Origin of the sequence: Streptomyces sp. NPDC090994 (genome assembly GCF_044768905.1) — a bacterium.
In the GTDB taxonomy this organism is placed as follows: Bacteria; Actinomycetota; Actinomycetes; order Streptomycetales; family Streptomycetaceae; genus Streptomyces.
This window is the reverse complement of record NZ_JBIVWS010000013.1, coordinates 113,185-170,855: the sequence shown is the minus strand read 5'-3', so window position 1 is coordinate 170,855 and position 57,671 is coordinate 113,185. Positions and strand designations below refer to the sequence as shown.

45 protein-coding genes, 1 tRNA gene and 1 pseudogene (2 of these 47 only partly in view) are annotated in these 57,671 nt (G+C 72.8%); 28 read left to right on the top strand and 19 right to left on the bottom strand.

Annotation, left to right across the window (positions count from 1 at the left end; genetic code table 11):
- Together ACIQR3_RS25280 and ACIQR3_RS25275 are read right to left on the bottom strand one after the other, a co-directional pair.
- On the bottom strand, positions 1–948 hold the 5' portion of the coding sequence (locus ACIQR3_RS25280; protein ID WP_403542704.1) for an AMP-dependent synthetase/ligase. The gene continues 879 nt to the left of window position 1, outside the view; the window shows 948 of its 1,827 coding nt (coding positions 1–948); the start codon lies at positions 946–948; its stop codon lies beyond the left edge, outside the window.
- A 289-nt stretch (positions 949–1,237) separates the two neighbouring features.
- Positions 1,238–2,074, bottom strand: a pseudogene (locus ACIQR3_RS25275) (MFS transporter); the annotation flags it as partial.
- Between ACIQR3_RS25275 and ACIQR3_RS25270 the strand changes: the two are divergent.
- The gene (locus ACIQR3_RS25270; protein WP_403542703.1) at positions 2,003–2,476 is read left to right on the top strand and encodes an Lrp/AsnC family transcriptional regulator; all 474 of its coding nucleotides are present in this window, start codon (positions 2,003–2,005) and stop codon (positions 2,474–2,476) included. The pseudogene ACIQR3_RS25275 and the gene ACIQR3_RS25270 sit on opposite strands and share 72 nt — an antisense overlap.
- Here the strand turns inward: ACIQR3_RS25270 and ACIQR3_RS25265 are convergent.
- Complete coding sequence (locus ACIQR3_RS25265; protein WP_403542701.1) at positions 2,451–3,335, bottom strand: LysR substrate-binding domain-containing protein; 885 nt, start codon at positions 3,333–3,335, stop codon at positions 2,451–2,453. The genes ACIQR3_RS25270 and ACIQR3_RS25265 overlap by 26 nt on opposite strands.
- A 169-nt stretch (positions 3,336–3,504) precedes the next feature.
- Here ACIQR3_RS25265 and ACIQR3_RS25260 point away from each other — a divergent pair, with 169 nt between their 5' ends.
- Complete coding sequence (locus ACIQR3_RS25260) at positions 3,505–4,500, top strand: bile acid:sodium symporter family protein (protein ID WP_403542786.1); 996 nt, start codon at positions 3,505–3,507, stop codon at positions 4,498–4,500.
- Here the strand turns inward: ACIQR3_RS25260 and ACIQR3_RS25255 are convergent.
- From ACIQR3_RS25255 to ACIQR3_RS25235, 5 genes are all read right to left on the bottom strand, one after another.
- Positions 4,497–6,353 carry an exo-alpha-sialidase gene (locus ACIQR3_RS25255; RefSeq protein ID WP_403542700.1) on the bottom strand — a complete coding sequence of 619 codons (1,857 nt, stop codon included), beginning with the start codon at positions 6,351–6,353 and terminating at the stop codon, positions 4,497–4,499. The two genes, ACIQR3_RS25260 and ACIQR3_RS25255, sit on opposite strands and share 4 nt — an antisense overlap.
- A gap of 205 nt (positions 6,354–6,558) precedes the next feature.
- The gene (gene fdhD / locus ACIQR3_RS25250) at positions 6,559–7,407 is read right to left on the bottom strand and encodes a formate dehydrogenase accessory sulfurtransferase FdhD (RefSeq protein WP_403542698.1); all 849 of its coding nucleotides are present in this window, start codon (positions 7,405–7,407) and stop codon (positions 6,559–6,561) included.
- A 7-nt stretch (positions 7,408–7,414) separates the two neighbouring features.
- Complete coding sequence (locus ACIQR3_RS25245) at positions 7,415–8,275, bottom strand: 2Fe-2S iron-sulfur cluster-binding protein (protein ID WP_403542697.1); 861 nt, start codon at positions 8,273–8,275, stop codon at positions 7,415–7,417.
- The gene (locus ACIQR3_RS25240; protein ID WP_403542695.1) at positions 8,272–10,083 is read right to left on the bottom strand and encodes an NADH-ubiquinone oxidoreductase-F iron-sulfur binding region domain-containing protein; all 1,812 of its coding nucleotides are present in this window, start codon (positions 10,081–10,083) and stop codon (positions 8,272–8,274) included. The genes ACIQR3_RS25245 and ACIQR3_RS25240 overlap by 4 nt, the downstream gene beginning before the upstream one ends.
- A gap of 6 nt (positions 10,084–10,089) precedes the next feature.
- Positions 10,090–12,009, bottom strand: coding sequence for a molybdopterin oxidoreductase family protein (locus tag ACIQR3_RS25235; RefSeq protein ID WP_403542693.1), 1,920 nt, complete (start codon positions 12,007–12,009; stop codon positions 10,090–10,092).
- A 220-nt stretch (positions 12,010–12,229) separates the two neighbouring features.
- Here ACIQR3_RS25235 and ACIQR3_RS25230 point away from each other — a divergent pair, with 220 nt between their 5' ends.
- The 19 genes from ACIQR3_RS25230 (at position 12,230) to ACIQR3_RS25140 (ending at position 36,655) form a co-directional block, all read left to right on the top strand.
- On the top strand, positions 12,230–13,555 hold the full coding sequence (locus ACIQR3_RS25230; protein WP_403542691.1) for an OFA family MFS transporter: 1,326 nt from the start codon (positions 12,230–12,232) through the stop codon (positions 13,553–13,555).
- Positions 13,536–13,670 carry a hypothetical protein gene (locus ACIQR3_RS25225; RefSeq protein WP_403542689.1) on the top strand — a complete coding sequence of 45 codons (135 nt, stop codon included), beginning with the start codon at positions 13,536–13,538 and terminating at the stop codon, positions 13,668–13,670. The genes ACIQR3_RS25230 and ACIQR3_RS25225 overlap by 20 nt, the downstream gene beginning before the upstream one ends.
- A 133-nt stretch (positions 13,671–13,803) precedes the next feature.
- Positions 13,804–14,751, top strand: coding sequence for a beta-ketoacyl-ACP synthase III (locus tag ACIQR3_RS25220; RefSeq protein WP_215164825.1), 948 nt, complete (start codon positions 13,804–13,806; stop codon positions 14,749–14,751).
- Between the two features lie 120 nt (positions 14,752–14,871).
- Positions 14,872–15,549 carry a GntR family transcriptional regulator gene (locus ACIQR3_RS25215; protein WP_403542687.1) on the top strand — a complete coding sequence of 226 codons (678 nt, stop codon included), beginning with the start codon at positions 14,872–14,874 and terminating at the stop codon, positions 15,547–15,549.
- A 253-nt stretch (positions 15,550–15,802) separates the two neighbouring features.
- Positions 15,803–16,984 (top strand): ROK family protein, encoded by a 1,182-nt coding sequence (locus tag ACIQR3_RS25210; RefSeq protein WP_403542685.1) that lies wholly within the window; start codon positions 15,803–15,805, stop codon positions 16,982–16,984.
- A 98-nt stretch (positions 16,985–17,082) separates the two neighbouring features.
- Positions 17,083–18,606: a sugar ABC transporter ATP-binding protein gene (locus ACIQR3_RS25205; RefSeq protein ID WP_403542683.1), complete on the top strand. Its 1,524-nt coding sequence runs from the start codon at positions 17,083–17,085 to the stop codon at positions 18,604–18,606.
- Positions 18,603–19,622 (top strand): ABC transporter permease, encoded by a 1,020-nt coding sequence (locus ACIQR3_RS25200; protein WP_403542681.1) that lies wholly within the window; start codon positions 18,603–18,605, stop codon positions 19,620–19,622. Before ACIQR3_RS25205 ends, ACIQR3_RS25200 begins: the two co-directional genes overlap by 4 nt.
- A gap of 17 nt (positions 19,623–19,639) precedes the next feature.
- Positions 19,640–20,692 carry a substrate-binding domain-containing protein gene (locus tag ACIQR3_RS25195; RefSeq protein WP_403542679.1) on the top strand — a complete coding sequence of 351 codons (1,053 nt, stop codon included), beginning with the start codon at positions 19,640–19,642 and terminating at the stop codon, positions 20,690–20,692.
- Positions 20,693–21,430: 738 nt separating this feature from the next.
- Positions 21,431–22,561, top strand: coding sequence for a Gfo/Idh/MocA family protein (locus ACIQR3_RS25190; RefSeq protein WP_403542784.1), 1,131 nt, complete (start codon positions 21,431–21,433; stop codon positions 22,559–22,561).
- Between the two features lie 15 nt (positions 22,562–22,576).
- Positions 22,577–23,575, top strand: a complete 999-nt coding sequence (locus tag ACIQR3_RS25185) for a sugar phosphate isomerase/epimerase family protein (RefSeq protein ID WP_403542677.1) — start codon at positions 22,577–22,579, stop codon at positions 23,573–23,575.
- A 168-nt stretch (positions 23,576–23,743) separates the two neighbouring features.
- A complete protein-coding gene (locus ACIQR3_RS25180) occupies positions 23,744–27,451 on the top strand; it encodes a ThuA domain-containing protein (protein WP_403542675.1) in 3,708 nt (1,235 codons plus the stop codon).
- 154 nt (positions 27,452–27,605) lie between these two features.
- Entirely contained in the window at positions 27,606–28,799 is a 1,194-nt protein-coding gene (locus ACIQR3_RS25175; protein ID WP_403542673.1) for an inositol-3-phosphate synthase, read from the top strand.
- Between the two features lie 89 nt (positions 28,800–28,888).
- Positions 28,889–30,109: an SCO3242 family prenyltransferase gene (locus tag ACIQR3_RS25170; RefSeq protein WP_403542782.1), complete on the top strand. Its 1,221-nt coding sequence runs from the start codon at positions 28,889–28,891 to the stop codon at positions 30,107–30,109.
- Entirely contained in the window at positions 30,106–31,122 is a 1,017-nt protein-coding gene (locus tag ACIQR3_RS25165) for a sugar phosphate isomerase/epimerase family protein (protein WP_403542671.1), read from the top strand. The genes ACIQR3_RS25170 and ACIQR3_RS25165 overlap by 4 nt, the downstream gene beginning before the upstream one ends.
- Positions 31,119–31,862, top strand: a complete 744-nt coding sequence (locus ACIQR3_RS25160; RefSeq protein ID WP_403542669.1) for an EboA domain-containing protein — start codon at positions 31,119–31,121, stop codon at positions 31,860–31,862. Before ACIQR3_RS25165 ends, ACIQR3_RS25160 begins: the two co-directional genes overlap by 4 nt.
- Complete coding sequence (locus ACIQR3_RS25155; RefSeq protein ID WP_403542668.1) at positions 31,862–32,710, top strand: TatD family hydrolase; 849 nt, start codon at positions 31,862–31,864, stop codon at positions 32,708–32,710. Before ACIQR3_RS25160 ends, ACIQR3_RS25155 begins: the two co-directional genes overlap by 1 nt.
- Before the next feature lie 3 nt (positions 32,711–32,713).
- Complete coding sequence (gene eboE, locus ACIQR3_RS25150; RefSeq protein ID WP_403542666.1) at positions 32,714–33,886, top strand: metabolite traffic protein EboE; 1,173 nt, start codon at positions 32,714–32,716, stop codon at positions 33,884–33,886.
- The gene (locus ACIQR3_RS25145; protein ID WP_403542664.1) at positions 33,883–35,286 is read left to right on the top strand and encodes a nucleotide pyrophosphatase/phosphodiesterase family protein; all 1,404 of its coding nucleotides are present in this window, start codon (positions 33,883–33,885) and stop codon (positions 35,284–35,286) included. The genes eboE and ACIQR3_RS25145 overlap by 4 nt, the downstream gene beginning before the upstream one ends.
- 136 nt (positions 35,287–35,422) lie before the next feature.
- The gene (locus ACIQR3_RS25140) at positions 35,423–36,655 is read left to right on the top strand and encodes a sugar phosphate isomerase/epimerase family protein (RefSeq protein WP_403542662.1); all 1,233 of its coding nucleotides are present in this window, start codon (positions 35,423–35,425) and stop codon (positions 36,653–36,655) included.
- Between the two features lie 56 nt (positions 36,656–36,711).
- Here the strand turns inward: ACIQR3_RS25140 and ACIQR3_RS25135 are convergent, their stop codons facing one another.
- The 4 genes from ACIQR3_RS25135 to ACIQR3_RS25120 form a co-directional block, all read right to left on the bottom strand.
- A complete protein-coding gene (locus tag ACIQR3_RS25135; RefSeq protein ID WP_403542660.1) occupies positions 36,712–38,100 on the bottom strand; it encodes an OFA family MFS transporter in 1,389 nt (462 codons plus the stop codon).
- 124 nt (positions 38,101–38,224) lie between these two features.
- Positions 38,225–40,369: an acetate--CoA ligase family protein gene (locus ACIQR3_RS25130; RefSeq protein ID WP_403542658.1), complete on the bottom strand. Its 2,145-nt coding sequence runs from the start codon at positions 40,367–40,369 to the stop codon at positions 38,225–38,227.
- A 4-nt stretch (positions 40,370–40,373) separates the two neighbouring features.
- Complete coding sequence (gene frc / locus ACIQR3_RS25125) at positions 40,374–41,606, bottom strand: formyl-CoA transferase (protein WP_403542780.1); 1,233 nt, start codon at positions 41,604–41,606, stop codon at positions 40,374–40,376.
- A 47-nt stretch (positions 41,607–41,653) separates the two neighbouring features.
- The gene (locus ACIQR3_RS25120) at positions 41,654–43,342 is read right to left on the bottom strand and encodes a thiamine pyrophosphate-binding protein (RefSeq protein WP_403542656.1); all 1,689 of its coding nucleotides are present in this window, start codon (positions 43,340–43,342) and stop codon (positions 41,654–41,656) included.
- A 325-nt stretch (positions 43,343–43,667) separates the two neighbouring features.
- Between ACIQR3_RS25120 and ACIQR3_RS25115 the strand changes: the two genes are divergently transcribed.
- The 4 genes from ACIQR3_RS25115 to ACIQR3_RS25100 all read left to right on the top strand — a co-directional run bounded on the left by ACIQR3_RS25115 (position 43,668) and on the right by ACIQR3_RS25100 (position 45,376).
- Positions 43,668–43,752 (top strand) — tRNA-Leu (locus ACIQR3_RS25115).
- Between the two features lie 134 nt (positions 43,753–43,886).
- Positions 43,887–44,471, top strand: coding sequence for a hypothetical protein (locus tag ACIQR3_RS25110; RefSeq protein ID WP_403542654.1), 585 nt, complete (start codon positions 43,887–43,889; stop codon positions 44,469–44,471).
- Between the two features lie 90 nt (positions 44,472–44,561).
- Positions 44,562–44,744 carry a hypothetical protein gene (locus ACIQR3_RS25105; RefSeq protein WP_403542652.1) on the top strand — a complete coding sequence of 61 codons (183 nt, stop codon included), beginning with the start codon at positions 44,562–44,564 and terminating at the stop codon, positions 44,742–44,744.
- A 125-nt stretch (positions 44,745–44,869) separates the two neighbouring features.
- Positions 44,870–45,376, top strand: coding sequence for a MarR family winged helix-turn-helix transcriptional regulator (locus ACIQR3_RS25100; RefSeq protein WP_403542650.1), 507 nt, complete (start codon positions 44,870–44,872; stop codon positions 45,374–45,376).
- Between the two features lie 101 nt (positions 45,377–45,477).
- On the opposite strand, the gene ACIQR3_RS25095 is transcribed toward ACIQR3_RS25100, so the two are convergent.
- Positions 45,478–47,568: an MMPL family transporter gene (locus ACIQR3_RS25095; protein ID WP_403542648.1), complete on the bottom strand. Its 2,091-nt coding sequence runs from the start codon at positions 47,566–47,568 to the stop codon at positions 45,478–45,480.
- A 199-nt stretch (positions 47,569–47,767) separates the two neighbouring features.
- Between ACIQR3_RS25095 and ACIQR3_RS25090 the strand changes: the two genes are divergently transcribed.
- Both ACIQR3_RS25090 and ACIQR3_RS25085 read left to right on the top strand, forming a co-directional pair.
- On the top strand, positions 47,768–48,709 hold the full coding sequence (locus ACIQR3_RS25090; RefSeq protein ID WP_403542646.1) for an NAD-dependent epimerase/dehydratase family protein: 942 nt from the start codon (positions 47,768–47,770) through the stop codon (positions 48,707–48,709).
- Between the two features lie 74 nt (positions 48,710–48,783).
- Positions 48,784–52,341 (top strand): aminotransferase class I/II-fold pyridoxal phosphate-dependent enzyme, encoded by a 3,558-nt coding sequence (locus ACIQR3_RS25085; RefSeq protein WP_403542779.1) that lies wholly within the window; start codon positions 48,784–48,786, stop codon positions 52,339–52,341.
- 25 nt (positions 52,342–52,366) lie between these two features.
- Here ACIQR3_RS25085 and ACIQR3_RS25080 read toward each other — a convergent pair whose 3' ends face one another.
- The 5 genes from ACIQR3_RS25080 to ACIQR3_RS25060 form a co-directional block, all read right to left on the bottom strand.
- Positions 52,367–52,990: a toxin gene (locus ACIQR3_RS25080; protein WP_403542644.1), complete on the bottom strand. Its 624-nt coding sequence runs from the start codon at positions 52,988–52,990 to the stop codon at positions 52,367–52,369.
- Entirely contained in the window at positions 52,987–53,445 is a 459-nt protein-coding gene (locus ACIQR3_RS25075) for a helix-turn-helix domain-containing protein (RefSeq protein ID WP_403542642.1), read from the bottom strand. Before ACIQR3_RS25075 ends, ACIQR3_RS25080 begins: the two co-directional genes overlap by 4 nt.
- Positions 53,446–53,753: 308 nt before the next feature.
- Entirely contained in the window at positions 53,754–54,914 is a 1,161-nt protein-coding gene (locus tag ACIQR3_RS25070; protein ID WP_403542641.1) for an MAB_1171c family putative transporter, read from the bottom strand.
- The gene (locus ACIQR3_RS25065; protein WP_403542639.1) at positions 54,911–55,657 is read right to left on the bottom strand and encodes a TetR/AcrR family transcriptional regulator; all 747 of its coding nucleotides are present in this window, start codon (positions 55,655–55,657) and stop codon (positions 54,911–54,913) included. The genes ACIQR3_RS25070 and ACIQR3_RS25065 overlap by 4 nt, the downstream gene beginning before the upstream one ends.
- A 55-nt stretch (positions 55,658–55,712) precedes the next feature.
- Entirely contained in the window at positions 55,713–56,564 is an 852-nt protein-coding gene (locus ACIQR3_RS25060; protein ID WP_403542637.1) for a LysR family transcriptional regulator, read from the bottom strand.
- Between the two features lie 151 nt (positions 56,565–56,715).
- On the opposite strand from ACIQR3_RS25060, the gene ACIQR3_RS25055 reads away from it, so the two are divergent.
- Entirely contained in the window at positions 56,716–57,066 is a 351-nt protein-coding gene (locus tag ACIQR3_RS25055; protein ID WP_403542636.1) for a DoxX family protein, read from the top strand.
- Between the two features lie 4 nt (positions 57,067–57,070).
- On the opposite strand, the gene ACIQR3_RS25050 is transcribed toward ACIQR3_RS25055, so the two are convergent.
- Positions 57,071–57,671, bottom strand: partial view of an SAM-dependent methyltransferase gene (locus ACIQR3_RS25050; RefSeq protein WP_403542635.1) — the 3' portion only. 221 nt of this gene lie beyond the right edge of the window; only the last 601 of its 822 coding nucleotides appear in the window; its start codon lies beyond the right edge, outside the window — the gene reads right to left on this strand; it ends in the stop codon at positions 57,071–57,073.

The following is a 57,671-nucleotide window of genomic DNA, read 5'->3' as shown; positions in this document are numbered from 1 at the left end:
CTCCGCGTACTTCACCGCCACGTCGACGGCCTTCTCGAAAGCGCCCGCCCGGCCGTCCCGCTCGGCCTTGCGCCGGGCGGCGTTGAACACCTTCTCGAAGATGTACGGCACGGCCAGGACGAACGTCGGCCGGAACGCGGCCAGGTCCGGCAGCAGGGCCGCCGCGTTGAGCTGCGGCTGGTGGCCGAAGCGGACCCGGCCGCGGATCGCGGCGACCTCCACCATCCGGCCGAAGACGTGGGCGAGGGGCAGGAAGAGCAGGGTGGCGGCCTCGTCGCCCTTGCGGGAATGGAACACCGACTCCCAGCGGCCGATGACGGTGTCCGCCTCGTACATGAAGTTGCCGTGGGTGAGCACACAGCCCTTGGGGCGGCCGGTGGTGCCGGAGGTGTAGATGACGGTGGCCACCGACTCGGGGGTGACCGCCTGGCGGTGCCGGTGCACGACCTCGTCGTCGAGGTGGGCGCCGGCCTCGTACAGCTCCCGCACCACCCCGGCGTCGAGCTGCAACAGCTGCCGCAGGTTCGGCAGCCGGTCGATGACGGTGGCGAGGGTCATCGCGTGGTCCTCGTGCTCCACGACGGCGGCGCAGACCTCGGCGTCGTGGAGCATCCAGAAGCACTGCTCGGCCGAGGAGGTGGGGTAGACCGGCACGACCTGCGCGCCGATCGTCCACAGGGCGAAGTCGAACAGCGTCCACTCGTAGCGGGTGCGGGACATGACGGCGACGCGGTCGCCGAACCGGATGCCCCGGGCGAGCAGCCCCTTGGCGAGGGCCAGCACCTCGTCGCGGAACTCGGCGGAGGTCACGTCCCGCCACCGGCCCGCCTGGTCCTTGCGGCCCAGCGCGATGTACGCCGGGTCCTCCCGGGCATTGCGGAAGACCGCGTCGGCCAGTCCGCCCACCGGTGGCGGCAGTGCCGACGGAGGGCTGGTGAACTCGCGCAAACCCCGCTACCCCGCTCCCTGCTCCCCGTTCCTTGTTCCGCGTGACGCCCCGCACAGCGCGGTGAAAGCTACCCCACCTCCTGAGGGTGCCGGGGGAGGGTGCGGGGCGGTACGGCGGGGAGATTCCCCCTCAGAGGGGGAAGGGTCGGGCGCGTTCCTGACGGTTGAGTAAGTATTGCGGCCGTAATCTCCACCGAATCTGTACGGGGTGGTTCGGTGTGCGGCCGACCGCGCGGTTCCCCGCGCCCTTCGGGTGCGCCCACCGTCCGTCCCTCAGGGCCCCCGGACCTCACCGCCCCGCGCCGGCCCGCGCCGACTCGGGCGCCGTGGCGCTCCTCCCGGACGCGGGACGCCGATTCCCGGCGAGGGCCAGTACGAGGACCCCGGCGACCGCGGCCACCGCCCCGGCCGTCACCGCCGCGGCGTTCAGGCCGGAGGCGAAGGCGGCGCGCAGCGCGTGGTCCGGGAACGTGCCCCGCAGGGCGTCCGCGCCGCCGCCCGCCAGGGCGTGGGCCGCGTCCGACGGCGGGGTGTCCGTCATCCGGGCGGCCAGCACCGTGCCGAAGACCGCGATGCCGAGCGCGTAGCCGAGCTGCCGGAAGGTGTTCACCGCCCCGCCCGCCATCCCGGCCCGCTCCGGCGGTACCGCCGCCAGCGCCGCCCCGGCGATGCCCGGCGACACCAGCCCGGTGCCGACGCCCTTCAGCAGCAGCCTGCCGCCGATGGTGAACCGGGCCGGCACCCCGTGCAGCAGCCGCCCGCCCGCCGCCGCCACGAACGACGCCAGCGACAGCCACAGGAACACCAGGCCCCCGCGGACCGGGCTCATCCCCAGCAGCGTCCGCAGCCAGATCGAGGTGTACGCCATCACCCCGAACGCCGCCGCGTCGAAGGCGAGCGCCCCCCACCATCACCGCCGAGAACGCCGGCCGGGCGAACAGCCGAGCCGCACATCGAGCAGCGGATCGGCGGACCGCCGCTCCACCGCGACGAAAACGGCCAGCAGCAGCACCGCGCAGACGAAGGCGGCCAGCGTGCCGGTCTCGGTCCAGCCGTGCGCCCCGGCCCGCACCGCCCCGTACGTCACCGCCCCGGCGAACGCCGCGTACGTCACCGCCCCGGCGAACGCCGCGAACGTCACCGTGCACTCCAGCGCGCCACCGGCCGCTCCGAGTCGGCCGTCAAACGCCGGCTGGCCGCGCTGCTCGCCTCCGGCGCGGTCTACGTCGACGTCGAGTACGACTCGGCGCTGCTCGGCTTCCCGGTCGTCGCCGCCCTGTGGATCACCGCGGGACCGGCCGACCTGCACCGGGTCGGCGAGGTCCTGGCCGGCCACCCCGAGATCGCCCACGCGGCGGCCACCGCCGGCCCCTCCAACCTCGTCGCCACCGCCGTCACCCGCGGCACCGCCGCCCTCTACGCCTACCTCAGCGGCCCGCTCGGCCACCTGGAGGGCGTGCGGCACGTGGAGGCGTCACCGTTCCTGCGCCGGGTCAAGCAGCTCAGCTGTCCGCGCCCCGCGTCCTGACGGTGTGCAGCCGGTCGCCGCTCGCCAGGATCGCCGCGGCCAGCGCGTCCGCCGCGTCCTGGGCGGAGGTGCGGCGCTCCCCGGTGACCAGGACGAAGTCGACGCGGCCCAGTTCCGGCAGCCCGGCCCGGTCCGGCACCCGTACCAGGCCGGGCGGGATCAGGCCCCGGGAGTGCGCCATCACGCCGAGGCCCGCGCGGGCCGCCGCGATCAGGCCGTTGAGGCTGCCGCTGGTGCAGGCCACCCGCCACTCGCGGCCCTGGCGCTGGAGCGCCTCCACGGCGAGGGCGCGGGTGATGCCCGGCGGCGGGTAGACGATCAGCGGCACCGGGCGGCCGGGGTCCAGGCGCAGCCGCTCCGCGCCGATCCACACCAGCCGGTCGTGCCACACCAGCTCGCCCCGCCGGTCCTCGGGCCGCCGCTTGGCCAGCACCAGGTCCAGCTTCCCGGCGGCGAGCTGCTCGTGCAGCGTGCCGGACAGCTCCACCGTCAGCTCCAGGTCGACCTCGGGGTGGTCGTGCCGGAAGCCCTCCAGGATCTCCGGGAGCCGGGTCAGCACGAAGTCCTCCGACGCGCCGAACCGCAGCCGGCCGCGCAGCCGGGTGCCGGTGAAGAACGCCGTCGCCTGCTCGTGCACCTCCAGGATGCGGCGCGCGAAGCCGAGCATCGCCTCGCCGTCCTCGGTCAGCTCCACCGAGTGCGTGTCCCGGGTGAACAGCGGCCGCCCGGTCGCGTCCTCCAGCCGCCGCACGTGCTGGCTCACCGTCGACTGGCGCAGCCCGAGCCGCCGCGCGGCCTGCGTGAAGCTCAGCGTCTGGGCGACCGAGAGGAAGGTCCGCAGCTGGGAGGGGTCGTACACGTCCCTCAGCTTATTACGGAACACGATGACAGTCAGTGCGGTGTACCGGATTCCCGATCGCCGGGTGAGGGAGCAGGATGGAGCGGGGACCCGTGTCCCCGTGTCCGAGGACCGAAGAAGCGATACGAGCAAGTGGAGCACCGTGAAACGCCTACGCCCGCCGCGCTGGATGCCGATCGACCCGTACATCCTCCTGCTGCTGGGCACGGTGGGCCTCGCGGCGCTGCTGCCGGCCCGCGGGACGTCGGCCGATGTGGCGAACGGCGCCTCCACGGCCGCGATCGCGTTCCTCTTCTTCCTCTACGGCGCCCGGCTCTCCACCCGGGAGGCGCTGGACGGACTCAAGCACTGGCGGCTCCACGTCACCGTCCTGGCCTGCACGTTCGCCGTCTTTCCGCTGCTCGGGCTGGCGGCCCGCGGACTCGTTCCGGTCTTCCTGACCGAGCCGCTGTACCAGGGCCTGCTCTTCTGCACCCTGGTCCCCTCCACCATCCAGTCGTCGATCGCCTTCACCTCGATCGCCCGGGGCAATGTGCCCGCCGCGATCTGCGCGGGCTCCTTCTCCTCCCTGGCCGGCATCGTCGTCACGCCGCTGCTCGCCGCCGGTCTGCTGGGCAGTACGGGCGGCGGGTTCTCCGCCGACTCGGTGGTGGAGATCGTGCTCCAGCTGCTGGTGCCGTTCGTGGCCGGGCAGTTGCTGCGGCGCTGGATTGGCGGTTTCGTCACCCGGCACAAGAAGGCGCTCGGGCTCGTCGACCGCGGCTCGATCCTGCTCGTCGTCTACACGGCCTTCAGCGAGGGCATGGCGCAGGGCGTCTGGCACCAGGTCAGCCCCGTCCGGCTGGCCGGGCTGCTGGCGGTGGAGGCGGTGCTGCTCGCCGTGATGCTGCTGCTGACCTGGTACGGCGCGAAGGCGCTGCGGTTCGGGCGGGAGGACCGGATCGCGATCCAGTTCGCCGGGTCGAAGAAGTCCCTGGCCTCCGGGCTGCCGATGGCCAGCGTGCTCTTCGGCGCGCACGCCTCGCTGGCCGTGCTGCCGCTGATGCTCTTCCACCAGATGCAGCTCATGGTCTGCGCGGTCATCGCCAAGCGCCGCTCGCACGACCCGCTGCCCGAGGACGACACCGCTGACCCGCCGATACCCACCGGCGCCGGCATCCGTTAAGGGGCGTCCACCCGGTCCAAAGGCAGCCGCAGCACGCTGTCCCCGGCCGGCGGCTGGGCGGCGCCGACCTCGCCGTCGCTCAGCGCCCGCCGCCACACCCGTACGTCGTCCAGCGCCCCGGTGAGGCGCGCCCGCCCGTCCATCCGGGCGCCCACGTGCACGCCGAAGGCCGAGTCGCGGCTGACCGAGCCCGGCACGTGGGCCGCCTCGGTCTTCTTGCCGTCGAGGAACAGGGTGAGCCGCCCGCCGCCCCGGCGCAGCACCAGCCGGTGCCAGCGGCCGTCGTTGTGCGCGCCGGTGGCGCGTACGTACGCCGACCGGGGCGCCGCCGCCCCCTCCCGCGCGGTCATCAGCCCCGTCACCCTGTCCTGCGCGGGCTCGGCGCGCAGCCACACCTGGGGCTGCTTGGTGCCGATCCCGCCCATCCACAGCAGCGGCTGTTCCCCGGTCTTCGCCGTGTACCGGAACCAGAGCGACACGGTGAAGTCGCCGTCCCCGAGCCGCAGCCCCTCCCGGTACGGCAGCCGCACCTCGTCGTCGGTGCCGTCGAACGCGACCGCGCCGCCGACCGCGCCGTCCGCCGTCGTACCGGCTCCGCCCAGTACGGCGGCGGGCCGGGCGCCCGGCGCGAGGTCGGGGGTGGTGGGGTCGGCGCCGCGCCGGGCCCGGAGCCAGTCCGTACCGAACCGGGCGAAGCGGATCTCGTCGCGGGCGTCTGCGGTGCCCCCCTCGTACAGCAGTCCCGCTGTCGTGCCGTCGAGGGCCGCCATGTCGGAGTAGCCGGACCAGTCGCGGGTGACGACCGTGGCCCGGTCCACGCTGTCCCAGGTGGCGCCGGCGTCCCAGGAGGAGCGGATCGCCATGGTGCGGCGGCGGTCGGGGTCGGCCGGGGCGGACAGCAGCACCCGGTCGCCCAGGCGCAGCAGCGCGCCCTGCACCTGCGGGGTGTACAGGTCCGGGACGGCCGCGAAGGGGGCGGCGAAGCTGTCGCCGCCGTCCCGGCTGACGGTCTGGGTGCGGTGGCCGAGATCGGTGCCGTCCTCCTCGCGTCCGCTGACCAGCAGCGTGCCGTCGGCGAGTTCGGCCAGGGTCACCTCGGACGGCTTCTGCCGGAAGGTGCCGTCGTCGGCCACCGGCCAGGTGTCGGTGGCGCCGATCCGCCAGTGGTCGCCGCCGTCGTCGCTGACGACCAGCGCCGCGTGGTTGGCCGTCACCCGGCCGCCGTCCCAGCTCTCGGCGTTGACCCCGAGGACCAGCCGCCCGGCGTGGGCACCGGCGGTCAGCTGCACGCCGTGCACGGGGCCGGTCGCGTACCAGGAGTTCCAGCCGGCCGGGCGGATCTCGGCGCTCAGGTCGCGCGGCTCGGACCAGGTGAGCCCGTCGTCGTCGCTGTACTGGAGGTGGGGCGTGCGGTCGCAGGGGACCGCGCAGCCGGCGTCGTCCGCCCGGCCGGTGTTGTACGTCTCGACCAGCAGGACGCGGCCGGTGGCGCGGTCCACGACCGGCGCCGGGTTGCCGTGGGTGTCGCCGCCGCCGTCGTTGACGACCCGCAGCGGGCCCCAGGTACGGCCGCCGTCCGTGGAGCGCTTGAGCACGATGTCGATGTCGGCCGCGTCCCCGCAGTTGCGGACCCGGCCCTCCGCGAAGGCGAGCAGCGTGCCGTCCGTGGTCCGTACGAGCGCCGGGATGCGGAAGCAGGCGTACCCGGTCTCCTGGTCGGCGCGGAAGAGCACCTGTTGGGTGAATTCGGGGGCCTTCGCGTGGGCCGTGGAGGGCAGGGCGAAGGAGAGCGCGAGCAGGGAGGCGAGAACGGTCGGCGGGCGTCCGGAACGGGTGCGGGGGCGAAACGGCATGGAGCGGTGGCCCTTCAGGCGGCTGAGCGGTAGCCGGTCGTCAGGGCATCAGTAGATCAAGTCATCACATATCGGATATGTTGTGCCGAATCCCCCGCGTGTCGCCCCCGGGCCCGGAATCAGCCGACACGCCGTCACCCCGTACCGGCGCAGGGGGCGCTCTCCGCCGGTACGGGGTTCCGCCGTCGTGTCGCGGGCCGGTGCCTCAGCCCCGGGACGCGGCGGCCCGCAGGGCGATGCGGTCCTCGCCCGCGTACACGTTCATCGAGGTGCCCCGCAGGAAGCCCACCAGGGTCAGACCGGTCTCGGCGGCCAGGTCCACGGCGAGCGAGGACGGCGCCGACACCGCCGCCAGCACGGGGACACCGGCCATGACGGCCTTCTGGGCCAGCTCGAACGAGGCCCGCCCCGAGACGAGCAGCACGGACCGCGACAGCGGCAGCTCACCGTTCTGCAGCGCCCGGCCGACGAGCTTGTCGACCGCGTTGTGCCGGCCCACGTCCTCCCTGATGTCGGCCAGTTCGCCGTCCTCGGTGAACAGCGCCGCCGCGTGCAGCCCGCCGGTGCGGTCGAAGACCCGCTGGGCGGCGCGCAGCCGGTCGGGCAGTTCGGCGAGCAGGTCGGCGTCGATCCGCACCGGCGGCGTGTCGGCGATGGGCCAGCGGGCCGTCGTACGGACCGCGTCCAGGCTGGCCTTGCCGCACAGGCCGCAGGAGGAGGTGGTGTAGACGTTGCGTTCGAGGGTGATGTCGGGGAGGACGACGCCCGGCGCCGTCTGCACGTCCACCACGTTGTACGTGTTGGAGCCGTCGGCCGTGGCCCCCGCGCAGTACACGATGTTCCGCAGGTCCTCCTGACGGGCCAGCACCCCCTCGCTGACCAGGAACCCGGCGGCGAGCGCGAAGTCGTCGCCGGGGGTGCGCATCGTGATGGCGAGCGGTTTGCCGTTGAGCCGGATCTCCAGGGGTTCCTCGGCGACGAGCGTGTCCGGACGGGTGTTGACCGCCCCGTCGCGGATGCGGATCACCTTGCGTCGTTCCGTGACTCGTCCCATGTCCTGATCAGCCCCGGTTCTGTACGTGCTGGTAGCCGAAACGGCCCTTGATGCAGAGATTGCCGTGGGTCACCGGGCTGTCGTGCGGCGAGGTGACCTTGACGATCTCATTGTCCTGTACGTGCAGGGTGAGGTTGCATCCCACTCCGCAGTACGCGCACACCGTGGTCGTCTCGGTCTGCGCCGACTCGTTCCACGTACCCGCCGCCCGCATGTCGAACTCCGACTTGAACGACAGGGCGCCGGTGGGGCACACCTCGACGCAGTTGCCGCAGTACACGCACGCCGAGTCGGTCAGCGGGGCGTCCTGCTCGACCGCGATCCGGGCGTCGAAGCCGCGTCCGGCGACGGAGATGGCGAAACTGTTCTGCCACTGGTCCCCGCAGGCGTCCACGCACTTGTAGCAGAGGATGCATTTGCCGTAGTCGCGGACGTACAGGTCGTTGTCGATCCGGGGTTCCTCGTCGACGCGGGCCGCGTCGGGGCCGAAGCGGTCGGGCTCCGCCCCGTACTCCTTGATCCACTCGGCGGCCCGGGGCGTCGTCGACAGGTCGACGGAGGAGGCGAGGAGTTCCAGGACGACCTTGCGGCTGTGCCGGGCCCGCTCGGTGCCGGTGCGCACCTCCATGCCCGGCTCGGCCTTCCGGGAACAGGCGGGCACCAGGGTGCGGGAACCCTCGACCTCCACGACACACACCCGGCAGGCGTTCCTCGGGGTGAGCGTGTCGCCCTGGCAGAGGGTCGGCACGTCCGTGCCGGCGGCCCGGCAGGCGTCCAGGATCGTCGATCCCTCGGGGACCCGGGCCTCCTGCCCGTCGAGGGTGAACTCCACCAGCCGGCGCGGCACTCCCAGCGGTATCGCGGTCATTCGTACGCCCCCAGTCGGTCGATGGCGGACTCCACGGCGTTCCACGCGGTCTGGCCCAGACCGCAGATCGAGGCGTCCCGCATCGCCCGGCCGACCTCGCGCAGCAGGGCGATGTCGTCGGCGGCGCCGGCCCCTGTGCGCTCCGCGATCCGGCGCAGCGCCTCCTCCTGCCGCACGGTCCCCACCCGGCACGGCACGCACTGGCCGCAGGACTCGTCGCGGAAGAACTCCGCGACGCGCAGCAGGAGGCGGGGCAGGGGCACGGTGCCGTCGAAGGCCATGACCACCCCCGAGCCGAGGGTGGTGCCCGCTTCCCGGGTGCCCTCGAAGGTCAGCGGGATGTCCAGTTCGTCGGGGCGTACGAAGCCGCCGGCCGCCCCGCCGAGCAGCACCGCCCGCAGCCCGTCCCGGACCCCGGCCAGCGTCAGCAGCTCGCCCAGCGTCGCCCCGAACGGCAGCTCGTACACGCCGGGCCGGGCCACGCTGCCCGACACGCAGAACAGCTTCGGGCCGGTGGACCGGCCGGTGCCGATCGCGGCGTACGCCTCGGCGCCCATCGTGAGGACCGGCAGCACGTTGACCAGCGTCTCCACGTTGTTGGCGGCCGTCGGCTTGCCGAACAGGCCCTTCTCCACCGGGAACGGCGGTTTGGCGCGGGGTTCGCCCCGGTAGCCCTCGATGGAGTTGAACAGGGCGGTCTCCTCGCCGCAGATGTAGGCGCCCGCGCCCCGGCGGATCTCGATGTCGAAGGCGTAGCCCTGCCCGAGCACGTCGTCACCGAGCAGTCCGCGGGCGCGGGTCTGGGTGATCGCGTGCTCCAGGCGGGCCAGCGCCCGGGGGTACTCGCCGCGCAGGTAGAGGTAGCCCCGGTGGGCCCCGGTGGCGTACCCGGCGATGGTCATGGCCTCGATCAGCGCGTACGGGTCGCCCTCCATCAGCACCCGGTCCTTGAAGGTGCCCGGCTCGGACTCGTCGGCGTTGCAGACGACGTAGTGCGGGTGGTCGGGCTGGGCCGCCGTGGCCTGCCACTTGCGGCCGGTGGGGAAGGCGGCGCCGCCGCGCCCGGCCAGCCCGGAACCGGTGACCTCGCGGATCACCCCGGCGGGGCCCAGCGCGAAGGCGCGGCGCAGGGCCGCGTAGCCGCCGTGCGCCCGGTAGTCGTCGAGGGAGGCGGGGTCCACCACGCCGACCCGGCGCAGCAGCACCAGGTCCGGGTCGCCCGCCTGCGGGACGGCCGCCGACGCCGGGGGTTCCTCGGGTGCCGAGTCGGGGGCGGTGGCGGCGAGGACGGCCGCGCGCGCCGTCGCCGGTGCCGCCACGGCCGTACGGACCGGGTCGCCGGCCCGGACCGCGAGCGCCGCCGGGGCGCGTTCGCACAGGCCGAGACAGGGGCTGCGCTGGACGGTGACGCCCGGCTCCCCGGAGATCTCGGCGCACAGGGCCTCCGCGCCCGCCGCGGTGCAGGCCAGGTCGGTGCAGAGGTGCAGGACGGTCGCGGGGCGGGGGCGGGCGGAGAACATCGCGTAGAAGGTGGCGACGCCGTACGCCTCGGCCGGCGGCACGGTCAGCCGCCGGCACAGGTAGTCGAGGGCGCCCTCGCTGATCCAGCCGACCCGGTCGTTGACCGCGTGCAGCCCCGGCAGCAGCAGGTCGCGGCGGTCCCGGGCGGCCCGCCCGCCGCGCGCCCAGCGCAGGTCCTGGCCGGAGCGGCCGGCGCCCTCCCAGGAGGACTCGGGCGGGCCCAGCAGGGCGTCGACGGCGGCCCGTTCCTCGTCGGTCGGCTTGCCGTCACCGAAGCGCAGGTCCACGGGGCATCACCTCACGATGGTCGCGACGGGCAGCTTCTCGATCCGGATCGCCGACGCCTTGAACTCCGCCGTCCCCGCGATCGGGCAGGTGGCCTCGATGGTCAGCCGGTTGGTGTCCACCTCGTCGGGGAAGTGGAACGTCATGAACGCGAGGCCGGGCCGCAGCGCCGGGTCGACCCACACGGGCGCCTCCACCGCCCCGCGCCGCGAGGTCACCCGTACCGTCTCCCCGACCACCACCCCGTACCGCTCGGCGTCCTCCGGGGACAGCTCGACGGACTCGCCGCGCCGCAGCGGGGAGGCGTAACCGCCGCTCTGCACGCCGGTGTTGTACGAGTCGAGCCGGCGGCCGGTGGTGAGCCGCAGCGGGTACCGCTCGTCGGTGAGGTCGACCGGCGGGTCGTGCCGGACGATCCCGAAGGGCGCGGGGCGGCCCCGGCGGGCCGGGTCGGGGTCCCACAGCCGGCCGTGCAGGTAGGTGGGTTCGAGCCGGTCGGTGCGGGGGCAGGGCCACTGGATGCCCCGGTGCTCCGCGAGGCGGTCGTACGTCATCCCGTGGTGGTCCGGCGACAGGGCGCGCAGCTCGTTCCAGACGGCCTCGGCGTCGGCGTACTTCCAGTCGTGGCCGAGGCGGGCGGCGAGGTCGCAGATGATGTCGATGTCCTCGCGGGCCTCGCCCGGCGGGGTCAGGGCCCGGCGGACCCGCTGCACGCGCCGTTCGCTGTTGGTGGTGGTGCCGTCGGTCTCCGCCCAGCCGGCGGTGGCCGGCAGCACCACGTCCGCGAGCGAGGCCGTCCTCGTCAGGAAGATGTCCTGCACGACGAGGAAGTCCAGCGCCTTCAGGCGGCGTACGGCCTGTGCGCTGTCGGCCTCCGACTGGGCCGGGTTCTCGCCGACGCAGTACACGGCTTTCAGCGAGCCGTCCTCCATCGCCTCGAACATCTCGGTGAGGTCGAGGCCGTAGTGCGGCGGAAGGACGGTGTCCCAGGCGGACTCGAACTTCCGCCGGGTCTGCGGGTCGAGGATGTCCTGGAAGCCGGGGAGGCGGTTGGGGATGGCGCCCATGTCGCCGCCGCCCTGCACGTTGTTCTGGCCGCGCAGGGGCTGGAGCCCGGCGCCGTACCGCCCCACGTGCCCGGTGAGCAGGGAGAGGTTGATCAGCGCGCGGACGTTGTCGGTGCCGTTGTGGTGCTCGGTGATGCCGAGGGTCCAGCACAGCTGGGCGCGTTCGGCGCGGGCGTAGGCGTGCGCGAGGTCGCGGATCGCGGCGGCGGGGACGCCGGTCACCTTCTCGGCGAGGGAGAGCGTCCACGGCTCGACGAGGGCCTTGTACTCCTCGAAGCCGGTGGTCGCCCGTTCGACGAACGCCTCGTTGACCAGTCCGGCGCGGATGATCTCGCGGCCGATCGCGTGCGCCATCGGGATGTCGGTGCCGACATTGAGGCCGAGCCAGCTCTCCGCCCACTCGGCGGTGGAGGTGCGGCGCGGGTCGACGGCGTACATCCGGGCGCCGTTGCGTATGCCCTTCAGGACGTGCTGGAAGAAGATCGGGTGCGCGAACCGGGCGTTGGAGCCCCACATCACGATGACGTCGGTGTGCTCGATCTCCTCGTACGACGAGGTGCCGCCGCCGGAGCCGAAGGTGGCGGAGAGGCCGGCGACGGACGGGGCGTGGCAGGTGCGGTTGCAGGAGTCGACGTTGTGGGTGCCCATCACCACCCGGGCGAACTTCTGCGCCACGTAGTTCATCTCGTTGGTCGCGCGGGCGCAGGAGAACATGCCGAACGCGCCGCGGTTGCGTGCCAGGCCCCGGGCCGCCCGGTCCAGCGCCTCGTCCCAGCCGGCCCGGCGGAAGGGCTCGTCGCGGGAGTCCCGTACCAGGGGGTGGGCGAGCCGGGTGTAGTGCGTCGGTCGCGGTTTCCTCATGCGGCGCTCCTCGGTGCCGGCTGACGGGGGACTGCCTGTGACTACCTATGACGAGCGGTGACTGTCTGTGTTCAGCTGTGACCGCCAACGGTGTCGACGAAATATTGTCTACAGTATGGAAGTGGGGGCGGCAAGGGATTGTGCACGGCCGGTGGCGCTGGGTGGTCGTTTGATCAACTGCCTTCTCAAGCGCCGCTCGGATCTTTACGGTGGGGGACTCATGAGTCCCCCTGTCGCACCGCCCGGCTGGAGCCGCTGGCTCGTCCCGCCGGCCGCGCTCTCGGTCCACCTCTCCATCGGCCAGGCCTACGCCTGGTCCGTGTTCAAGCCGCCCCTCGAATCCGCGCTCGGCCTCAGCGGAACCCAGAGCGCGCTCCCCTTCCAGCTCGGCATCGTCATGCTCGGCCTGTCGGCCGCCTTCGGCGGCACCCTGGTCGAGAAGCGGGGGCCGCGCTGGGCGATGACGGTGGCGCTGATCTGCTTCTCGTCCGGCTTCCTGCTCTCCGCCCTGGGCGCGGCCACCGAGCAGTACTGGCTGATCGTCCTCGGCTACGGCTTCGTCGGCGGCATCGGCCTGGGCATCGGATACATCTCGCCGGTCTCCACCCTCATCAAGTGGTTCCCCGACCGGCCGGGCATGGCCACCGGCATCGCCATCATGGGCTTCGGCGGCGGCGCGCTGATCGCCTCGCCGTGGTCCGCGCAGATGCTGGAGTCCTTCGGCGCCGACAACTCCGGAATCGCGCTCGCCTTCCTCGTGCACGGACTGTCGTACGCCGTCTTCATGCTGCTCGGTGTCCTGCTGGTGCGGGTGCCGCGCGCCCCCGAGACGGCCGACGGGCGGCCCGCCCCGCTCAGCGGCGTCCAGGTCTCGGCGCGCTCGGCCGTGCGCACCCCGCAGTTCTGGTGCCTGTGGCTCGTGCTCTGCATGAACGTCACCGCCGGCATCGGCATCCTGGAGAAGGCCGCCCCGATGATCACGGACTTCTTCGCGGACACCTCCGCGCCGGTGTCCGCGACGGCCGCCGCCGGGTTCGTGGCGCTGCTGTCGGCGGCCAACATGGCCGGCCGGATCGGCTGGTCGTCCACGTCCGACCTGATCGGACGGAAGAACATCTACCGGGTGTACCTGGGCGTCGGCGCCCTGATGTACACGCTCATCGCCCTGTTCGGCGACTCCTCCAAGCCGCTGTTCGTGCTCGCCGCCCTGGTGATCCTCTCCTTCTACGGCGGCGGTTTCGCCACCGCCCCCGCCTATCTGAAGGACCTCTTCGGCACCTACCAGGTCGGCGCGATCCACGGACGGCTGCTCACCGCCTGGTCCACCGCCGGCGTCCTCGGCCCGCTGATCGTGAACTGGATCGCGGACCGGCAGGAGGAGGCCGGGCGGCACGGCTCGTCCCTGTACGGGCTGTCGTTCGTCATCATGATCGGGCTGCTCGTCGTCGGCTTCGTCGCCAACGAACTGGTCCGTCCGGTCCACCCCCGCCACCACGTCCCCGCCCCGGACCCCGAGGAGGCCGCCGATGTCGCCCGACAGCAGTGAGAGCCCGCCCGACCGGCGCCCGCTGATCGCCTTCGCCTGGCTGTGGGTGGGCGTGCCGCTCGCCTACGGGCTGTACGAACTGGTGCGCAAGGCGACGCAGCTGTTCACCGGCTGAGGAGCCGGGCCGGGCCTGATGGAAGCCGACAAGCCCGGCCCGCGTTTCCTGTCACATCACCTGCCGCCGTACCCGTGAGTCACTGATCAGACTGGTGGATCCCGCAACCGCAGGCAATGAGGGGGATCCGCCCATGCACGGCTCGCGCATCACCGGAGTCGGCCACCACCAGCCCGCCGGAGTCCTGACCAACGAGGACCTGGCGGGCATGGTCGACACCAGCGACGAGTGGATCACCAGCCGGGTCGGCATCCGCACCCGCCGGATCGCCGGACCCGACGAACCCGTCGACGAACTCGCCGCACACGCCGCCGCCAAGGCGCTCGCCGAGGCCGGGGCCGCCCCCGCCGACGTCGACCTGGTGCTGGTCGCCACCTCGACCGCCATCGACCGCTCCCCGAACATGGCCGCCCGGGTCGCCGCCCGGCTCGGCATGGGGAACCCGGCCACGATGGACGTCAACGTCGTGTGCGCCGGGTTCACCCACGCCCTGGCCACCGCCGACCACGCCGTCCGCGCGGGCGCCGCGCGCCGGGCCCTGGTCATAGGCGCCGACAAGATGTCCGAGGTCACCGACTGGACCGACCGCACCACCTGCGTGCTGGTCGGCGACGGCGCGGGGGCCGCCGTCGTCGAACCCTGCGCCGAGGGCGAGGAACCCGGCATCGGGCCCGTGCTGTGGGGATCGGTGCCCGAACTCGGACACGCCGTGCGCATCGAGGGCACGCCGCCGCGCTTCGCCCAGGAGGGCCAGAGCGTCTACCGCTGGGCGACCACCCGGCTGCCCGCCGTCGCCCGGGGCGTGTGCGAACGGGCCGGCGTGGACCCCGCCGACCTCGCCGCCGTCGTCCTGCACCAGGCCAACCTGCGCATCATCGAACCCCTGGCCCTGCGCATCGGCGCCGTCAACGCCGTCGTCGCCCGGGACGTCACCGAGTCCGGCAACACCTCGGCGGCCAGCATCCCGCTCGCCCTGGCCAAGCTGGTGGAACGCGGCGAGATCAGCACCGGCGACCCGGTCCTGCTCTTCGGCTTCGGCGGCAACCTGTCGTACGCCGGACAGGTCGTGCGCTGCCCCTGAGACCCGGCTCGGGAGGTTCGCGGAGGAGGCGGGCAGGGACGGACCGTAGACTGTAGACGAAAAACACTTGATACTTTCTTTACCTTCTTCCTTGTCTCCGTCCTTGCCCAGGGGGCCGCGATGTTGTCGACAGGACTGCCGCACGGGGCGGTGCCCAGGCTCGAACGCCCCGGCCCGCTGCGCGACCGCGTCTACGAGGCGCTGCTCGAACTCATCACCACCCGGGCCCTGCGCCCCGGCCAGCACCTCGTCGAGAGCGAACTCGCCGGGCACCTCGGCGTCTCCCGGCAGCCCGTGCGCGAGGCGCTCCAGCGCCTGAACACCGAGGGCTGGGTCGATCTGCGCCCCGCCCAGGGCGCGTTCGTGCACGAGCCGACCGAGGAGGAGGCCGACCAGCTGCTGACCGTCCGTACGCTGCTGGAGGCCGAGGCGGCCCGGCTCGCCGCGGCCAACGCGTCCAGCGCGGGCGTGGCGGCGCTGGAGGAGCTGTGCGCCGAGGGGGAGCGGGCCGTCGCCGCCGACGACGTGGACGGCGCCGTCACCCTGAACGCGCGCTTCCACTCCAAGGTGATGGAACTGGCGGGCAACGCCGTCCTTGCCGAGCTGGCCGCCCAGGTGGACCGCCGGGTGCGCTGGTACTACACGCCGATCGCCCGGCAGCGCGGCCGGCAGTCCTGGATCGAGCACCGGGAGATGATCGCCGCCATCGCCGACCGGGACGAGCAGCGCGCCACCCGGCTGATGCGCGAGCACACCGAGCACACCCGGCGGTCGTACCACGAGCGCGCGGAGTCCTGAGCGCGCCGGGCCCGTACGGCTCTTCCTCCGGCTGTCTGTCCGGCTTCCTGTCCGGCTTCCTGTCCGCTTTCCTGTCCGGCTCTTTGTCCTGTGAGTGGAGAAAGTCGACGGCAATCTGTGCACAGCTTCTTCCCAGCTTCGGCAGCCGCTGCTACGTTCCCTTCGAAAGCACGGCAGCACGGCAGCACGGCAGCACGACAGCACGGCATTACAGCGCGCAGCCGATTGAGGCGGGGAGGGGCACGTGAGACGCATGACCGCACGACCCGCCAACGCCCACCAGGCCCGGTTGCTCAAGCTGCTGCGTGACGGCGGCCCCAACTCCCGTGCCCAGCTCGGCGACCAGGTCGACCTCTCCCGGTCGAAGCTGGCCGTGGAGGTGGACCGGCTGCTGGAGACGGGGCTGGCCGTCGCCGACGGACTCGCCGCCTCCCGCGGCGGACGCCGCAGCCACAACATCCGGCTCAACCCGGAACTGCGGTTCCTCGGCGTCGACATCGGCGCGACCTCGGTCGACGTCGCCGTCACCAACGCCGAGCTGGAGATCCTCGGGCACATCAACCAGCCCATGGACGTCCGCGAGGGCCCCGTCGCGGTCTTCGAGCAAGTCCTGTCCATGGCGGCCAAGTTGCGGGCCTCGGGGCTCGCGGAGGGCTTCGACGGCGCCGGCATCGGCGTCCCGGGGCCGGTCCGCTTCCCCGAGGGCGTCCCCGTGGCCCCGCCGATCATGCCGGGCTGGGACGGCTTCCCCGTGCGGGAGGCGCTCAGCCAGGAACTCGGCTGCCCGGTCATGGTCGACAACGACGTGAACCTGATGGCGCTGGGGGAGCAGCACGCGGGCGTCGCCCGCACCGTGCACGACTTCCTCGTCGTCAAGATAGGCACCGGCATCGGCTGCGGCATCGTCGTCGGCGGTGACGTCTACCGCGGGACGACGGGCAGCGCCGGCGACATCGGGCACATCCAGGCCGTACCCGAGGGCCGCCCCTGCGCCTGCGGCAACCGGGGCTGCCTGGAGGCCCACTTCAGCGGCGCGGCCCTGGCCCGCGACGCCACGGAGGCCGCCGAGCAGGGCCGGTCCGCCGAACTCGCCGCCCGGCTGGAGACGGGCGGGAGCCTGAGCGCCGCCGACGTCGCCGCCGCGGCGGCGGCCGGTGACGCCACCGCCCTCGACCTGATCCGCGAGGGCGGCAGCCGCACCGGCCAGGTCATCGCCGGCCTGGTCAGCTTCTTCAACCCCGGCCTGGTGGTGATCGGGGGCGGGGTCACCGGCCTCGGCCACACCCTGCTCGCCGCGATACGCACCCAGGTCTACCGCCAGTCGCTGCCCCTGGCGACCGGCAACCTGCCCATCGTGCTCGGAGAACTGGGCCCCACCGCCGGAGTCATCGGCGCCGCCCGGCTCATCAGCGACCACCTGTTCTCACCCGCGTAGCACCCCCGTCCGCACCCCTTTTCTGCACAGCTTTCTGCACAGCGCGTAGCTCCGCCCTGCCCTGACACCGGCCCGCACGCCCGCCGAGGGGACCTCACATGGCACCAGAACCACCGCTGCTCAGCATGTCCGGCCTCACCAAGTCCTTCCCCGGAGTCCGGGCCCTGGACGGCGTCGACCTCGACGTCCAGGCCGGTGAGGTGCACTGCCTGCTCGGCCAGAACGGCGCCGGGAAGTCCACCCTCATCAAGGTGCTGGCCGGCGCCCACCAGCCCGACACCGGCACCATCCGCTGGCGCGGCGAGGACGTCACCCTGCGCTCGCCCATCGCCGCCATGCGCCTGGGCATCGCCACCATCTACCAGGAACTCGACCTGGTCGAGCACCTGTCGGTGGCGGAGAACGTCCACCTCGGCCACGAACCGACCACCGCCGGCTTCGTCGTCCGCGGCCGGGCCGCCCGCGCGTCCACCGCCGCGCTGCTGAAGCGGCTCGGCCACCCCGAGGTCGACCCGGGCCGCCTGGTCGGGGAGCTGTCGGCGGCGCAGCAGCAGATCGTGTCCATGGCGCGGGCGCTCTCCCACGACGTGCGGCTGATCGTGATGGACGAGCCGTCCGCCGCCCTCGACCCCGACGAGGTCGACAACCTCTTCCGGATCGTCGGCGACCTCACCGCCGCCGGTGTCGCCGTCGTCTACATCTCGCACCGGCTGGAGGAGATCCGCCGCATCGGCGACCGGGTCACCGTCCTCAAGGACGGCCGCGCCGTCGCCCGCGGGCTGCCCGCCGAGTCCACCCCGACCAGCGAGGTCGTCGCCCTGATGACCGGTCGCAACGTCGCCTACGTCTTCCCGGACCGGCCCGCCTCCGCCCCGGCCGCCACCGCCGAGCCGGTGCTGAGCGTGCGGGGACTGACGAGGCAGGGGGAGTTCGCCCCCCTCGACCTGGAGGTCCGCCCCGGGGAGATCGTCGGGCTCGCCGGACTGGTCGGCTCCGGCCGCTCCGAGATCCTGGAGACCGTCTACGGCGCCCGCAAGCCGTCGGCCGGACAGGTCCTCGTCGACGGCCGCCCGCTCAGGCCGGGCAGCGTCCGGGCCGCCGTGCGCGCCGGGCTCGGCCTCGCCCCCGAGGAGCGCAAGGCGCAGGCCCTGCTGATGCTGGAGTCCGTCACCCGCAACGTGTCGGTCTCCTCCCTGTCCCGCTTCTCGCGCGGCGGCTGGCTCGACCGGGGCGCCGAACGGGGCGCCGCCCGCGCCGCCGTCCGCGAACTGTCGCTGCGCCCCGACAACCCGGACGTGCCCGTGCGCACCCTGTCCGGCGGCAACCAGCAGAAAGCCGTCCTCGCCCGCTGGCTGCTGCGCGGCTGCCGCGTCCTGCTCCTCGACGAACCCACCCGCGGCGTCGATGTCGGCGCCCGCGCCGAGCTGTACGCGGTCGTCCGCCGGCTCGCCGACGAGGGACTGGCGGTGCTGCTGGTCTCCAGCGAGGTGCCCGAGGTGCTCGGCCTCGCCGACCGGGTGCTGGTCCTGCGCGAGGGCCGGGTCGTGCACGAGGCGCCCGCCCGCGAACTCGACGAACACCGCGTACTCGACCTCGTCATGGAAGGGAGCCCGGCATCATGACGCAGCACGTGTCCCCGCCCCGGGACGGCACCGGAAAGGCGGCACCCGTGGACGGGCCGCCCGCCTGGCGGGGCGTGATCGCCCGCGCCGACGTCCGCATCCTGTCCCTGCTCGGCGTGCTCGCCGTACTGGTCCTGATCGGCGGGATCACCAAGCCCGACGAGTTCCTCGACACCCGCAACCTGCAACTCGTCCTCACCCAGGCGTCCGTGATCGGCGTCGTCACCGTCGGCATGACCTTCGTGATCATGTCCGGCGGCATCGACCTCTCCGTCGGCGCGATCGTCGCCCTCGCCTCGGTGTGGGCGACGACGGTCGCCACCCAGGAGTACGGATTCCTCGGCATCCTGTTCACCGCCGTGGTGGTCGGCGTGGGCTGCGGGCTCGTCAACGGCGTCCTCATCGCGTACGGCGCGATGGTCCCGTTCATCGCCACCCTCGCCATGCTGGCCTCCGCGCGGGGCCTGGCGCTGCAGATCACCGACGGGCAGACCCAGGTCGTCACCGTGGAGGGCGTCCTCGACCTCGGCGAGCGGGACGCCTACGTGCTCGGCATACCGCCGCTGGTCCTGGTCTTCGCCGCCGTCACCGTCATCGGCTGGCTGGTGCTGAACCGGACCACCTTCGGCCGCCGCACGGTCGCCGTCGGCGGCAACGCGGAGGCCGCCCGCCTCGCCGGCATCGACGTGCGCCGCCAGCGCCTCTACCTCTACCTGCTGTCCGGCCTGTGCTGCGGCATCGCCGCCTTCCTGCTGATCGTCCTGTCCGGCTCCGGCCAGAACACCAACGGCAACCTCTACGAACTCGACGCCATCGCCGCCGCGATCATCGGCGGCACGCTGCTCAGCGGCGGACGCGGCACCATCGTCGGCTCCGTGCTCGGCGTCCTGATCTTCACCACGATCACCAACATCTTCGCCCTGAACAACCTGCAGAGCGACGTCCAGCAGATCGCCAAGGGAGCGATCATCGTCGCCGCCGTGCTGGTCCAGCGCCGTACCGCGAGCACGCCTTGAGGAAAGGGTTGACCGTCATGCCAGAGCACACGCCGTTCGCAAGCCGCAGAGGGCTGCTGTTCGGAGCCGCAGCCGTGTCCGCCGGGGCCTTCCTCACCGGGTGCACGAGCAACGAGTCGGACGACGACGAGGGGGCGGGCGCCAGCACCCAGCCCGCCGCCGACGACAAGCCCGGCAAGCAGGTCACCATCGGCTACGCCGGTCCGCTCGCCGACCACGGCTGGCTCAACGCCATCAACGACCAGGCCAAGGGGCGCGCCGAGAAGTACTCCGACGTGACCCTGGAGGTCACCGAGGGCTCCAACGACACCGCCCAGCAGATCGGCCAGATCGAGACCCTCATCAACAAGAAGGTCGACGTCCTGGTGGTGCTGCCCGCCGACGGCAAGGCGCTCACCCAGGTCGGGCTGAAGGCCATGCGGGCCGGAATCCCCGTGGTCAACCTCGACCGCGTCTTCAACACCCCGCAGGCGTACCGCTGCTGGGTCGGTGGCGACAACTACGGCATGGGCCTCAACGCCGGCCACTACATCGGCGAGAAGCTCAAGGACAAGGCCGGTGCCCGGGTCGTCGAACTGGCCGGCATCGACAACCTCGAACTGACCCGGCAGCGCACCAAGGGCTTCGACGACGCCCTGAAGAACTACCCCAACATCAAGAAGGTGGCCCGCCAGGCCGCCGACTTCACCGTCGAGTCCGGCCAGGCCAAGATGGCCCAGCTGCTCCAGGCGCAGTCGACGTTCGACGCCCTGTGGAACCACGACGACGACCAGGGCGTGGGCGCCCTGCGCGCCATCGAACAGGCCGGACGCGACGACTTCCTGATGGTCGGCGGCGCGGGCGCGCTCTCCGCGTTCCAGGCCATCAAGCAGGACAACGGCGTCCTGAAGGCGACCGTCCTCTACCCGCCGACCATGGCCGCCTCCGCGATCGACCTCGCCCGCGCGCTGGGCCAGGGCAAGGGGATCGGCGGCCTCGCCGAGTACGAGATCCCCGCGTCGATCACGCTCTACTCGGCCGTCGTCGACAAGGAGAACGTCGACCAGTACATGTCCACCGGCTTCAAGTGAGCCCCCGCCGCCCGCCCCGGGGGCCTGACCAGCCTCCGGGGGCCTGACCAGGCCAGCCGCTAAGGGTCTGACCAGGCCAGCCACTAGGGGCCTGACCAGCCACTAGGGGCCTGACCAGCCATTAGGGGCCTGACCAGCCACTGGGGGCGAGGGCCGGGCTCATGGGGCTGACGGGCTCTGGGCCGGGGGCCGTGCTTGCGGGGCGGCTCGGCTTCGGGCCGGGCCGTGCTCGCGGGGCGGCTCGGCTTCGGGCCGGGCCGTGCTCGCGGGGTGGACCGGTTCTGGGCCGGGGCCGCGCTCGAAGCGGGACCGGCCCCGGGGCGGGAACCGCGCTCACGGGTCCGATCAGCCCGGGGCGGGACCCGCGGGCCATCGCACCACCACGACGAGGAGGACATCCGCATGGGACAGCCGCAGCAGCCCGAAGGGGCCGGCGCGGAGACACCGGCCGCCGGGGCCACGGACACCGGGGCCATCGCTGCCGGGTCCGTGGACACGGGGGCGTCGGGCCTGACGGGGACGGAGACGTCGCGCTCGACGGGGACGGGGACGGGGACGTCGGAGGCGACGGGCACGCCCACGGCGACGGGCACGCCCACCGCGACCGACGCCCCCACCGCGACCGGCGCCCCCACCCCGACGGCCACGCCCACCGCGACCGGCACCCCGGTCGTCACCCCCCCGGCCCCGGCCACGGCCGCGGCGCCGTCCGTGTCGAGACCGCCGCTGCGGGTCGGCATGGTCGGGTACGCCTTCATGGGCGCCGCCCACTCCCAGGGCTGGCGCACCGCGGGCCGCGTCTTCGACCTGCCGCTGAACCCCGTACTGGCCGCGATCTGCGGGCGGGACGCCGACGCCGTCCGCACCGCGGCCGACCGGCACGGCTGGGCGGCGACCGAGACCGACTGGCACGCCCTCGTCGAACGGGACGACGTCGACCTCGTCGACATCTGCACCCCCGGCGACAGCCACGCCGAGATCGCGCTGGCCGCGCTGGCCGCCGGCAAACACGTCCTGTGCGAGAAACCACTGGCCAACACCGTCGCCGAGGCCGAGGCCATGACCCGCGCCGCCGAAGCGGCCGCCGCCCGCGGCCAGGTGGCCATGGTCGGCTTCAACTACCGCCGTGTCCCCGCCACCGCGCTGGCCCGGCGGATGGTCGCGGAGGGCCGCATCGGCAGGCTGCGGCACGTGCGGGTGGTGTACCTCCAGGACTGGCTGGTCGACCCCGCCGCCCCGCTGACCTGGCGGCTGCGCAAGGAACTCGCCGGCTCCGGCGCGCTCGGCGACCTCGGCGCCCACATCGTCGACCTCGCCCAGTACCTGACCGGCGAACGGCTGGCCGGCGTCTCCGCCCTCACCGAGACCTTCGTACGGGAACGCCCCCTCGCCTCGGGCCCCGCCGCCGGCACCGGCACCGGCCGGGTCACCGTGGACGACGCCGCCGTCTTCACCGGCCGCTTCCCCTCCGGCGCCCTCGCCTCCTTCGAGGCCACCCGCTACGCCACCGGCCGCAAGAACGCCCTGCGCATCGAACTCAACGGTGAGCGGGGATCGCTCTCCTTCGACCTGGAACGTCTCAACGAGCTGACGTACCACGACGGCACGGAGCGGGGGGAGCACGCGGGGTTCCGCCGCATCCTCGTCACCGAACCCGAGCACCCCTACCTGGACGCCTGGTGGCCGCCCGGCCACGGCCTCGGCTACGAGCACACCTTCGTCCACCAGGCCCGCGACCTCGTCCACGCCGTCGCCGAGGGCCGCGCCCCGGAACCGTCCTTCGCCGACGGGCTCCAGGTGCAGCGGGTGCTCGCCGCCGTGGAGGAGAGCGCCGAGAAGAACGCCGTCTACACGCCCGTCGCCGTCTGAGGAGGATCCGCCACGATGCCGCGCCCGTTCACACTCTTCACCGGCCAGTGGGCGGACCTGCCCCTGGAGGAGGTCTGCCGGCTCGCCCGCGACTTCGGCTACGACGGCCTCGAACTCGCCTGCTGGGGCGACCACTTCGAGGTCGACAAGGCCCTCGCCGACCCGTCCTACGTCGACGGCCGCCACCAGCTCCTCGACAAGTACGGCCTGAAGTGCTGGGCCGTCTCCAACCACCTCGTCGGCCAGGCCGTCTGCGACGCCATCATCGACGAGCGGCACCAGGCGATCCTGCCCGCCCGGATCTGGGGCGACGGCGACGCGGAGGGCGTACGGCAGCGGGCCGCCGCCGAGCTCAAGGACACCGCGCGGGCCGCCCGCCGGCTCGGCGTCGACACCGTCATCGGCTTCACCGGCTCCGCCATCTGGCACCTGGTCGCCATGTTCCCGCCCGCCCCCGAGTCCATGATCGAGCGCGGTTACCAGGACTTCGCCGACCGCTGGAACCCGATCCTGGACGTCTTCGACGCCGAGGGCGTCCGCTTCGCCCACGAGGTCCACCCCAGCGAGATCGCCTACGACTACTGGACCACCCAGCGGGCCCTGGAGGCCGTCGACCACCGCCCCGCCTTCGGCCTCAACTTCGACCCCTCCCACTTCGTGTGGCAGGACCTCGACCCGGTCGGCTTCCTGTGGGACTTCCGCGACCGGATCTACCACGTCGACTGCAAGGAGGCCCGCAAACGCCTCGACGGCCGCAACGGCCGGCTCGGCTCCCACCTGCCCTGGGGCGACCCCCGGCGCGGCTGGGACTTCGTCTCCGCCGGGCACGGCGACGTCCCCTGGGAGGACGTCTTCCGCATGCTGCGCGCCATCGACTACCAGGGGCCCGTCTCCGTGGAGTGGGAGGACGCCGGCATGGACCGCCTCCAGGGCGCCCCCGAGGCCCTGACCCGCCTGAAGACCTACGACTACGAGCCGCCCAGCGCGTCCTTCGACGCGGCGTTCAACAGCTGAGCGGTCAGCGACTGAGCCATCGACAGCTGAGCGTCCGGCATCCGAACGCCGCGGCTCGGCACACCTCCGGGGTGACGGCGCACCCCGGCGCCCGCACCGCACCTCCTCACCCGGCACGCCTTCGCACACCCCATCCCGTACGGCCCACCCGTTCCCGGAGGGACTTCCGTGCACAGAACCAGATCCACGAGCACCAGGAGAACCGGACTCCGTACCACCCTCGCCCTGTTCACCGGCCTGCTGCTGGCCGTGGGCGCCCCGGCCGGCGTCGCCGGCGCCCAGCCCGGCGCCGCGGCCCAGGCCGACCCGGCCCCTGCGGCCGAGGGGCAGTTCCAGCAGGTGCCGCTCGCCAAGGGCGAACCGGAGATGGGCGAGCCCATGTCGCTCGCCGTCCTCCCGGACCGCAGCGTCCTGCACACCTCGCGCGACGGCACCCTGCGCCTCACCGACCAGGGCGGCGTCACCAAGATCGCCGGCAAGATCCCCGTCTACAGCCACGACGAGGAAGGCCTCCAGGGCGTCGGCATCGACCCGGACTTCAAGAACAACCGGGCGATCTACCTCTACTACGCCCCGCCGCTGGACACCCCCGCGGGCGACGCCCCGGAGAACGGCACCGCCGCCGACTTCGCCAAGTTCGACGGCGTCAACCGGCTCTCCCGGTTCGTCCTCAACCCCAACGGCACCCTGGACCTGGCCAGCGAGAAGAAGGTCCTGGACGTCGCCGCCTCCCGCGGTACCTGCTGCCACGTCGGCGGTGACATCGACTTCGACGCCGAGGGCAACCTCTACCTCTCCACCGGCGACGACTCCAACCCGTTCGCCTCCGACGGCTTCACCCCGATCGACGAGCGGCCCGACCGCAACCCGGCCTTCGACGCCCGCCGCAGCTCCGGCAACACCAACGACCTGCGCGGCAAGATCCTGCGCATCAAGGTGGCCGAGGACGGCTCGTACACGATCCCGGAGGGCAACCTCTTCGCCCCCGGCACCGAGAAGACCCGCCCCGAGATCTACGCGATGGGCTTCCGCAACCCGTTCCGGATGAGCGTCGACGACAAGACCGGCACCGTCTACGTCGGTGACTACGGCCCCGACGCCGGTGCCGCCGACCCGGACCGGGGCCCGGCCGGACAGGTCGAGTTCGCCAAGGTCACCGAGCCCGCCAACTTCGGCTGGCCGTTCTGTACCGGCGACAACGACCCGTACGTCGACTACGACTTCGCCACCGGCACCTCCGGCGAGACCTTCGACTGCGCGGCCCCGAAGAACACCTCGCCGCACAACACCGGCCTGGTCGACCTGCCGCCCGCGCAGGCCGCCTGGATCCCGTACGACGACGACTCCGTGCCCGAGCTCGGCAGTGGCTCCGAGTCCCCGATGGCCGGCCCGGTCTACCGCTACGACCCCGACCTCGACTCCGAGGTGAAGTTCCCCGAGGCGTACGACGGTGACTTCTTCGCCGGCGAGTTCGGCCGCCAGTGGATCAAGCGGATCGAGCAGAACGAGGACGGCACGGTCGCGGCGATCAACGACTTCCCGTGGACCGGCACCCAGATCATGGACATGGAGTTCGGCCCCGACGGCGCGCTCTACGTCCTCGACTACGGCCTCTCCTGGTTCCAGGGCGACGACGACTCCGCCCTCTACCGGATCGAGAGCGCCGAGGACGGCTTCTCGCCGATCGCCGAGGTGAGCGCCGACAAGACCTCCGGCGCGGCCGGCCTCAAGGTCAAGTTCACCGCCACCGCCAAGGACGCCGACTCCCCGGAGCTGACCTACAGCTGGGACTTCGGCGACGGCACCACGGGCGAGGGGCTCACGCCCACCCACAAGTACAAGAAGGTCGGCACCTACACCGCGACCTTCACCGCCAAGGACCCCGAGGGCAACACCGGCAACGCCAGTGTCCGCATCGTGGTCGGCAACACCGAGCCCAAGGTGAAGATCGACGTCCCCGGCAACGGCGCCCTGGCCGCCTTCGGTGAGCCCGTCCCCTTCAAGGTGACGGTGACCGACCCCGAGGAGACCGTCGACTGCTCCAAGGTCAAGGTCGTCTACAGCCTCGGCCACGACAACCACGCCCACGAGCTGACCAGTGAGACGGGCTGTGAGGGCACCCTCAAGCCGCCCGCCGGCGACGGCGGTCACGACCCCAACGCCAACATCTACGGTGTCGTAGGCGCCAGCTACACCGACGGCGGGGCCAACGGCCAGGAGGCGCTGACCGGCACCGCCCGCACCGTCCTCCAGCCGCTGCACCGCCAGGCCGAGCACTTCACCACCCAGCAGGGCGTGTCGGTGATCGACAAGACCGGCGCCAACGGCGGCAAGACCGTCGGCGACATCCACGACGGCGACTGGGTCTCCTTCACCCCCTACAAGTTCGACGGGCAGAAGAAGCTGACCGTCCGGGCCTCCTCCGGCGGTGACGGCGGCTTCGTCGAGCTGCGCACCGGCTCGCCCACCGGCAAGCTGCACGGCTCGGCGTACATCCCGCCGACCGGCAGCTGGGAGACGTTCCAGGACGTCGACGTGCCGCTGCGGTCCCTGCCCAGGAAGACCTCGGACATCTACCTCGTCTTCAAGGGCGGCAGCGGCGCGCTGTTCGACGTGGACGACTTCGAGTTCTCCAAGGAGCCCTTCAAGAACGGCAAGAAGGTCCTCGTCTTCTCCAAGACGGCCGGCTTCCGCCACGACTCCATCCCGGAGGGCGTCGCCGCGCTGAAGGAACTCGGCGCCCCGGCCGGCATCACCGTCACCGCCACCGAGGAGGCCAGGCAGTTCACCACGGCCAACCTCGCCAAGTACGACGCGGTCGCCTTCATGTCCACGACCGGTGACGTCCTCGACGCCGACCAGCAGAAGGCGTTCGAGAACTACATCCGGGGCGGTGGCGGCTACCTCGGCATCCACGCCGCCGCCGACACGGAGTACGACTGGTCGTTCTACGGCGGACTCGTCGGCGCCTACTTCGACTCGCACCCGGCCCAGCAGAAGGCCACCGTGCGCGTCGAGGACCACGCCCACCCGGCCACCGCGCACCTCGGCGACACCTGGGAGCGCACCGACGAGCTGTACAACTACCGCACCAACCCGCGCGACCGGGTCAAGGTCCTCGCCACCCTCGACGAGACCACCTACCAGGGCGGCACCATGAAGGGCGACCACCCGATCGCCTGGTGCCAGAACTACGAAGGCGGCCGGTCCTTCTACACCGGCCTCGGCCACACCAAGGAGTCCTACGCCGACGAGGCCTTCCGGGCCCACCTGCTCGGCGGCCTCCAGTACGCCGCCGGCCAGGTCAAGGCCGACTGCAAGCCGGACAAGGGCTACCGGAAGATCTTCAACGGCCAGACCCTGGACGGCTGGAAGCAGGCCGGTCCCGGCACGTTCGACATCAAGGACGGCACGCTGGAGTCCAACGGCGGCATGGGCCTGCTCTGGTACCAGGCCAAGGAGCTGAAGTCGTACTCGCTCAAGCTCGACTGGAAGATGCGCGGCGACGACAACTCCGGGATCTTCGTGGGCTTCCCGGCCTCCGACGACCCCTGGTCCGCGGTGGACAAGGGCTACGAGATCCAGATCGACGCCACGGACGCGGCCGACCGCACCACGGGTGCCGTCTACTCCTTCAAGTCGGCGAACATCAAGGCCCGTGACCAGGTCCTGCGTCCGCCCGGCCAGTGGAACTCCTACGAGATCAAGGTCCAGGGCGAACGCCTTCAGGTGTTCCTCAACGGAGTCAAGATCAACGACTTCACCAACAAGGACCCCGAGCGGAGCCTGACGGACGGCTACATAGGTCTCCAGAACCACGGTGCCGCCGACAAGGTCTCCTTCCGCGACATCCAGCTGAAGCAACTGCCCGACTAGCCCTCCCGGGGCTGTCAGACGGCGGCGGGCGGGGGACGCCGGACCCCCGCCCGCCGTCACCACCCGGCTCCGCCGGGGCATCACCCGGTTCCACCGGGGCATGACCCGGTTCGGCCGGGGCTCCACCCCGACGCGTTCGACAAGGAGGCTGCCCATGTCCGCGTCCCCCTCTCCTTCCTCTTCCGCTTCCGCTTCCGTTTCCTCTTCCGCTGCCCGTACCGGTGTGTGGCTGATCGGGGCGCGCGGCTCCGTCGCCACGACCGTGGTGGCGGGCTGCGCGGCCATGACGGCCGGCCTGCACCCGGCGACCGGCCTGGTCACCGAGACCCCCCGCTTCGCCGGCTCCGCCCTCCCTTCCCTCTCCTCCCTCGTCTTCGGCGGCCACGACACCGTGGACTGCCCCCTCCCCAAGCGTGCCGAGGCCCTGGCCGCCGGCGGCGTACTGCCGCCCGGTCTGCCCGCCGCCGTCCAAGCCGACCTCGCGGCCGCGGAGGGGGAGATCCGCCCCGGCGGCCCCCTGCCCGGCGACACCCGCTCCGCCGAGGAACTGATCACCGCCTTCGCCGCCGACATCCGCGACTTCGTCCGCCGCTCCGAAGTGGCGCGGGCGGTGGTCGTCAACGTGGCCTCCACCGAGCCGCTCGCCACCGGCCGGGCCCTGCCGCCCAGCTCCCTCTACGCGGCGGCGGCCCTGCGCGCCGGCTGCCCGTACGTCAACTTCACCCCCTCCACCGGCCTGCACCACCCCTCCCTGGCCGCCGAGGCGGCCTCCTGCGGCCTGCCGTACGCCGGCCGCGACGGCAAGACCGGGCAGACGCTGCTGCGCTCGGTACTGGGCCCGATGTTCGCGCAGCGGGCGCTCACCGTCCGGGCCTGGTCCGGCACCAACCTCCTCGGCGGCGGCGACGGTGCCGCCCTCGCCGACCCGGCCGCCGCGGCGGCCAAGAACGCCGGCAAGGAACGCGTCCTCGCCGACACCCTCGGCACCACCGTCGAGGGCGAGGTCCACATCGACGACGTCCCCGCGCTCGGCGACTTCAAGACGGCCTGGGACCACATCGCCTTCGACGGCTTCCTCGGCACCCGCATGATCCTCCAGACCATCTGGCAGGGCTGCGACTCCGCCCTCGCCGCCCCTCTCGTCCTCGACCTGGCCCGCCTGGTCGCCCGCTCCCACGAGCTGGGCCTGACCGGCCCCCTGCGCGAACTGGGCTTCTACTTCAAGGATCCGGTGGGGGACGGGCCGTCCGCCCTCGGCGACCAGTACGCGGAACTCCTCGGCTTCGCGGACCGCCTGGCAGCGCGGCCGACCGGAGACGTGCCCGCCGGCCCCGGGGACCACCGGTGAACCGGCCCACCGACGCGACGGCGAGCACGGACGCGGTACGAAACGCCTCCCGCCCCACCGGCCGACCGGATACGGAGCCACGCCCCCGCCTGACCGGGACGGGGCCCAGGGAGCACCACGCCCCCCGCGCGGCAGAGAAGCCCCACCAGCCCCACACCCCCGTTGGCTCCCGCGCCCGTGCCTGGGTCGAACTGCTCCGGCTGCCCGCCCTGTTCACCGTCCCCGGCGACGTACTGGCCGGCACGGCGGCGGCCGGCGCCCGGCCCGGGTACCGCACCCTGCTCTCCATCGGTTCCTCCGTCTGTCTGTACGAGGCCGGCATGGTCCTCAACGACTGGGCCGACCGCACCGAGGACGCCGCCGAACGCCCCCACCGCCCCCTCCCGTCCGGCCGCGTGCGCCCCTCCGCCGCCCTCACCGCCGCGTGTGCCCTGACCGGCGCAGGGCTGGCCCTCGCGGCGGGTGCCGGCCGTCCCGCCCTCGCGGTGGCCGCGCCCCTCGCGGCGACCGTCTGGGCCTACGACCTCGCCCTGAAGCACACGCCCGCCGGCCCGGTCGCCATGGCGGGGGCGCGTGCCCTGGACCTGCTCCTGGGCGCCGCGGCCGGCCCGGGACGCACCCGCTCGGCCCTGCCCTCGGCGGCCCTCCTGGGGACCCACACCCTCGCGGTCACGGCCGTGTCCCGCCGGGAGGCCACCGGCGGATCTACGGCGGCCCCGCTCGCGGCCCTCGCCACCACCGCCCTGCTGGCCCGGCTGGTGACCCGGCGACCCACCCGACCCCCGGCAGACCGACGGGAAGCAGCCTCCCGCGGTCTGCCGGGCCTCACCCCGGCGATCCGGCCGACACGGACGGAAGGGCCGACGGGGACGGAAGGGCCGGCGCGGACGGAAGGGCCGGCACTGACGGACCGGTCAGTACCACCGGTCCGGGCAGCGGTGACGGACCGTTCAGGACCGACGGACCGTGCAGCACCGATGGTCCGGTCAGCACCGACGGTCCAGTCAGCCCCGACGGTCTGGGCAGCGATGGCGGACCGGGCAGTGCCGACGGACCGGGCATCGGGGCCGGAGCGGCTCACCGCCCTCCTCGGCGCCGCCTATGCCGCCACGGCCGCCCGCCCCTACCTCCACGCCGCCCTCAACCCGTCACCCCCGCTCACCCAACGCGCCGTCGGCGGCGGTATCCGGGCCACGATCCCCCTCCAGGCCGCCCTCGCCACCCGTTCCGGCGCGAGCGCCATGGGTCTCCTGGTCGCGGGGCTCGCCCCGCTGGGCCGACGGTTCGCGAGGAAGGTGAGCATCACATGACGCCGCCCGCACCGCAGGACGCCGCCGGCACCCCCCTCCGGTTCGGCTACGGCACCAACGGCCTCGCCGACCTCCGCCTGGACGACGCCCTCTCCCTCCTCGCCGACCTCGGCTACGCCGGCGTCGGACTGACCCTCGACCACATGCACCTCGATCCGCTCGCCCCGGACCTGGCCGCCCGCACCCGCCGGCTCGCACACCGGCTGGACACCCTCGGCCTGGACGTCACGGTCGAGACGGGCGCCCGCTATGTCCTCGACCCGCGCCGCAAACACGGACCCTCCCTCCTCGATCCCGACCCGGACGACCGTGCCCGCCGCGTCGACCTGCTGCTCACCGCCGTACGGGTCGCCGCCGACCTCGGCGCCCACGCCGTCCACTGCTTCAGCGGCATCACCCCCGAGGGCACCGGCACCAAGGAGGCATGGCAACGCCTGACCGCCGCCCTCGCCCCGGTCCTGGACGCCGCCACCACCGCCGGTGTCCCGCTCGCCGTCGAACCCGAACCAGGTCATCTCCTCGCCACCCTGGCCGACTTCCACCACCTGCGCCGCGCCCTCGGCGATCCCGAAGCGCTCGGCCTCACCCTCGACATCGGCCACTGCCAGTGCCTCGAACCGCTCCCTCCCGCCGACTGCGTACGCGCCGCCGGCCCCTGGCTGCGGCACGTCCAGATCGAGGACATGCGCCGCGGAGTCCATGAGCACCTCCCGTTCGGTGCGGGCGAGATCGACTTCCCGCCCGTCCTCGCGGCCCTCGCCGCCACCGGCTACCAGGGCCTGACCGTCGTCGAACTGCCCCGCCACTCCCACGCCGGCCCTCACTTCGCCGCCCACTCCCTTCCCTTCCTCCGCCGGGCGGCGACCGCGGCCGACGTTCCCGTCACCCGGCCCCCCGCCCCCACCTCGGCCGAAACTCCCGTCACCCGGACCCCCACCGCCACCGACCTCCCGGCGCCGGCCGCCCCACCCCCAGGCGTGCCCTCCGCCACCCCACGAGGGAGCACCTCATGACGCACCCGCACGCCACCCACCCCACTCGGCGCACGGAAGACACCGGCGTCGCGCGGGACGACGCCCGGGGCCGGGGCACCACCCCCGCCACGACCCCGCCGGCCGACCTGCGCGCCGCCCTCACCGCCCGGCTCGACCCGGACGCCCGCCGCTGGCTCGACCAGGCCCTCGACGAGGCCGGCGCCCACCCCGGCGGCCACGGCCCGATCTCCGCCTGGGAACTGCGCCTCGCCGAGGCCGGCCGCCGCTGCGGCCCGGCCCACGCCGACGCCGCCCGCGTCCTGATCCTGCACGCGGCCCGCGCCGGAGCCGACGCGCTGGCCCGGGTCTACCACCAGGGCACCGCCGACGAACGCCGCGCCGTCCTGTACGCCCTGCCCCACCTGGTGACCGGCGCCGACGCGCTGCCGCTCGTCGAGGACGCCCTGCGCACCAACGACACCCGGCTGCTGGCCGCCGCCGTCGGTCCCTACGCGGCCCGGCACCTCGATGATCACCAGTGGCGGCACGCCGTACTGAAGTGCCTGTTCACCGACGTCGGCGTCGCCCCTGTGGCGGAGCTGGACCGCCGGGCCCGCGGGGACGCCGAACTCGCCCGGATGCTCGCCGACTACGCCGCCGAACGCACCGCCGCGGGCCGCCGGGTCCCCGAAGACCTGCACCGCGTCCTGGCCCTGACCGGACCGGCGACCGAGTCGCGGTCGCACGGCCCGGCAGACCCCCACGGCAAGGAGTCCTGATGCGCATCTTCGACCCCCACATCCACATGACCTCCCGGACCACCGACGACTACGAGGCCATGTACGCCGCGGGCGTCCGCGCCCTGGTCGAACCCGCCTTCTGGCTCGGACAGCCCCGCACCTCCCCGGCCTCCTTCCGCGACTACTTCGACGCCCTCCTCGGCTGGGAACCCTTCCGCGCCGCCCAGTACGGCATCGCCCACCACTGCACCATCGCCCTCAACCCCAAGGAGGCCAACGACCCGCGCTGCACCCCCGTCCTCGACGAACTGCCCCGCTACCTGGTCAAGGACCGCGTCGTCGCCGTCGGTGAGACCGGCTACGACTCCATGACCCCCGCCGAGGACACCGCGCTCGCCACCCAGCTCCAGCTCGCCGCCGACCACGGTCTGCCGGCGCTGGTGCACACCCCGCACCGCGACAAGCTGGCCGGGCTGCGCCGCACCCTCGACGTGGTCCGCGAGTCCGCGCTCCCCGCCGACCGGGTCCTGGTCGACCACCTCAACGAGACCACCGTCGAGGAGGCCAAGGACGCGGGCTGCTGGCTCGGCTTCTCCGTCTATCCGGACACCAAGATGGACGAGGAACGGATGGTCGCGATCCTCCGCGCCTACGGACCGGACCAGGTGCTGGTGAACTCCGCCGCCGACTGGGGCCGCAGCGACCCGCTCAAGACCCGCAAGGTCGCCGACCTGATGCTCGCCGAGGGCTTCACCGAGGACGACGTGGACCGCGTGCTGTGGCGCAACCCGGTCGCCTTCTACGGGCTCAGCGGACGCCTCGACCTGGACGTGGCCCGGCCCGACGCCACCCACGAGGGCAACTCGATCCTGCGCGGCGGTGAGTGAGCGATGCGCTTCCGGCACCCCGACGGCTCCGTCGTCCACCTCGCCTACTGCACCAACGTGCACCCCGCCGAGACCCTCGACGGCGTCCTCGCCCAGCTCCGCGACCACTGCGAACCCGTACGCCGCCGCCTGGGCCGCGACCGCCTCGGCATCGGCCTGTGGCTGGCCCGCGACGCCGCCCACGCCCTGGTCACCGACCCGTCCGCACTGCGCGGCCTGCGCGCCGAACTCGACCGGCGCGGCCTGGAGGTCGTCACCCTCAACGGCTTCCCCTACGAAGGGTTCGGCGCGGAAGAGGTCAAGTACCGCGTCTACAAGCCGGACTGGGCCGACCCCGAGCGCCTGGAGCACACCACCTCCCTCGCCCGCGTCCTCGCCGGCCTGCTCCCCGACGACGTCACCGAGGGCAGCGTCTCCACCCTCCCCCTGGCCTGGCGCACCGCCTACGACGACGCCCGCGCCGAGAAGGCCCGCGCGGCCCTGGTCACCCTCGCCGAACGCCTCGACGCCCTCCAGGAGCTGACCGGCCGCTCCATCCGTGTCGGCCTGGAACCCGAACCCGGCTGCGTCGTCGAAACGACCCGGGACGCCATCGCCCCGCTCACCGCGATCGGCCACGACCGCATCGGCATCTGCGTCGACACCTGCCACCTCGCCACCTCCTTCGAAGACCCGCACACCGCCCTGGACGCCCTCACCGCCGCCCAGGTCCCCGTCGTCAAATCCCAGCTCTCCGCCGCCCTGCACGCCGAACACCCCCGTCTCCCCGAGGTCCGCGACGCGCTCGCCGCCTTCGCCGAACCCCGCTTCCTGCACCAGACCCGCACCACCACGGAGCCCGGCCGGCTGCACGGCACCGACGACCTGGACCAGGCACTGAACGGCACCGCCCTGCCCGACACCGCCCCGTGGCGCGCCCACTTCCACGTCCCCTTGCACGCGGCCCCCGCCGCGCCCCTCACCTCCACCCTCGACGTCCTCAAAGCCACGCTGACCCGTCTCGTCGGCGGTCCGCACCCCCTCACCCGGCACCTGGAGGTGGAGACCTACACCTGGCAGGCGCTCCCTGCCGAACTGCGCCCCCGGGTCCGCGCCCAGCTCACCGACGGCATCGCCGCCGAGCTGACCCTCGCCCGCGAACTCCTCACCGACCTCGGCCTGAAGGAGCTGCCATGACCGGACCCGCCCGGCCCGAAGGCACCGGCCCCACCCCGCTCCTCGTCCTCGACGTCGTCGGCCTCACCCCCCGTCTCCTCGACCACATGCCCCACCTCAAGACGCTCGCCCAGTCCGGCTCCCAGGCGCCACTGGGCACCGTCCTGCCCGCCGTCACCTGCGCCGCCCAGTCCACCTTCCTCACCGGCACCCTCCCCGCCGAACACGGCATCGTCGGCAACGGCTGGTACTTCCGCGAACTCGGCGACGTCCTGCTGTGGCGCCAGCACAACGGACTCGTCACCGGCGACAAGCTCTGGGACGCCGCCCGCCGCGTCCACCCCGGCTACACCGTCGCCAACATCTGCTGGTGGTACGCCATGGGCGCTGACACCGACATCACCGTCACCCCCCGTCCCGTCTACTACGCCGACGGCCGCAAGGAACCCGACTGCTACACCCGGCCCCCGGCCCTGCACGACGAACTCACCGGAAAACTCGGCACCTTCCCCCTCTTCCACTTCTGGGGCCCCGGCGCGGACCTGGTCTCCAGCCAGTGGATCATCGACGCCACCCGCCACATCCTCCGCACCCGTCACCCCGACCTGGCCCTGTGCTACCTCCCTCACCTCGACTACGACCTGCAGCGCTTCGGCCCCGACGACCCGCGCTCCCTCCGAGCCGCCACCGACCTGGACGCGGCCGTGGCCCCGCTCCTGGACGACGCCCGCGCCGAGGGCCGGACCGTCGTCGCCCTGTCCGAGTACGGCATCACCCGTGTGAACCGGCCCGTGGACATCAACCGCGCCCTGCGCCGCGCCGGCCTCCTGGAGGTGCACACGCAGGACGGCATGGAGTACCTCGACCCGATGGCCTCCCGCGCCTTCGCGGTCGCCGACCACCAGATCGCCCACGTCTACGTCCGCCGCCCCGAGGACCTCGCCGCCACCCGCGCCGCCCTGGCCGGACTGCCCGGCATCGAGCAACTCCTGGACGACGAGGGCAAGAAGGCCCACCACCTCGACCATCCGCGCGCCGGTGAACTCGTCGCCGTCGCGGAGCCGGACGCCTGGTTCACGTACTACTACTGGCTCGACGACGCCCGCGTGCCCGACTTCGCGCAGCTCGTCGAGATCCACCGCAAACCCGGCTACGACCCGGTCGAGCTGTTCATGGACCCGCTCGACCCCTATGTCAAGGTCAAGGCGGCCACCGCCCTGGCCCGCAAGAAACTCGGCATGCGCTACCGCATGGCGGTCGTGCCGCTGGACGCCTCACCTATTCGCGGCAGCCACGGCCGCCTCCCCGCGAGCGACGACGACGGTCCGCTCCTCATCTGCTCCACCCCCCACGCTGTCGGTGACCGCGTCGCGGCCACCGACGTCAAGAAACTCCTGCTCCATCTCGCCGGACTCGATTGATGAACGGCCGCGTGCGGCCCCGAGTTCCAGCTACCGACAGTGAAGCACGCACCACTGACAACGACCCGCCCCCCGGCCCTCCGTCCGGCTTCGGACAGGGAATCGGCGCAGGTCACGACCGAGAAGGCAGGCACCCGTGAGACCGTTCTCCGACATATCCCGCACCGTCACGGACCGTACCGACGGCTCCGACGAGGCCCTGCGCCGTAGCCTCGGGCTCAGCCGCCGCCGCGTCCTCAGCACCTGCACCGCCGTCGCCGGCGCGGCCATCGCCGCCCCCGTCTTCGGCGCCTCACCCGCCCTGGCCCACGACCGGGACAGCGACCGCGGCCACGGCCACGGACACGGACACGGACACGGACACGGCCACGGGAACGGCCACGGCGGTGACATCCTGGTCCCCGCCCACAAACGCGGCATCATCCTCTACACCGTCCGCGATGCCACCGCCCGGGACCCGCTCGCCACCGACCTGCCCTCCGGCTTCCGGGAAGTCTTCAAGCAGCTCGCCCGCCACGGCTACCGCCAGGTCGAGTTCGCGGGCTACCGCCAGCACGCCAACGCGCCCGGCGGCGCGGACCTGGAGACGGTCGAGGGCGCCAAGCTGCTGCGCTCCTGGCTCGACGAGTACGGCCTGCGCGCCCAGGGCAACCACGGCTTCATCCCGCCGTCCTGGCCACTGACCAGCGCCGACCTGGACACCTTCAAGAAGCACCTGGAGATCGCCAACATCCTGGGCCTCGGTCACATGGGCACCGGCGGCGACCCCACCGGCAGCTCCTACCGGGCCGACTGGGACGTCGCCGCCGACAAGTGGAACGCCCTGGGCGAGATCGCCCGCCGCGAGGGCGTCAAGCTCTACACCCACAACCACGACGCGGCCTACGGCTTCCTGCTCGACGGCGGCCCGCTGGACGACCAGGGACGGCCCACCCGCAGCTCCGGCATCCGCAAGCTGGAGTACTTCCTGAAGGTCACCGACCCCAGGGTCGTCTGGCTGGAGATGGACATCTTCTGGGCGCACGTCGCCCAGTACAAGTTCCACACCTACACCGCCCACGACGGCTCGACCCGGAAGAACGTCTTCGACCCGGCCGGCCTGGTGGCCCGCCACAACAAGCGCTACCCGCTGTTCCACGCCAAGGACGGCGTCGTGAGCACGACCAACGGCATGGGCTACGAGATGGTGCCCTTCGGCACCGGCGTCATCGACTACACGACGTTCTTCTCCCGGGTCGGGCAGCGCAACTACCGCAACCCGATGATCGAGGACGACAACTCGCCGAGCGCCACCGATCCGGCACAGTCGCTGCGCGAGGCCAAGATCAGTTACGACAACCTCGCGGCCCTGCGCAAGCGCCGCCGCTGACCCGCCCGCACACGGGACGGCCCCTCCCGAACCCCCGCGGGAGGGGCGGCCCCGGCTCAGGCCATTTCCTCGCCCAGGGGATGCGGATTGGGCACGACGCGCTTCGCCTTGGGCCTGCCCGGTGCCTTCAGGAACAGCGCCAGCACCGCGGAGGCCAGCCCGATGGAGCCGGCCAGGGCGAACGCGCCCTCGTAGTCCCAGGCGCCCACCACGACCGCGCCCAGGCCGGAACCGACGAGCCCCGAGACCAGTTTCGAGCTGTAGACCATGCCGTAGTTGGTCGCGTTGTTGTTCTCACCGAAGTAGTCCGCCGTCATGGCGGCGAACAGCGGGAAGATGGCACCGCCGCCGAAGCCCGAGACCATCGAGCAGAACAGGAAGAACGGCATCACGCCCATCTTCCCGGAGGCCAGCACCCCGAACTGGGCGACGCCCAGCACGACGCACACGATGATCAGGGTGTTGCGACGGCCGAAGCGGTCGGAGATCCAGCCGATGACGCCGCGCCCGGTGCCGTTGACGATCGCCTTCAGGGACATCGCGGTCGCCACGATGCCGCCCGCGAAACCCATGTCCTTGCCGAACGGCACCTGGAAGGCGATGCCGAAGATGTTGATGCCGGCCGTGCACAGCAGGCAGAACCACATCATCCACAGGACGGGTGTGCGCGCGGCCTCCTTGGGGGTGTACTGCTTGACCGCCGGCGGGTTCTTCTCCAGGGCCCGGCGGATCTTCGGGTCGTCGGTCTGCCGCAGCGGGTCGACGTGCGCGGGCCACCAGTTCTTCGGCGGGTCCTTGAAGAACCAGCCCGCCGACGCCACGATCAGGCACAGCCCGACGCCGACGCAGACCAGCACCGTCTGGTAGTTGCCCAGGTCCATGTACGAGGTGAACAGGAACACGAAGGGCACGGAGCCGTAGGCGAAGCCGCCGTTGACGAAGCCCGTCTTGCCGCCCTTGCGCTCCGGATACCACTTGCCGACCATGTTCACGCAGGTCGCGTAGACCAGACCGGCGCCGATGCCGCTGCACATGCCGAAGCCGAGGTAGGCGAAGGTGACGTGCGGCGCGTAGGCCAGGGACACATAGCCCAGCAGGGTGCCGACCGCGCCGATCAGCATCGCCCCGCGCGCGGGGAGCCTGCCGCTCTCCCGCAGGTGCCCGGCCGGCAGGGCCACGGCCGCCTGGAAGAAGACCCAGACGCCCATCAGCCAGAAGATGTGCCCGCTGTTCCACAGATGGGCCTCGTGGAGGGTGTCCTCCGCCGAGGTGAACGCGTACTCGGCCGAACTGATGCCCATCATGCCGATCCACGGCAGGATGACCATCCACTTGCGCGGCCGCCCCATGATGTCGACGTCGGACTCGCCGAGCCGGTACACGCGGCCGTTGTGGTCCGTCACCTCCCGGAAGGGGACGGACGTCGAGATGTCGGTGGTTGTCATGTCGTTCAGCACCCCTTGCGTGCGAAAGCTCTGGCCAGCGCCCCCTGTCCAATGCCTCTCGTGTGCGCACGGGTCCTGGGGCCGGCCGACGCGCACCGTCGGCCGGCTCCGCAACCGCCTCAGCTCATGTACCGCCCCCCAGCACACCCGCCGCGCGGGCCCAGCGGTACTTCGCGCCGAGCACCGCCACCGGTTTCTCGGTCGTGTACGGGTACGCCACGACCCCCCGCTCGAAGAGGTACCGGCACGCCTCCTCGACCTCCACATCGCCCGCGAGAGACGCCACCACGGGCTTCTCGACGCCGCGCTCGCGGAATTCGGCCACCACGCGCGCGGTCAGCTCGGCGAACACCATGGGAGGGGTCACGATGGTGTGCCAGTAGCCGAGGACCAGCGCGTGGATGCGCGGGTCCGCCAGGCCCAGCCGGATCGTCGCCTCGTACGTCGACGGCGGCTCGCCCCCAGTGATGTCCACCGGGTTGCCCGCCGCCCCGAAGGGCGGGATGAACTCCCGGAAGGACGCGTCCAGGTCCGGCGGTATCTCCATCAGGGACAGCCCGTTGTCCGTCACCGCGTCGGACAGCAGGACGCCGCTGCCGCCGGCCCCGGTGATGATGACGACGTTGTCACCCCGGGGAGCGGGAAGCACCGGCAACGCGCGCGCGTACTCCAGCATGTCGTTCAGCCCCGGAGCCCGGATCACCCCGGCCTGCCGGAGGATGTCGTCGTACACGGCGTCGTCCCCGGCCAGTGCCCCGGTGTGCGACCCGGCCGCCCTGGCGCCCGCCGCCGTACGGCCCGCCTTGAGGACGACGACCGGTTTCTTCGGCACGGTCGCCCGCGCGGCCGCGACGAAGGCACGGCCGTCCTTGAGGTCCTCCAGGTGCATCGCTATGCACTCGGTGTGCGGGTCCTCGCCGAACCAGGTCAGCAGGTCGTCCTCGTCCAGGTCCGACTTGTTGCCCAGTCCGACGATCGCCGACACACCCGTCCCGGTGGAGCGGGCGAAACCCAGGATGGCCATCCCGATGCCGCCCGACTGACTGGTCAGCGCGACGCCGCCCTTGACGTCGTAGGGCGTGCAGAACGTGGCGCACAGGTCGTGCCACGTCGAGTAGTAGCCGTAGATGTTCGGCCCGAGCAGCCGGACGCCGTACCGCTCGGCGATCGCCACGATCTCCTCCTGGAGGGCGTGTTCGCCGGTCTCCGCGAAGCCGGAGGGAATGAGGACGGCGTTCGGCACGCCCTTGCGGCCCACCTCCTCCAGGGCCGCGGCGACGAACCGCGCAGGGATCGCGAAGACCGCGACGTCCACCTCACCGGGCACGTCCGTGACGCTCTTGTACGCCTTGCGGCCCAGAATGTCGTCCGCCTTGGGGTTCACCGGATGGATGTCCCCGGCGAAGCCGCCGTCGACCAGGTTGCGCATCACCGAGTTGCCGATCTTGCCCGGCTCGTTGGAGGCGCCGATCACGGCGACCGACCGCGGCTGCATCAGGCGGCGCATGGAGGCGAGGATCTCCTCACGCGCGTAACGGCGGCGGGGCTCGGCCCGCGTCCCGGAGAGGATCACGCGGATGTCGGCGGCGACGGCACCTGCCGGGGTGGCGATCACCGGGTTGAGGTCCACCTCGGCGATCTCGGGGAAGTCCGTGACGAGCTCGGAGACCCGGCGGATCTGTTCCGCCACCGCCCACCGGTCCACGCCCTGCTGCCCGCGCACCCCGCGCAGCACCTCGGCCGCCCGGATCGAATCAAGCATCGACAGCGCCTCGTCGGCGTCCACGGGCGCCAGCCGGAACGTGACGTCCTTGAGGACCTCCACCAGCACCCCGCCGAGCCCGAACGCCACCACCTTCCCGAACGTCGGATCGGTCACCGCGCCGACGATGACCTCCTGCCCGCTCGGCAGCAACTCCTGCACCTGCACACCCTGGATACGGGCCTCCGCGTCGTACGCGCGCGCGTTCGCCACGATCCGGTGGAACGCCGCGCGGACGTCGGCGGCCCCCTCGACGCCGACGACCACGCCGCCCGCGTCGGTCTTGTGCGAGATGTCCGGCGACACGATCTTCATCACGACGGGTCCGCCGAAGCGGGCCGCGCACGCCACCGCCTCGTCGACGTCGGTGGCCAGTTCCTCCCCGGGTACGGCGATCCCATACGCGTCGGCGAGCACCTTGCCCTCGGGCGCGGTGAGCGCGGTCCGTCCCTCGGCGCGCACGGCGTCCAGGAGCGCGCGCACCCGCGCGGTCCGGTCCTCGGCCATCACCTCAGATCACCCCGTCCGACTTGAGCAGGCGCAGTTCCTCGTCGCCGAGGCCCAGCTCACCGACGTAGACCTCTTCGTTGTGCTCGCCCAGCAGCGGGGAGCCGCTGATCTCCACGGGGGAGTCGGAGAGCTTGAGCGGGCTGCCCACGGTCACGAACTCGCCGCGCTCGGGGTGGGGGACGCGGACGACCATCTCGTTGGCGGCCAGCGACCGGTCCTCGATGATCTCCTTGGTGGACAGGATCGGCCCGCACGGGATGTTGTGCGCGTTCAGCCGCTCCAGCACCTCCCACTTGGGCAGGGTGGACGACCACTCCTCGATCAGCTGGAACATCTTGTTCAGTTTCGGCAGCCGGGCTGCCGGCGTCGCCCACTCGGGGTCGTCGGCCAGCTCCGGCCGGCCGATCAGCTCGGTGAGCGGCTGCCAGCCGACCGGCTGCACGATGACGTACACGTAGTCGTTGGGGCCGCCCGGCGCGCACTTGACGGCCCAGCCGGGCTGGCCGCCGCCGGACGCGTTGCCGGACCGGGGAACCTCGTCGCCGAAGTCGTCGTTGGGATATTCGGCGAGTGGACCATGGCTCAGGCGCTGCTGGTCGCGCAGCTTCACCCGGCAGAGGTTGAGCACCGCGTGCTGCATGGCCACGTTCACCCGCTGCCCGCGCCCGGTGCGCTCCCGCTGGTACAGCGCCGCGAGGATGCCCGCCACGGCGTGGACGCCCGTGCCCGAGTCCCCGATCTGGGCTCCCGTCGCCAGCGGCGGCCCGTCCTCGAAACCGGTGGTGGACATCGATCCGCCCATGGCCTGCGCGACGACCTCGTACGCCTTGAAGTTGGTGTACGGGCCTTCGCCGAACCCCTTGATGGAGGCGTAGACGATCCGAGGGTTGATCTCCTTGATCCGGTCCCAGGTGAACCCCATGCGGTCCACCGCGCCCGGCCCGAAGTTCTCGACCATGACGTCCGAGCGCCGGATCAGCTCGGTGAGGATCTCCTTGCCGCGCTCGGTCTTGGTGTTGAGGGTGATGCTCCGCTTGTTGCAGTTGAGCATCGTGAAGTAGAGGGAGTCCACGTCCGGCAGGTCCCGCAGCTGCCTGCGGGTGATGTCGCCGGTCGGCGCCTCCAGTTTGACCACGTCCGCGCCGAGCCAGGCGAGCAGCTGGGTCGCGGAGGGGCCGGACTGCACATGCGTCATGTCCAGGACGCGGATGCCCTCAAGAGCCTTGCCTGTCACGGGCGATGGCACGGGTGGTGTCATGGGCGATGTCACGGGCGATCACCTCACTTGTACATGGTCTGGTTCATGGTTCCTGGGGCGTACGCGTCCGGGTCGACCCAGACATTGATCAGCGACGGCTTGCCCGACTCGCGGGCCCGGCGCAGCGCGGGGCCGATGTCGGCGGGGTCGCGGACCTCCTCGCCGTGTCCGCCGAGCATGCGCGCGAACTGGTCGTAGGGGACGTCCCCGAGGGTGTTGCCGACCCGCTCGCGGGCCTTGCCGTACTTGGCGGCCTGGCCGTAGCGGATCTGGTTCATGGAGGAGTTGTTGCCGACGACGCCGACGAAGGGGAGGTCGTAGCGGACGAGGGTCTCGAAGTCCCAGCCGGTGAGCGAGAAGGCGCCGTCGCCGAAGAGTGCGACCACCTCCTTGTCGGGGCGTGCCTGCTTGGCGGCGAGCACGAAGGGGACGCCGACGCCGAGGGTGCCGAGCGGTCCCGGGTCCATCCAGTGCCCGGGCGACTTGGGCTGCACGACCTGGCCGGAGAAGGTGACGATGTCGCCGCCGTCGCCGATGTAGACCGAGTCCTCGGTGAGGAAGTCGTTGATCTCGCTGACCAGCCGGTACGGGTGGATGGGGGAGGCGTCCGACCGGAGCTGCGGCAGCCGCTTGTCGAGCGCGGCCCGCTCCGCCGCGCGCAGTTCGTCCAGCCACTCCTTGCGCCGGGCCGCGCCGCCGTTCAGCCGTCCGGAGGCCGCCTCGGTGACCGCCTTGAGCACCAGCCCGGCGTCCCCGACGATGCCGAGGTCGATGTCGCGGTTCTTGCCGACGGTGCGGTAGTCGAGGTCGATCTGCACGACCGTCGCGTCCGGGGAGAGCCGCTTGCCGTAGCCCATCCGGAAGTCGAAGGGCGTGCCGACGATGACGATGACGTCGGCGCCGGAGAAGGCGTAGCGCCGGGAGAGCTGGAAGTGGTGCGGGTCGCCGGGCGGCAGGGTGCCGCGGCCGGCGCCGTTCATGTACGCCGGGATGTTCAGCGTGCGCACCAGCTCGACGGCGGCCTCGGTGCCGCGGGTGGTCCACACCTGGCTGCCGAGGAGGATCGCCGGCTTCTCGGCGTGCGCCAGCAGGTCGGCGAGCTTCTCGATCGCCTCCGGGTCGCCGGCCGACCGGGTCGAGGCCCGGTAGGCGCCGGCCTTCGGCACCCGGGCCTTGTCCACCGGCACCTTCGCGTCGAGCACGTCGCGCGGTATCTCCAGGAAGGAGGGCCCGGGAGCGCCGTGGTAGCACTCGCGGAACGCCATCGACACCATGTCCGCCGCGCGGGCGGTGGACGGCACGGTGGCCGCGAACTTGGTGATCGGCGCCATCATGTCGACGTGCGGAAGGTCCTGGAGCGACCCCATCTTGTGCTGGGCGAGGGCGCCTTGGCCGCCGATCAGCACCATCGGTGACTCGGCGCGGAAGGCGTTGGCGACGCCGGTGACGGCGTCGGTGGTGCCGGGTCCCGCGGTGACGACCGCGCAGCCGGGCTTGCCGGTGACCCGGGCGTACCCGTCGGCGGCGTGCGCGGCGACCTGTTCGTGGCGGACGTCGACGACCTCGATGCCCTCGTCCACGCAGCCGTCGTAGATGTCGATGATGTGGCCGCCGCACAGGGTGTAGATGCGGTCGACCCCTTCGGCCTTGAGGGCCTTGGCCACGAGGTGACCGCCGGAAATGACGTCCTGGGACTGAGTGTCCTCGGGCATGCGAAATCTGTCCCTTCCATGAGGGGTTGGGGCGCTCTCGCGGTAGATTGCATACAGTCGACGAATACTGTATGAAGCTTGTTATCCCGCATTCGACAGGTGGTGTCCAGGGGGCGTGCGGCACTTTCGGTCAGCGTCGGTTTCGGTCGGCGTCGGGCGGCGCCCGGCGGGCGAGCGGTCGCCGGGCGAGCGGTCCCGGGGCCGTCGCGGGCACGGTCCCGGTCCGTCCCTGGGGGACGGAAACGCAGGTGAAAGGCACTGCGAAACCTTGGTATGGTTGTCCATGTCGCCGCGGGGAACACCCCTGGCGGACGGCAGACACCTGGTCCGGGTGGCGGAATGGCAGACGCGCTAGCTTGAGGTGCTAGTGCCCTTTATCGGGCGTGGGGGTTCAAGTCCCCCCTCGGACACCGGAAAGCAAGAGACCCCTGTTCATCAGGGGTCTCTTGCGTTTCTCAGGTGTGTTTCTCAGGTCTGTGTCCTCGGGGCGGCGGAGTCCCGGAAGCCCGGCGGCCCGGAACTGCTGGAACTGCCGGCCGACCAGTTGCCGGGCGCGGATCTGACCACGCTGCTGCTGGAGGTGTTCCGGCGCCGCGCGGAGCGGCTGACGCCGGCCGAGGTGATGCGGCGCTACCGCGGTGACCGGTTCGTTGCCCCGGCGCCGGTCGGCTTCGCCGCCCAGTGCCGCACCACCGAGGACGCGTTGGTGTCGGCGTTGCCCGAGGGCTTCGAGGCGCTCGTGCTCGCCCCGGTCGTGCCGCTCGCCGCGCATTCGGCCGTGGCGACCGTCGATCCGCGCAAGGTGATCGCGACGGTCCGAGGCAGCGAGGTGGCGGCCGATCCGACGAACGCGCCGGCGCTGGAGGCGTCGCACCGGCGCTCCTCGGCCCTGGCCGCCGACCCGCGTGCGCGGGCACCGGTCCGGCCGGCGGCCGGCCAGCGAGTGGTCCGCGCCCAGAGCTTCGGCGGGCCGCGAGACCTGGCCCACTTCCAGCTCTTCGGTCTGGTGACCGCCGGTCGGAACACCGGCGACCGTCGGCGCTTCGAGCGCGGGCACCTGGTGGAAACCTGGAGTTCGCCGCCCGGGCGATGGCCGCCGTCGGCGCACGGGACACCGAGATCGCACTGACCTGCCTGGCGGACGGGACCGCTCCGGTCGTCGAGCGGATGCGCCGAGAACTCGCCGGGCTGCCAGGAGTACGGGTGTCCAGGAGTACGGGTGTCCAGGAGTACGGGTGTACGAGGACCCCGACCGGGCCGCCGGACGGAAGCCGGCGACGGCGGCTTCGTCCGCTGGAGCCGGCTGCTCACCGGCAACCGCAAGGAACGCCTGCTGATCAGCGGTTACGGTGGCGACCGACTCGCCGAGGCCCGGACGTCGCCGCAGCCGGGCCGAGGGTGACGGCTGCCGGACGACTTGGTATTTCGTATCCTCACGAAATATTTTCTCTCCTGGCCGACCGGCTCCCGGCCGACCGGCCTCGTGCCGACCGGCTCGTGCTCACCGGTCCGGCGGCAGGAGATACTGTGACGACCAGGCAGCGAGCGGAGGTGCGGGTGCCCGGACAAGAGGCTCACCAGGCACGGGCCACGGACGACGCGGGGCCGGCCTGGCTGCGCAAGAGCATCGCTCCCCAACTGAGGCTGGCCGCGAAGGAGTCGCGGGGGTTCTTCGAGGAGGAACTCGGCAAGTCCGGCGTCACCTTCGCGACGTGGACGATCCTGGCGACCCTGAAGCTGGAAGGGCCCATGATCCAGCGCACCCTGGCCCAGTACCTCAGCATCGAGGGGCCCACCCTCTCCCGGCACCTGGACACGATGGAGCGGCGCGGGCTGGTGCTCCGCACCCGGGACGGTGCCGACCGCCGGACGGCCGTGGTCACCCTGACCGACGAGGGCCGGACCCGGTACGAGGAGATCGAGTCCGTCGCCCTGCGCAGCCAGGAGCGGATGCTGCGCGGGCTCAGCGACTCCGACGTGACGCAGCTCAGTGAACTGCTGGAGAAGATCCGCTCCAACGTCAGGCCCGGCTGAGCGGCGGCGCGGGGCACCGCGCTCCACCGGGCGCCGCCGGCCGCGCAGTCGCTGCGGCACGGGACGCGCGCCCCTCGCGGTGCGGGGTGCCCTGAGACAGGTCACGGCGTCGGAGCGAGCCCCCGCTCCCGTTCGGCGGGGGCCGGCGCCGGTTTCCGGGACAGCGGACCCGGCCACCACACCTTGCGGCCCAGCGCCACGCTCGCGCTGGTCACCAGGTACGTCCGCACCAGGAAGGTGTCGAGCAGCACCCCGACCGCGATCACGAAGCCCAGCTCGACCAGGGTGACCACCGGCATCGCGGTCAGCACCGCGAAGGTGCCGGCCAGGACGAGGCCCGCCGAGGCGACCACCCCGCCGGTGGTGCGCAGCGCGGTGAGCGCGGCCGTGGCGGGTTCGTCGCCGTTCAGGCACTCCTCGCGCATCCGGTGCATCAGGAAGATGCCGTAGTCGACGCCGAGGGCGACGAGGAACACGAAGGACAGCAGGGCCAGGCCCGGGTCGGTGCCCTGGAAGCCGAAGAACGGTCCGAAGACCAGGCCCGCGATGCCCAGCGAGGCGCCCCACACGGCGACGACCGCGGTGAGCAGGATCAGCGGCGCCACCAGGCTGCGCAGCAGGGCGATCAGGATGAGCAGGACGGCGGCCAGGACGATCGGCACGACGACGACGCGGTCGCGGTCGTTGGTCTCCCGCAGGTCGAGCTGTTCGGCGCTCGGTCCGCCCACGTAGGCTTCCTGGCCGTCGAGTGCGGAGCGCAGCGCCTCGATCGTGGCGGTCTCGCCCGGGGTCTGCGGCACCGAGTCGGTGATGACGTGGATCTCGGTCCAGCCGCCGCCGCTGCGCCCGCGTTCCGCGCTCTCCACCCCGGAAGCGGCCTCCACGGTCCGGACGACCTCGTCGGCCCGGCCGGTCGGCGCGGCGATGACGAGCGGCTCGGTGCCCCGGTCGGGGAACGCCCCGGCGAGGGTCCGGGTGGCGGTGACGGACTCGGGCGTCTCGGTGTAGGAGTCCTCCTGCTTGAGGCTGCTGGGCAGGCTGAAGGCGCCCAGGGCCAGCGCGCCGAGGAGTACGGCGCCAAAGGCCAGCGCCGTCAGCGGCCGGCGGCCCGCGGAGGTGCCCATCGAGGCGAACAGCGAGCGGCGGGACACGGGACGGGAGCCGTGCACGGGCACCGCCGGCCAGAACACCCGCCGGCCGAGCAGCACCAGGACGGCCGGCAGCAGCGTCATCATGGCGGCCAGCGCGCACAGCACGCCGAGGGCGCCGAGCGGGCCCATGCCGCGGCTGCTGCCGAGGTCGGCGAAGAGCAGGCAGAGCAGACCGACCGCGACCGTACCGGAGGAGGCGAGCACGGCGGGGCCGCAGCCGCGCAGGGTGGCCCGCATGGCGTCGTAGGGGTGTGCCACGCGCCGTAGCTCCTCGCGGTAGCGGGCGACGACGAGCAGGGCGTAGTCGGTGCCCGCGCCGAACACGAGGATCGTCATGACGCTGGAGCTCTGGCTGCTGACGGTCGTGTCGAAGAGCCGGTTGAGGCCGTAGGCGGCGCCCATCGACAGGAAATCGGCGATGCCGGCCACCGCGAGCGGCACCAGCCACAGGAACGGGCTGCGGTAGATGAGGATCAGCAGGACCGCCACGACGGCGACGGTGGTGTAGAGGACGGGGCCGCCCACGGAACCGTAGAGCCCCCGCGCGTCGGAGGAGAGGGCGTCCGGGCCGCCGACCTGGACGTCCAGGCCGTCGCCGCCGCGGGTCACCTCGCGCACGCCGGCGACGAAGGCGTCCCGTTCCTCGTCGTCCTGGCCGGGCGTGGTGGTGCTGACCGGGTACATCACGGTGGTGCCGTCCGCGGACGTCACCGCCCGTGGCGTACCGGTGAGCTCGAACCGCCCGTCCACACGGGTGATCTGCTCGGCGGCCGTGGCCTTGTCGGCCTCGGTGAGGGCGCCGTCGCGGTGGTAGACCACGACGACCGACGTCGCCTCGCCGCCCGGCATCGCGTCCTGGACCCTGGCGACCCGGGTGGAGTCGGCGCTGGTCGGCAGGTAGTCGACCGCCCGGTTCACCTGTACGTCGCCGAGTTTCGTCGCGAAGGGCGCGACGAAGGCCAGCAGGACGACCCACAGACCCAGTACTGCCCAGGGCAGGGCCTTGCGGCGCTTGCCACCGCTGTGCTCGACGCCTCCCATACGGAAGCCTCCTCGTTAGTTGGCAACTCATTAGTTAGCTATCGATATTAGCGGTCGGCTTCCGTTTCGGGGGTCGTCTCGGGAAGATCGCGTCGGACAAATCCGCGCGGGGTGAGGGGAGTTGCTCCGGCCGGGCCGTCCCGCGTCGGGTGGCGTGGCATGTTCGTGACATGCGGACTCCGCGCGCTAGGGTGCGCGCGTGAACCTTCAAGTCGTCATTGGATCAGGGCCCGCGGGTGCCGCCACCGCGCGGCTGCTGGCCGCACAGGGCCACCCCGTACGTGTCATCACCCGGTCGGGCCGGAACCCCGAGCCCGGCATCGAACACGTGGCGCTCGACGCCCGTGACCCCGAGGCGCTCACCGACGCCGTCCGCGGCGCGAGTGCCGTCTACGGCTGTGCCGCACCGCCGTACCACCGCTGGGCGGACGACTGGCCGCCGCTGGCCGCGGCGCTGCACGCGGCGGCCGAGGCGACCGGCGCCGTCCTGGTCATGCTGGGCAACCTGTACGGGTACGGGCCGGTGGACGGCGCCCTGACCGAGGACCTGCCGCTCGCGGCGACCGGCCCCAAGGGCCGGGTCCGCGCCGCCGTCTGGGAACGCACCCGCGAACTGGCCGGGCAGGGCCGGATCAAGGCGGTCGAGGTGCGGGCCTCGGACTTCTTCGGTCCCGGCGTCACCGACGGCGGGCACCTGGCCGGCCGCGTCGTGCCCCGGCTGCTGCGCGGCAAGCCGGTCTCCACGCTCGGCGACCCGGACGCCCCGCACAGCTGGAGCTACGTCCCCGACGTGGCCCGGGCCCTGGTCGAGGTCGCCGGCGACGAGCGGGCCTGGGGCCGGGCCTGGCACCTCCCCAACGAACCCGCGCTGTCCACCCGGCAGATGGTGGACCGGCTCGCCGCCCAGGCGGGCACCGGACCGGTCGCGGTCCGCGGCCTGCCGCCGGCCGTCCTCACCATCGCCTCGCTCTTCTCCCCGCTCCTGCGCGAACTGCGCGAGGTCCGCTACCAGTTCGACCGGCCCTTCGTCGTCGACTCCGGCGCGTACGAGGCCGAGTTCGCGGTACGGGCCACCCCCGTCGACGAACAGGTGAAGACGACCGTGGACTGGTGGCGGGCGAGACTGGGGGAGGGCCCGTGACGGCCGGCACCCCCCACCCGCCGGCCGCCACGGCACGGGCGCGGGCCCGGCACGACGACATCGCGATCGTGGGCATGGCCTGCCGCTTACCGGGCGCGGCGGACCTGAACCAGTACTGGCGGCTGCTCACCGACCCCCGGCCGCAGTTCGCCCGCGTACCCGACGAGCGGTGGCGGGCCGCCGCCTTCCTCGGCGAGTCCTTCCGCGACGCCTCCGCCGCCTACACCGACACCATGGCGCTGCTCCCGGACGTGGGGCACTTCGACGCCGCCCACTACGGCATCCCGCCGCGCCGGGCCCGGGCGATGGACCCCCAGCACCGGCTGCTGATCGACCTCGCCCGCGAGGCGATCCAGGACGCGGGCTGGGAGGCCGAGGGGTTCGACCGCGAGGAGACCTCGGTGATCACCGCCCTCACCGAGAGCGGGTACCGCGAGATCAGCACCCTCCAGATACGGATGCGCCAGCTGGCCGGCGGCGAGTACGGGCAGGGGGCGGACGGTGCCGGGGCGCTGGAGATGGTCCGCGCGGTCGACCGGCTGAACGGCACCTCCGTGGCCGGGCTTCTGCTCAACATGGGCCCCAGCACGATCAGTTCGGTCCTCGACCTGCACGGCGAGAGTTACGCGCTGGACGCCGCGTGCTCCGGTGGGCTCATCGCCGTGGCCAACGCCGTGCACGCGCTGCGCGCCGGCCGCAGCCGTATCGCCCTCGCGGGCGGCGCCCAACTGGTCCTCACCCCCGACCTGTTGGTGGGACTGTGCCGGATCGGCGCCATCTCGCGCAGCGGGCGGTGCCTGCCGTTCGGCGCGGAGGCCGACGGCTTCGTCCTCGGGGAGGGCGCCGGCATCCTGGTGCTGCGGCCCCTGGCCGACGCGCTCGCGGCCGGCGACCGGGTCTACGCGGTGATCCGCGGGGTGGGCACGGCCAACGACGGGACCGTGCAGGGCGGGATGCAGCCCCAGGCCGCCGGTCAGCTGCGCGCCCTGCGCCGCGCCTACCGCGACGCCGGCCTGGACCCGGGCGCGGTGGGCTACCTGGAGGCACACGGCACCGCCACCACGGTCGGTGACCCGGTGGAGATCGAGGCCCTGCGCGAGCTGCGCGGGACGGACGGCGCCCCCGCCTACCTCGGCGCGGTCAAGGCGGTGGTCGGGCACTCGCTCGCCGCCGCCGGCCTGGCCGGGCTGATGAAGGCCGCCCTGGCCGTGCACCGCGGCGTCGTGCCGCCGCAGCCCGCGTTCGGCCTGGCCGGTTCCGCCGGGCTCGACGCCGCGCGTCTGACCGTGCCGACGCGGACCACTCCGTGGCCCGACGCCGCACAGCCGCGCCGGGCGGGCGTGAGCGCCTTCGGGTTCGGCGGCACCGGCGTCCACCTCGTACTGGAGGAGTGCCCGGCACCACCGGCCCGCCCGCACCCGGACGAGGCCCCGCACCTGCTGCTGCTCAGCGCCCGGGACCGGACCGGACTGGCCCGGCACGCCCGGGAGGTGGCCCAGGCCATCGCCGCCGACCAGCCGTCGCCGGCCGAGGTGGCCGACACCCTCGCCCGCCGCGCCCCGCTCACCGAACGGCTGGCCCTGGTGGTGGAGGACACCGCCGACGCCGTCGCCAAGCTGACCGAGGCGGCCGAGGCCGTGGCGGCGGGCCGTACGGGAGTACTGGCGCCCGGGCAGCGGGCGGGCACCGTGCCGCCCGGGGAACCGTCCGGCACCGCCGTGCCGGTGCCCCGGGCCGATCCGCTGCCCGGCGAGACCCGGGCCGCGGCGCTGGCCCGGCTCGCGGAGCGCGCGGTCACGGCCGCGGAGCTGCGCCCGGCCGGAGAACGCGTGCCCCCGCTGACCCTGCCGCCGAGCCCACTGGCCCCGCGCCGGCACTGGGTGGTGGACGAGTCGGCCCGTGAGGCCGGGCGTGCCGTGGCCGAGCCGGTGGACGGGGCGGGTGCGGCACGGCCCGTGCCGCTGCCCGGCGAGGTCCGTACCCCTGGGGCGGCCGGGGGCGGGGAGCGCGTGCCGCACCGGGTGGTGGACGGCGCGGCCCGCGAGACCGGGAACGTCGTGCCCGAGTCGGCGGGTGCGCGGTCCGCGCGTGGCGTGTCCGGCGTCTCCGGCGCCGTACTCGACGAGGTGTCGCGGATCGGGGTCTTCCCGGCCTCGGACGTGCGGGAACGGATGGCCCTCGTCGCCGATCTGGGCTTCGACTCGCTGATGCTGGAGGAGCTGGAGGTCGGCATAGGCAAGCGGATACCGGGCTTCCGCACCGAGGAGCTGTACACCCCCGGACTCACCGTGGAACGGCTGATCGCGCTGGCCGCCGAGTACGCGGGCGGGAGGCCGGTCCCCGACGGGCCGCCCGAGCCGCCCGAGCCGCCCGAGCCGCCCGAGCCGCGGCGGTCCGCCGCCGCGCCGCGGCCGGAGTGGGACGCGGCCACCTCCCGCGTCGACGACTTCCCCGAGGTGCGGCAGTTCGAGGAGCGCTTCCGGGCGATCGCGGACAGCGGCGCGGAGTACCCCTACTTCCGCGTCCACCAGGGCACCATCCGCGACACCACCGTGATAGACGGCCGGACCCATCTGTCCTTCGGGAGCTACAACTATCTCGGGCTCAGTGGCCACCCGGCGGTCGACGAGGCCGCGCACCGCGCGGTGGACCGGTACGGAACCTCGGTCTCCGCCAGCCGGGTGCTGTCCGGCGAACGCGAGCTGACGGTACGGCTGGAACGCGCGCTGGCCGGTTTCCTCGGGGTCGAGGACTGCGTGGCCCTGGTGAGCGGTCACGCCACCAACGTCACCGCGATCGGGCACCTCGTCGGCCGGGGCGACCTCGTGCTGCACGACGCGCTCGCCCACGACAGCATCCTCCAGGGCTGCGCGCTGTCCGGCGCGGCGCGACGCCCCTTCGCCCACAACGACACGGACCAGCTGGAACACCTGCTGCGGGTCAACCGGTCCCGGTTCCGGCGCGTCCTGATCGCCGTCGAGGGCGCGTACAGCATGGACGGCGACCTCGTCGCGCTGCCGGCCGTGATCGAGCTGAAGAAGCGGTACGGCGCCCTGCTGATGGTGGACGAGGCGCACAGCATCGGCACGGTGGGCGAACAGGGGCGTGGCGTCGGGGAGTTCTTCGGCGTCGGCCGGTCCGACGTGGACCTGTGGATGGGCACCCTCTCCAAGGCCTTCGCCAGCTGCGGCGGTTACCTCGGCGGCTCGGCCAGGATGGTGCGGTGGCTGCGGCACACCCTGCCGGGCTTCGTGTACAGCGTCGGCCTGACCCCCGCCAACGCGGCGGCGGCGCTGGCCGCCACCGAGCTGATCGTGGCGGAGCCGGAGCGCGTGGCGGCCCTGCGCCGCAACGCGGACCTCTTCCGCCGGCTGGCCGCCGAGGCCGGTCTGGCCACCGGCGTCAGCGCCCACACCCCGATCGTGCCCTGTGTGCTCGGGGACTCCGCACGCACCCTCGGGGTCGCGGACCGGCTCTACGCGCGCGGAGTCGTCGCCGACCCGATCTTCCATCCCGCGGTGGAGGAGGGACTGGCGAGGCTGCGGTTCTTCGTCACCAGTGAACACCGGGAGGAGGACATCCGGCGCGTGGTGTCGGTGCTGGCCGAGGAGGTGGCGTCGGCCGGGGGGTGACTGGCGCATCCGGGATCAGGTGCTCTCAGATCAGGGTGCGTGCGATCCGGCTGAGCACGGCGTTCTCGTCCGTGTCCCCGCCTTGGCCGGATTCCTCCGCCGACGCCGTGCCCTTGGACCCCTTGGACCCCTGGGACCCCTTGGGTCTCTTGGACCCCTTGTGGTCCCGGGTGGTGCCCACCCGCTGGGAGAGCAGGTAGGCGATGATCTCCGCCTCCTGTTCCTGGACGTCGTCGTAGGTGGCGCGCAGGAGCATGTCGCGCACGAGATCGGGGTCGAGGTTGGGGAAGAGGAGGCGGGCGGTCGTCTCGTCCAGCCAGCCGGCGCCGCGATGGCAGCAGATGATGTGTCCCAGCTCGTGCAAGATGATGTGCTCCTGATGCGCGCTGGTGGTGTTGGCGTCGTAGAAGATCAGGTCCTCGTCGCGGGCGGCGACCCACATGCCGCACGGGTGCGTCGCCGGCATCTGCATCGGGACCAGGGTGATCGGCCGGCCGCGTACGGTCCCCAGGTGGCGGCAGAGTTCGGCGACGTCGGCCACGTCCGGCAGGCCGAGACCGGCGATCAGCTCGGCGCCGTCCTTGCGCAGCTTCTTGAGCCGGCTGCGGCGGTCCTGCTCGGCCGGCCGGCTCTTGCGGAACCCCCTCACCGCGCCGGCCCCCCGCCCTCCGCCTCGGGTGTGTCGGTGACCGGGGGGAGCCCCTGCAACTGCCGGTACTGGTCCATGATGGCGGTGATCGCCTGGAGGTTCTCCCGCTTCATGCCGGCCGCCCGCATCGCCACGGCGCGCACGCCCGCCTGCCGCAGCGCCTCCACCGCGGCCAGCTCGCCCAGGACCGACTCGGCGACCTCGTCGTCGAAGAAGTAGGCGACCGACACACCGAAGAACCGCGCCAGGGCGGCCAGCAGGTCCGGCGAGGGGTTGGAACGCTTCCCCGTGCGCAGCTGTGACAGATACACGCCCCCGACCTTGAGATCCGGGTTGTTGCGCTTCAGCTCCTCCGCCACTTCGGCGTTGGTCCAGTGCTTGCCCTTGGGGCGGACCGTCCTGAAGAGGTCGTCCAGGCGCTTGGCGAGCAGGGGTCGGTCGTCAGGCTCGGACACGGGTGATCCTCCCTCCGGCGCCCCTCGGCTATGCCCTTGGCTAAGCGTCAGCTTCCCAGATTAGCTGGCAGTTGACAATTGGGCATGTCTCCGCCAACGTTGGACGCGCCGATAGCTGGCAGTTAACTCGGTCCACGGGGGTGGCCGAGTTGGTTTCCGGCGTCGGTCCGGCCGGTCCTCAGGGGGAGGGGCCGGTTCGGCCGGGTCGGGCGGGACCGCTCGGCCCGGCCTCGCTGACGGGCGGCCACGGGGCCCGGGACGTAAAAGGCCCGCCCGGTCCGACGGGGGAGCGGACCGGGCGGGAGCTCTCAACTCACCTTGCCGAGCTTACGGTAGGCGGTGGCGACTTGGGTGAGCCAGGCGGTCTCCGCCGCGAAGTTGTCCGAATCACGATCTTCGAAGTCCGCGGCGTCCTTGTTGTCGTCCGGGACGGTGCCCGCCCGCTTGGCGCGCAGGGCCTGCCGGATCCGGGCGGCCTCGGCGAACGCCTGCCGCGACTCCTCGCTCGCCTCCGGACCCGGCCCGTCCACGCCGCCCGCGCCGCGGTCGATGTAGGGGCGCAGGTCCCGCCAGCCGTCCCGTATCTCCACCACCCGCCGGTGCAGGCGGTAGTCGAGGTCGGCGACCGAGGCCCCGGCCCCGGGCGGCTCCAGGGCGATGTCCGGGGAGGACTCGTACAGGTCACGCCAGAGCGGATACAGCACCCGGTACGACCGGTAACTGTCCGCCCACTCCACCAGTCTGACGGCCGGCGCGCCCCAGGAGGGCACGGTCAGGCTGATCGACAGGACGGTGATGCCGGCCGCGCTGAAGAGGTTGGAGGCGAGCGTCCAGGCACCGATGTCGAGGCCGGCCGCGGCGGTGAGGATGTTGACCGTCCTGGCCGTGCAGTACAGGAACAGGACCACCGCCGCTACGGACAGCAGCCGCAGCGCCTGCCGCAGCGAGGGCTTGTCGGCCATCCGGGCGTAGGGGCCGCACTGCCGGAAGATGGTGACGCAGGGCACCGCCTGGGAGACGATGAAGAGCAGCAGGTAGGTGAGGACCAGGGGCTGGCCGCTGCCGGTGTCGAAGTCGGAGGACGGCCGGCCGGTGCCGTCGGCGACGAGGAAGAGCACCGTCAGCACCACGTCGAGGGCGACGCCGGTGATCAGCCAGTAACGGCTCTTGCGGGCGGCCTCCGCCTCGGAGGCCGCCCAGTGCAGCAGGATGATCTGCGCGCTGACGCAGAAGGCGACCGCCGAGAGGTGCATCACCAGGATGGCGAGGTTGCCCACGCCCAGGAAGGAGCCGTCGCCCATGGCCACGGCCCCCATGGTGAAGGTGAGGCACTGCAGCAGCAGCGTGGCCACCAGGGTGCGGTAGGCGCTGTCCCGCCAGTTGCGGCGCACCTGGCCCAGCCGGTACACGAGCGCGGCGTACGAGGACAGCGCCGCGATGGCGAAGCAGAGCGTTCTGATGGTGTTCACGGCCCGTCGGTGTTCCCACCCGTGATCTCTTGCGCGGGAACCTCCAGCCCGATGCCCTCGGCCGCCACGGCGACGGCGAAGTCGAAGAACGCGGTCTGGTCGCTGACGCTGTCGTGGGTGCGGCTGAACACCTGGAACACCAGCAGCCCGATCAGACCGCTCCACAGCACGATGCCGCGCTCGACGAGGTCCGCGTAGGGACCCTCGGGCGTCCCGCCGAACAGCGCCACGGCCTCCGGCCGCAGCAGCGGCGGCCCCGGTACCGTCCGCCGGGGCGGGGACAGTTCGCCGGCCTCCAGCGCGGACCGCACGATCCCGGCCAGCACCGCGGGCGTGCGCGAGGCGGGCGGGACGGTCTCCTGCGGGGCGTGGTAGCCCGGCACGGGCGAACCGTAGACGAGGGTGAACTCGGCGGTGTTGTCGAAGGACCACTGCCGCAGCGCCCGGGCGGCGGCGAGCAGCCGGGCGCCCGCCGGGGCCCCCGCCTCCCGGGCCTCCCGGTCGGCCCGCTCCATGGCGGCGCCGGACGCGTCGTAGGCGTCGATGATCAGGGCGGTCAACAGGTCGTCCCGGTGCGGGAAGAGGGCTTCCACGTCGGTACGGGACAGGCCGCCGGCCTCGGCGACGGCGTCCAGGGACAGCTGTCCCGCCCCCAGCGTGCCCAGGAGCCGGCGTGCGGTGGTCTTGATGGCCGCCGTGGGCCCGACGGAGGTGTCGGCGGCGGGACTCGTTCCGGATTCCATGGTCAAACCGTACCCGTGAGTCACCACGGACAGGGGCCAGTTGAGCGGGTTCACGTCACTCGCGGTGGACCGCGACCGCGGCCCGTACGAAGGACCGGACCAGCGGATCGGTGTCACCCGCCCGCCACGCCACCACCACCCGGCTCGGCGGCATGTCGGTCAGCGGCACCACGGTGAGCCCCTCCCCGGGGTCGTGGCCCAGCGGCGTCATGCCGACGGTGCCGTTCCACAGCACGGCCTGCCGGCACTCCTGGACCGCGCGCACCACCGGCCCCCGGCGCTCCTGCCCGCCGTTCCAGTACGACCGCCACAGCGGATCGGTGCCCTCCGGGAACCGGAACCAGTCGCGCCCGGCCAGCTCCCCCAGGGCCAGCCCGGGGCGGCGGGCCAGCGGGTCGTCGGCGCGCAGCAGCGCCCCCACCGGATCGGCCCGCAGCTCCCGCACGGTGAGGCCGGTCTCGTCGAACGGGCCGCGGGTCAGGGCGACATCGACTGTCCCGGCGCGCAGTCCGCAGGTCGGGTCGGTCAGGTCGGTGTCCCGGACGCGGACCTCGACGTGCGGGTGCCGCCGTCGGTAGGCGCGGGCCAGCCGTGCCGCGTCCGGGTCGCCGCCGTCGCCCAGGATGCCGACGGTGAGGGTGGCGTGGCCGGCTGCCGCGGCGACCCGGACGCGGGCCTGGTCGGCGCGGTCCAGCACGGCGCGTGCCTCGTCGAGGAGGACCGTACCGACCGGGGTGAGCGCGACACCGGAGGGCGACCGGTCGAAGAGCGGGGCGCCGGTCTCGTGCTCCAGCCGCTTGATCGCCCGGCTCAGCGGCGGCTGGCTCATGTGCAGCCGGGCGGCGGCCCGCCCGAAGTGGAGTTCCTCGGCGACCGCCACGAAGTAGCGCAGCGTGCGTAGCTCCATGCCGCGACGATACCCGTGCGGTATCGGCCCGGCCGCACGGGTCTTGGACAGGCGCGGGGCCCCGGCGGTGGGATCGGGACATGACCGACACACAGCGCGCGAGCGCACGGCTCGCCGACCCCGCCACCGCCTTCCCCCGGGCGGTGGCCGCATGAACCTCGCCTACTGGATCGTCGCCGGCCTGCTGGCGGTCTTCTACCTCTACAGCGGAGCGGTGAAGGCGGTACGGAGCCGGGAGCGGCTGCGGCCGATGATGGCCTGGGTGGACAGCATGCCGCTGGCGGCCGTCCGGGTCATCGGACTCGTCGAAGTACTGGGCGCGGCCGGGCTGATCCTCCCCAGGCTGACCGGTATCGCCCCCTGGCTGTCCCCCGCAGCGGCGATCGGGTTCGTGCTCCTGCAAGTCGGCGCGACAGCGGTCCACTTGCGGATGGGGGACCGGCAGGTGGCCCTCAACGCCGTTCTGCTGCTCGCCGCGGGGGCGGCGGCCTGGGCGGCCTGAGCGCTCAGCCGTCCTTCCGGGCGACCCCGCCGTAGATGCCGATGGGCGGTTCGTCGGCCGCGGGGGACTCCTCGGGACGCCAGTCGGTGACCCGGACCAGGCCGGGGTCGATCAGGGAGAAGTCGCCGAAGAACTCCAGGACCCGGGCGTGCGGGCGGAGGGACATGGACGCGGTGGCCTTGCGGTAGACGGCCGCCGCGTTCGCGCGCCCGTCCTCGTGGACGTCACCGGTCGCGTGCGACAGGATCAGGTACGAGCCGGCCGGGAGCGCGTCGCGGAGGGTGGCGAGGATGCCGTCCGGGTCCTCGGCGTCGGAGATGAAATGCACGACGGCCACCAGCAGCAGCGCGACCGGCTGGTCGAGGTCGATGAGCCTGCGGACGTCCGGGTGGTCGAGGACGGCCCGGGGGTCGCGCAGGTCGGCCAGGACGACGGCGGTGTCGGGCTCGTCGAGCAGCGCCATGGAGTGGGTGCTGACGATGGGGTCGTTGTCGACGTAGACGACGCGGGTGTCCGGCGCGACGGCCCGTGCGACCTGGTGCACGTTGGGCTCGGTGGGCAGGCCCGTCCCGATGTCCAGGATCTGCCGGATGCCGCACTCGGCG

Coding starts and splice junctions, on each gene's coding strand:
- ACIQR3_RS25260 (WP_403542786.1), top strand. CDS start 3,505: ATGCCGATCGACCCGTACATCCTCCTGCTGCTGGGCACGGTGGGCCTC.
- ACIQR3_RS25255 (WP_403542700.1), bottom strand. CDS start 6,353: ATGCCGTTTCGCCCCCGCACCCGTTCCGGACGCCCGCCGACCGTTCTC.
- fdhD (WP_403542698.1), bottom strand. CDS start 7,407: ATGGGACGAGTCACGGAACGACGCAAGGTGATCCGCATCCGCGACGGG.
- ACIQR3_RS25245 (WP_403542697.1), bottom strand. CDS start 8,275: ATGACCGCGATACCGCTGGGAGTGCCGCGCCGGCTGGTGGAGTTCACC.
- ACIQR3_RS25235 (WP_403542693.1), bottom strand. CDS start 12,009: ATGAGGAAACCGCGACCGACGCACTACACCCGGCTCGCCCACCCCCTG.
- ACIQR3_RS25230 (WP_403542691.1), top strand. CDS start 12,230: ATGAGTCCCCCTGTCGCACCGCCCGGCTGGAGCCGCTGGCTCGTCCCG.
- ACIQR3_RS25225 (WP_403542689.1), top strand. CDS start 13,536: ATGTCGCCCGACAGCAGTGAGAGCCCGCCCGACCGGCGCCCGCTGATC.
- ACIQR3_RS25220 (WP_215164825.1), top strand. CDS start 13,804: ATGCACGGCTCGCGCATCACCGGAGTCGGCCACCACCAGCCCGCCGGA.
- ACIQR3_RS25215 (WP_403542687.1), top strand. CDS start 14,872: ATGTTGTCGACAGGACTGCCGCACGGGGCGGTGCCCAGGCTCGAACGC.
- ACIQR3_RS25210 (WP_403542685.1), top strand. CDS start 15,803: ATGACCGCACGACCCGCCAACGCCCACCAGGCCCGGTTGCTCAAGCTG.
- ACIQR3_RS25205 (WP_403542683.1), top strand. CDS start 17,083: ATGGCACCAGAACCACCGCTGCTCAGCATGTCCGGCCTCACCAAGTCC.
- ACIQR3_RS25200 (WP_403542681.1), top strand. CDS start 18,603: ATGACGCAGCACGTGTCCCCGCCCCGGGACGGCACCGGAAAGGCGGCA.
- ACIQR3_RS25195 (WP_403542679.1), top strand. CDS start 19,640: ATGCCAGAGCACACGCCGTTCGCAAGCCGCAGAGGGCTGCTGTTCGGA.
- ACIQR3_RS25190 (WP_403542784.1), top strand. CDS start 21,431: ATGGTCGGGTACGCCTTCATGGGCGCCGCCCACTCCCAGGGCTGGCGC.
- ACIQR3_RS25185 (WP_403542677.1), top strand. CDS start 22,577: ATGCCGCGCCCGTTCACACTCTTCACCGGCCAGTGGGCGGACCTGCCC.
- ACIQR3_RS25175 (WP_403542673.1), top strand. CDS start 27,606: ATGTCCGCGTCCCCCTCTCCTTCCTCTTCCGCTTCCGCTTCCGTTTCC.
- ACIQR3_RS25165 (WP_403542671.1), top strand. CDS start 30,106: ATGACGCCGCCCGCACCGCAGGACGCCGCCGGCACCCCCCTCCGGTTC.
- ACIQR3_RS25160 (WP_403542669.1), top strand. CDS start 31,119: ATGACGCACCCGCACGCCACCCACCCCACTCGGCGCACGGAAGACACC.
- ACIQR3_RS25155 (WP_403542668.1), top strand. CDS start 31,862: ATGCGCATCTTCGACCCCCACATCCACATGACCTCCCGGACCACCGAC.
- eboE (WP_403542666.1), top strand. CDS start 32,714: ATGCGCTTCCGGCACCCCGACGGCTCCGTCGTCCACCTCGCCTACTGC.
- ACIQR3_RS25145 (WP_403542664.1), top strand. CDS start 33,883: ATGACCGGACCCGCCCGGCCCGAAGGCACCGGCCCCACCCCGCTCCTC.
- ACIQR3_RS25135 (WP_403542660.1), bottom strand. CDS start 38,100: ATGACAACCACCGACATCTCGACGTCCGTCCCCTTCCGGGAGGTGACG.
- ACIQR3_RS25130 (WP_403542658.1), bottom strand. CDS start 40,369: ATGGCCGAGGACCGGACCGCGCGGGTGCGCGCGCTCCTGGACGCCGTG.
- ACIQR3_RS25120 (WP_403542656.1), bottom strand. CDS start 43,342: ATGCCCGAGGACACTCAGTCCCAGGACGTCATTTCCGGCGGTCACCTC.
- ACIQR3_RS25095 (WP_403542648.1), bottom strand. CDS start 47,568: ATGGGAGGCGTCGAGCACAGCGGTGGCAAGCGCCGCAAGGCCCTGCCC.
- ACIQR3_RS25085 (WP_403542779.1), top strand. CDS start 48,784: ATGGCCTGCCGCTTACCGGGCGCGGCGGACCTGAACCAGTACTGGCGG.
- ACIQR3_RS25065 (WP_403542639.1), bottom strand. CDS start 55,657: ATGGAATCCGGAACGAGTCCCGCCGCCGACACCTCCGTCGGGCCCACG.
- ACIQR3_RS25060 (WP_403542637.1), bottom strand. CDS start 56,564: ATGGAGCTACGCACGCTGCGCTACTTCGTGGCGGTCGCCGAGGAACTC.
- ACIQR3_RS25055 (WP_403542636.1), top strand. CDS start 56,716: ATGAACCTCGCCTACTGGATCGTCGCCGGCCTGCTGGCGGTCTTCTAC.